General features: G+C 53.9%; 55 protein-coding genes and 1 pseudogene (2 of these 56 only partly in view). 22 read left to right on the forward strand and 34 right to left on the reverse strand.

Going from position 1 to position 57,433, the window contains the following annotated elements; genetic code table 11:
- Both FMN52_RS08100 and mpl read right to left on the reverse strand, forming a co-directional pair.
- Positions 1-19 carry the 5' portion of a flavin prenyltransferase UbiX gene (locus tag FMN52_RS08100; RefSeq protein WP_148608146.1) on the reverse strand. The gene continues 629 nt to the left of window position 1, outside the view, so the window shows 19 of its 648 coding nt (coding positions 1-19); the start codon lies at positions 17-19; the stop codon falls past the left edge of the window.
- A 46-nt stretch (positions 20-65) separates the two neighbouring features.
- Positions 66-1,460: a UDP-N-acetylmuramate:L-alanyl-gamma-D-glutamyl-meso-diaminopimelate ligase gene (mpl, locus tag FMN52_RS08105; RefSeq protein WP_148608147.1), complete on the reverse strand. Its 1,395-nt coding sequence runs from the start codon at positions 1,458-1,460 to the stop codon at positions 66-68.
- 155 nt (positions 1,461-1,615) lie between these two features.
- On the opposite strand from mpl, the gene FMN52_RS08110 reads away from it, so the two are divergent.
- Positions 1,616-2,878, forward strand: coding sequence for a 6-phosphofructokinase (locus FMN52_RS08110; protein ID WP_148608148.1), 1,263 nt, complete (start codon positions 1,616-1,618; stop codon positions 2,876-2,878).
- Positions 2,879-2,967: 89 nt separating this feature from the next.
- On the opposite strand, the gene FMN52_RS08115 is transcribed toward FMN52_RS08110, so the two are convergent.
- Together FMN52_RS08115 and FMN52_RS08120 are read right to left on the reverse strand one after the other, a co-directional pair.
- Entirely contained in the window at positions 2,968-3,222 is a 255-nt protein-coding gene (locus tag FMN52_RS08115; protein WP_148608149.1) for a GrxA family glutaredoxin, read from the reverse strand.
- 120 nt (positions 3,223-3,342) lie between these two features.
- Entirely contained in the window at positions 3,343-5,469 is a 2,127-nt protein-coding gene (locus tag FMN52_RS08120; RefSeq protein WP_148608150.1) for a methyl-accepting chemotaxis protein, read from the reverse strand.
- A gap of 60 nt (positions 5,470-5,529) precedes the next feature.
- Between FMN52_RS08120 and FMN52_RS08125 the strand changes: the two genes are divergently transcribed.
- Entirely contained in the window at positions 5,530-5,973 is a 444-nt protein-coding gene (locus tag FMN52_RS08125) for a YqaA family protein (RefSeq protein ID WP_148608151.1), read from the forward strand.
- Here FMN52_RS08125 and FMN52_RS08130 read toward each other — a convergent pair.
- Positions 5,913-7,358: an AarF/ABC1/UbiB kinase family protein gene (locus tag FMN52_RS08130; RefSeq protein ID WP_148608152.1), complete on the reverse strand. Its 1,446-nt coding sequence runs from the start codon at positions 7,356-7,358 to the stop codon at positions 5,913-5,915. The two genes, FMN52_RS08125 and FMN52_RS08130, sit on opposite strands and share 61 nt — an antisense overlap.
- 252 nt (positions 7,359-7,610) lie before the next feature.
- On the opposite strand from FMN52_RS08130, the gene FMN52_RS08135 reads away from it, so the two are divergent.
- On the forward strand, positions 7,611-8,702 hold the full coding sequence (locus tag FMN52_RS08135) for a GGDEF domain-containing protein (RefSeq protein ID WP_148608153.1): 1,092 nt from the start codon (positions 7,611-7,613) through the stop codon (positions 8,700-8,702).
- Position 8,703: 1 nt separating this feature from the next.
- On the opposite strand, the gene lipB is transcribed toward FMN52_RS08135, so the two are convergent.
- The 10 genes from lipB to FMN52_RS08185 all read right to left on the reverse strand — a co-directional run bounded on the left by lipB (position 8,704) and on the right by FMN52_RS08185 (position 17,736).
- Entirely contained in the window at positions 8,704-9,342 is a 639-nt protein-coding gene (gene lipB / locus FMN52_RS08140; RefSeq protein ID WP_148608154.1) for a lipoyl(octanoyl) transferase LipB, read from the reverse strand.
- Positions 9,343-9,347: 5 nt separating this feature from the next.
- Positions 9,348-9,617 (reverse strand): DUF493 domain-containing protein, encoded by a 270-nt coding sequence (locus FMN52_RS08145; protein ID WP_148608155.1) that lies wholly within the window; start codon positions 9,615-9,617, stop codon positions 9,348-9,350.
- A 30-nt stretch (positions 9,618-9,647) separates the two neighbouring features.
- On the reverse strand, positions 9,648-10,814 hold the full coding sequence (locus FMN52_RS08150) for a D-alanyl-D-alanine carboxypeptidase family protein (RefSeq protein ID WP_148608156.1): 1,167 nt from the start codon (positions 10,812-10,814) through the stop codon (positions 9,648-9,650).
- Between the two features lie 57 nt (positions 10,815-10,871).
- On the reverse strand, positions 10,872-11,765 hold the full coding sequence (locus FMN52_RS08155) for a septal ring lytic transglycosylase RlpA family protein (protein WP_148608157.1): 894 nt from the start codon (positions 11,763-11,765) through the stop codon (positions 10,872-10,874).
- Positions 11,766-11,888: 123 nt separating this feature from the next.
- Positions 11,889-13,031: a rod shape-determining protein RodA gene (gene rodA, locus FMN52_RS08160; RefSeq protein ID WP_148608158.1), complete on the reverse strand. Its 1,143-nt coding sequence runs from the start codon at positions 13,029-13,031 to the stop codon at positions 11,889-11,891.
- Complete coding sequence (gene mrdA / locus FMN52_RS08165) at positions 13,031-14,920, reverse strand: penicillin-binding protein 2 (RefSeq protein ID WP_148608159.1); 1,890 nt, start codon at positions 14,918-14,920, stop codon at positions 13,031-13,033. Before mrdA ends, rodA begins: the two co-directional genes overlap by 1 nt.
- 9 nt (positions 14,921-14,929) lie before the next feature.
- Positions 14,930-15,400 carry a 23S rRNA (pseudouridine(1915)-N(3))-methyltransferase RlmH gene (gene rlmH / locus FMN52_RS08170; RefSeq protein ID WP_148608160.1) on the reverse strand — a complete coding sequence of 157 codons (471 nt, stop codon included), beginning with the start codon at positions 15,398-15,400 and terminating at the stop codon, positions 14,930-14,932.
- Positions 15,401-15,402: 2 nt separating this feature from the next.
- Positions 15,403-15,753, reverse strand: coding sequence for a ribosome silencing factor (rsfS, locus tag FMN52_RS08175; RefSeq protein WP_088829597.1), 351 nt, complete (start codon positions 15,751-15,753; stop codon positions 15,403-15,405).
- Between the two features lie 70 nt (positions 15,754-15,823).
- On the reverse strand, positions 15,824-16,474 hold the full coding sequence (gene nadD / locus FMN52_RS08180) for a nicotinate-nucleotide adenylyltransferase (RefSeq protein WP_148608161.1): 651 nt from the start codon (positions 16,472-16,474) through the stop codon (positions 15,824-15,826).
- 5 nt (positions 16,475-16,479) lie between these two features.
- The gene (locus FMN52_RS08185; RefSeq protein WP_148608162.1) at positions 16,480-17,736 is read right to left on the reverse strand and encodes a glutamate-5-semialdehyde dehydrogenase; all 1,257 of its coding nucleotides are present in this window, start codon (positions 17,734-17,736) and stop codon (positions 16,480-16,482) included.
- Between the two features lie 173 nt (positions 17,737-17,909).
- Between FMN52_RS08185 and FMN52_RS08190 the strand changes: the two genes are divergently transcribed.
- Genes FMN52_RS08190 through FMN52_RS08200 form a run of 3 tightly spaced genes read left to right on the forward strand, consistent with a single transcriptional unit; the run spans position 17,910 to position 21,369 of the window.
- Positions 17,910-18,926: a GGDEF domain-containing protein gene (locus tag FMN52_RS08190; protein ID WP_148608163.1), complete on the forward strand. Its 1,017-nt coding sequence runs from the start codon at positions 17,910-17,912 to the stop codon at positions 18,924-18,926.
- Positions 18,923-19,921 carry a diguanylate cyclase gene (locus FMN52_RS08195; protein WP_148608164.1) on the forward strand — a complete coding sequence of 333 codons (999 nt, stop codon included), beginning with the start codon at positions 18,923-18,925 and terminating at the stop codon, positions 19,919-19,921. The genes FMN52_RS08190 and FMN52_RS08195 overlap by 4 nt, the downstream gene beginning before the upstream one ends.
- On the forward strand, positions 19,918-21,369 hold the full coding sequence (locus FMN52_RS08200; protein ID WP_148608165.1) for a bifunctional DedA family/phosphatase PAP2 family protein: 1,452 nt from the start codon (positions 19,918-19,920) through the stop codon (positions 21,367-21,369). The genes FMN52_RS08195 and FMN52_RS08200 overlap by 4 nt, the downstream gene beginning before the upstream one ends.
- A 12-nt stretch (positions 21,370-21,381) precedes the next feature.
- On the opposite strand, the gene FMN52_RS08205 is transcribed toward FMN52_RS08200, so the two are convergent.
- Both FMN52_RS08205 and FMN52_RS08210 read right to left on the reverse strand, forming a co-directional pair.
- Positions 21,382-21,960 (reverse strand): LON peptidase substrate-binding domain-containing protein, encoded by a 579-nt coding sequence (locus FMN52_RS08205; protein WP_148608166.1) that lies wholly within the window; start codon positions 21,958-21,960, stop codon positions 21,382-21,384.
- A gap of 52 nt (positions 21,961-22,012) precedes the next feature.
- Positions 22,013-23,269: an HDOD domain-containing protein gene (locus tag FMN52_RS08210; protein ID WP_148608167.1), complete on the reverse strand. Its 1,257-nt coding sequence runs from the start codon at positions 23,267-23,269 to the stop codon at positions 22,013-22,015.
- Positions 23,270-23,428: 159 nt separating this feature from the next.
- Here FMN52_RS08210 and ilvD point away from each other — a divergent pair, with 159 nt between their 5' ends.
- Entirely contained in the window at positions 23,429-25,264 is a 1,836-nt protein-coding gene (gene ilvD / locus FMN52_RS08215; protein WP_148608168.1) for a dihydroxy-acid dehydratase, read from the forward strand.
- A 75-nt stretch (positions 25,265-25,339) separates the two neighbouring features.
- Here the strand turns inward: ilvD and FMN52_RS08220 are convergent, their stop codons facing one another.
- Positions 25,340-25,759: a peptidoglycan-binding domain-containing protein gene (locus FMN52_RS08220; RefSeq protein WP_148608169.1), complete on the reverse strand. Its 420-nt coding sequence runs from the start codon at positions 25,757-25,759 to the stop codon at positions 25,340-25,342.
- A 123-nt stretch (positions 25,760-25,882) separates the two neighbouring features.
- Positions 25,883-26,998, reverse strand: a complete 1,116-nt coding sequence (locus tag FMN52_RS08225; RefSeq protein ID WP_148608170.1) for an AI-2E family transporter — start codon at positions 26,996-26,998, stop codon at positions 25,883-25,885.
- Between the two features lie 127 nt (positions 26,999-27,125).
- Between FMN52_RS08225 and FMN52_RS08230 the strand changes: the two genes are divergently transcribed.
- From FMN52_RS08230 to FMN52_RS08240, 3 genes are all read left to right on the forward strand, one after another.
- Entirely contained in the window at positions 27,126-27,476 is a 351-nt protein-coding gene (locus tag FMN52_RS08230) for a hypothetical protein (RefSeq protein ID WP_148608171.1), read from the forward strand.
- 75 nt (positions 27,477-27,551) lie between these two features.
- On the forward strand, positions 27,552-27,800 hold the full coding sequence (locus FMN52_RS08235; protein ID WP_148608172.1) for a hypothetical protein: 249 nt from the start codon (positions 27,552-27,554) through the stop codon (positions 27,798-27,800).
- 146 nt (positions 27,801-27,946) lie between these two features.
- Positions 27,947-28,846, forward strand: coding sequence for a haloalkane dehalogenase (locus FMN52_RS08240; protein WP_148608173.1), 900 nt, complete (start codon positions 27,947-27,949; stop codon positions 28,844-28,846).
- A 13-nt stretch (positions 28,847-28,859) separates the two neighbouring features.
- Here FMN52_RS08240 and FMN52_RS08245 read toward each other — a convergent pair whose 3' ends face one another.
- On the reverse strand, positions 28,860-29,648 hold the full coding sequence (locus tag FMN52_RS08245; RefSeq protein WP_148608174.1) for a thioesterase family protein: 789 nt from the start codon (positions 29,646-29,648) through the stop codon (positions 28,860-28,862).
- A gap of 199 nt (positions 29,649-29,847) precedes the next feature.
- On the opposite strand from FMN52_RS08245, the gene FMN52_RS08250 reads away from it, so the two are divergent.
- Positions 29,848-31,377, forward strand: a complete 1,530-nt coding sequence (locus tag FMN52_RS08250; protein WP_148608175.1) for a DEAD/DEAH box helicase — start codon at positions 29,848-29,850, stop codon at positions 31,375-31,377.
- Here FMN52_RS08250 and FMN52_RS08255 read toward each other — a convergent pair.
- The 3 genes and pseudogenes from FMN52_RS08255 to FMN52_RS08265 form a co-directional block, all read right to left on the reverse strand.
- On the reverse strand, positions 31,374-31,883 hold the full coding sequence (locus tag FMN52_RS08255) for a dihydrofolate reductase (protein ID WP_148608176.1): 510 nt from the start codon (positions 31,881-31,883) through the stop codon (positions 31,374-31,376). The two genes, FMN52_RS08250 and FMN52_RS08255, sit on opposite strands and share 4 nt — an antisense overlap.
- Before the next feature lie 23 nt (positions 31,884-31,906).
- Positions 31,907-32,194, reverse strand: a pseudogene (gene thyA / locus FMN52_RS08260) (thymidylate synthase); the annotation flags it as partial.
- A 469-nt stretch (positions 32,195-32,663) separates the two neighbouring features.
- Positions 32,664-32,957, reverse strand: coding sequence for an MbcA/ParS/Xre antitoxin family protein (locus FMN52_RS08265; protein WP_162525028.1), 294 nt, complete (start codon positions 32,955-32,957; stop codon positions 32,664-32,666).
- 598 nt (positions 32,958-33,555) lie between these two features.
- Here FMN52_RS08265 and FMN52_RS08270 point away from each other — a divergent pair.
- Positions 33,556-33,972, forward strand: a complete 417-nt coding sequence (locus tag FMN52_RS08270; RefSeq protein WP_148608178.1) for a hypothetical protein — start codon at positions 33,556-33,558, stop codon at positions 33,970-33,972.
- 218 nt (positions 33,973-34,190) lie between these two features.
- Here the strand turns inward: FMN52_RS08270 and FMN52_RS08275 are convergent, their stop codons facing one another.
- From FMN52_RS08275 to FMN52_RS08285, 3 genes are all read right to left on the reverse strand, one after another.
- A complete protein-coding gene (locus tag FMN52_RS08275) occupies positions 34,191-35,090 on the reverse strand; it encodes a cation diffusion facilitator family transporter (protein ID WP_148608179.1) in 900 nt (299 codons plus the stop codon).
- Between the two features lie 106 nt (positions 35,091-35,196).
- The gene (locus FMN52_RS08280) at positions 35,197-35,547 is read right to left on the reverse strand and encodes a DUF3703 domain-containing protein (RefSeq protein WP_148608180.1); all 351 of its coding nucleotides are present in this window, start codon (positions 35,545-35,547) and stop codon (positions 35,197-35,199) included.
- 62 nt (positions 35,548-35,609) lie between these two features.
- A complete protein-coding gene (locus tag FMN52_RS08285; RefSeq protein WP_148608181.1) occupies positions 35,610-36,506 on the reverse strand; it encodes a cation transporter in 897 nt (298 codons plus the stop codon).
- Between the two features lie 171 nt (positions 36,507-36,677).
- On the opposite strand from FMN52_RS08285, the gene FMN52_RS08290 reads away from it, so the two are divergent.
- A complete protein-coding gene (locus tag FMN52_RS08290) occupies positions 36,678-37,142 on the forward strand; it encodes a hypothetical protein (RefSeq protein WP_008169412.1) in 465 nt (154 codons plus the stop codon).
- Between the two features lie 383 nt (positions 37,143-37,525).
- Here the strand turns inward: FMN52_RS08290 and merR are convergent, their stop codons facing one another.
- A complete protein-coding gene (gene merR, locus FMN52_RS08295; RefSeq protein ID WP_062785079.1) occupies positions 37,526-37,960 on the reverse strand; it encodes an Hg(II)-responsive transcriptional regulator in 435 nt (144 codons plus the stop codon).
- 73 nt (positions 37,961-38,033) lie between these two features.
- On the opposite strand from merR, the gene merT reads away from it, so the two are divergent.
- The 4 genes from merT to merA are packed head-to-tail and all read left to right on the forward strand — an operon-like array spanning position 38,034 to position 40,361.
- Positions 38,034-38,390 (forward strand): mercuric ion transporter MerT, encoded by a 357-nt coding sequence (gene merT / locus FMN52_RS08300; RefSeq protein WP_148608182.1) that lies wholly within the window; start codon positions 38,034-38,036, stop codon positions 38,388-38,390.
- Between the two features lie 15 nt (positions 38,391-38,405).
- Complete coding sequence (gene merP, locus FMN52_RS08305; RefSeq protein WP_148608183.1) at positions 38,406-38,708, forward strand: mercury resistance system periplasmic binding protein MerP; 303 nt, start codon at positions 38,406-38,408, stop codon at positions 38,706-38,708.
- Positions 38,705-38,965: a mercury resistance system transport protein MerF gene (gene merF, locus FMN52_RS08310; protein ID WP_148608184.1), complete on the forward strand. Its 261-nt coding sequence runs from the start codon at positions 38,705-38,707 to the stop codon at positions 38,963-38,965. The genes merP and merF overlap by 4 nt, the downstream gene beginning before the upstream one ends.
- Positions 38,955-40,361 (forward strand): mercury(II) reductase, encoded by a 1,407-nt coding sequence (merA, locus tag FMN52_RS08315; protein ID WP_148608185.1) that lies wholly within the window; start codon positions 38,955-38,957, stop codon positions 40,359-40,361. Before merF ends, merA begins: the two co-directional genes overlap by 11 nt.
- Here the strand turns inward: merA and FMN52_RS08320 are convergent.
- From FMN52_RS08320 to FMN52_RS08340, 5 genes are all read right to left on the reverse strand, one after another.
- Positions 40,321-40,701: a hypothetical protein gene (locus FMN52_RS08320; RefSeq protein ID WP_148608186.1), complete on the reverse strand. Its 381-nt coding sequence runs from the start codon at positions 40,699-40,701 to the stop codon at positions 40,321-40,323. The two genes, merA and FMN52_RS08320, sit on opposite strands and share 41 nt — an antisense overlap.
- Before the next feature lie 420 nt (positions 40,702-41,121).
- The gene (locus tag FMN52_RS08325; protein WP_148608187.1) at positions 41,122-43,311 is read right to left on the reverse strand and encodes an AAA family ATPase; all 2,190 of its coding nucleotides are present in this window, start codon (positions 43,309-43,311) and stop codon (positions 41,122-41,124) included.
- Positions 43,299-43,775: a VPA1267 family protein gene (locus FMN52_RS08330; protein WP_275898172.1), complete on the reverse strand. Its 477-nt coding sequence runs from the start codon at positions 43,773-43,775 to the stop codon at positions 43,299-43,301. Before FMN52_RS08330 ends, FMN52_RS08325 begins: the two co-directional genes overlap by 13 nt.
- Positions 43,775-44,350 carry a recombinase family protein gene (locus FMN52_RS08335; protein ID WP_148608189.1) on the reverse strand — a complete coding sequence of 192 codons (576 nt, stop codon included), beginning with the start codon at positions 44,348-44,350 and terminating at the stop codon, positions 43,775-43,777. The genes FMN52_RS08330 and FMN52_RS08335 overlap by 1 nt, the downstream gene beginning before the upstream one ends.
- Before the next feature lie 848 nt (positions 44,351-45,198).
- On the reverse strand, positions 45,199-46,380 hold the full coding sequence (locus FMN52_RS08340) for a hypothetical protein (RefSeq protein ID WP_148608190.1): 1,182 nt from the start codon (positions 46,378-46,380) through the stop codon (positions 45,199-45,201).
- A 427-nt stretch (positions 46,381-46,807) separates the two neighbouring features.
- Between FMN52_RS08340 and FMN52_RS08345 the strand changes: the two genes are divergently transcribed.
- The 4 genes from FMN52_RS08345 to FMN52_RS08360 are packed head-to-tail and all read left to right on the forward strand — an operon-like array spanning position 46,808 to position 53,987.
- Complete coding sequence (locus FMN52_RS08345; protein WP_148608270.1) at positions 46,808-48,307, forward strand: class I SAM-dependent DNA methyltransferase; 1,500 nt, start codon at positions 46,808-46,810, stop codon at positions 48,305-48,307.
- Positions 48,304-49,788, forward strand: coding sequence for a class I SAM-dependent DNA methyltransferase (locus FMN52_RS08350; protein WP_148608191.1), 1,485 nt, complete (start codon positions 48,304-48,306; stop codon positions 49,786-49,788). The genes FMN52_RS08345 and FMN52_RS08350 overlap by 4 nt, the downstream gene beginning before the upstream one ends.
- Positions 49,781-50,923 carry a restriction endonuclease subunit S gene (locus FMN52_RS08355; protein WP_148608192.1) on the forward strand — a complete coding sequence of 381 codons (1,143 nt, stop codon included), beginning with the start codon at positions 49,781-49,783 and terminating at the stop codon, positions 50,921-50,923. Before FMN52_RS08350 ends, FMN52_RS08355 begins: the two co-directional genes overlap by 8 nt.
- Position 50,924: 1 nt before the next feature.
- Positions 50,925-53,987 (forward strand): HsdR family type I site-specific deoxyribonuclease, encoded by a 3,063-nt coding sequence (locus FMN52_RS08360; protein ID WP_148608193.1) that lies wholly within the window; start codon positions 50,925-50,927, stop codon positions 53,985-53,987.
- A gap of 220 nt (positions 53,988-54,207) precedes the next feature.
- Here the strand turns inward: FMN52_RS08360 and FMN52_RS08365 are convergent, their stop codons facing one another.
- On the reverse strand, positions 54,208-55,713 hold the full coding sequence (locus FMN52_RS08365; RefSeq protein WP_148608194.1) for a hypothetical protein: 1,506 nt from the start codon (positions 55,711-55,713) through the stop codon (positions 54,208-54,210).
- Complete coding sequence (locus FMN52_RS08370) at positions 55,710-56,753, reverse strand: nucleoid-associated protein (protein WP_148608195.1); 1,044 nt, start codon at positions 56,751-56,753, stop codon at positions 55,710-55,712. Before FMN52_RS08370 ends, FMN52_RS08365 begins: the two co-directional genes overlap by 4 nt.
- A gap of 568 nt (positions 56,754-57,321) precedes the next feature.
- Here FMN52_RS08370 and FMN52_RS20100 point away from each other — a divergent pair.
- Positions 57,322-57,433, forward strand: partial view of a hypothetical protein gene (locus tag FMN52_RS20100; RefSeq protein WP_275898173.1) — the 5' portion only. Its footprint extends 23 nt past the window's final position; the window shows 112 of its 135 coding nt (coding positions 1-112); it begins with the start codon at positions 57,322-57,324; the stop codon falls past the right edge of the window.

The raw sequence follows: 57,433 nt of genomic DNA on the forward strand, positions 1-57,433 counted from the left end.
AGTTCTGATCGTTGCTCATTAAAGTCGCCATTTGTCAGTCGGAGGAAGTCGCCGGATGCGACGGATCAGCCACGGATACGCTCAAGCTCGGCAATAAGTTTACCGTGAATACCACCAAAGCCACCGTTGCTCATGATCACAATGTGACAGGGGCTGGGAAGATCTTCCAGAGTGCGTGCCAGCAATGCCTCGACCGTTGCCTCCACCCGGTGCTGATCAGAATCGGCATTCAGGTCCTGCCAACCGGCAATCAGTTCCGGCAGCCAGTCCATATCATTCAGGTTGGCCCACAGAACCCGGTCCGCGGTTTCCGCGCTGGGCAGCAGTGTCTGCTGGTGGACACCCTGCTTCATGGTGTTTGAGCGCGGTTCAATCAGGGCCAGGATGGGCTCGTCGCCCACCTGGTTCCGCAAACCCTCGAGGGTGGTGGCAATGGCTGTTGGGTGGTGGGCAAAGTCGTCGTATACACGCACGCCGCCTATGTCCGCCAGCAACTCCATCCGCCGTTTGACGCCGGAGAACCGGCACAGGGCCGCCACCGCATGGTCAGGGGTGACGCCCACGTGACGGGCGGCAGCAATAGCAGACAAGGCATTGCGGACATTATGCAGACCGGTCTGATCCCACTTCAGTGTCGCTACCGGCTGCTCGTGATGAATCACCAGAAACCGGCTGCCGTCCTCCGATAGCAGCTCGGCTCGCCAGTCCGACATGCGAGGTGTCTCGCTGCCAATGGCGGTGTCCTGGACCGGGCTCCAGCAGCCCATTTCCAGAGCATTGTCCAGATGGCCATCCACCGCCGGGCGGATAATCAAACCCTGGGATGGGACGGTTCGCACCAGGTGATGGAACTGTCGCTCGATAGCTTCGACATTCTCGAAGATATCCGCGTGGTCGAACTCAAGGTTGTTCAGGATCAGGGTGTGGGGACGGTAATGGACAAACTTGGAACGTTTGTCGAAGAAGGCGCTGTCGTATTCATCCGCCTCGATCACAAAAAAGTCGCTGTTTCCCAAACGCGCTGAGACAGGAAAGTCCCGCGGAACACCGCCAACCAGATAGCCCGGTTCAAACCCGGCCTGATCCAGTATCCAGAGCAGCATGGATGTCGTCGTGGTCTTGCCGTGGGTACCGGCTACCGCCATTACCCAGCGGTGCCTGAGCACCTCCCGGCTCAGCCACTCGGGCCCGGACATGTAGTCGATATTGCGGTTAAGCACCGCTTCAACTTCCTGATTGCCTCGGGACATAGCGTTACCGATCAGCACAAGGTCCGGCTTCGGCTCCAGGTGATCAGGGCTATACCCTTCCATCAGGCTGATACCCTGAGCCTCCAACTGGGTGCTCATGGGCGGATAAACCCCCTGATCGGAGCCGGTCACCGTGTGGCCCAGCTCCCGGGCCAGAACGGCCAGGCTGCCCATGAAGGTGCCACAGATTCCGAGGATATGAATGTGCATTCGGCAACTGCCCTCTGTGTTGAAATCCGACAAGCCTCCCGTATCCGCCCCACCCCGTCAAGAGCCACGCTATCCGCAATCCTGCTCATGAAAATTGCCAGCGATTGGCGTATCATCTGCGCCATTGTCGAACCAGCAGGAGGCTCCAGCCCGAGATGGCCATCAAGAACGCATTCTACGCTCAATCCGGCGGTGTCACCGCCGTCATCAATGCCAGTGCCTGTGGCGTCATTCAGACCGCCCGCAAGCATCCGGACAAAATCGGCAAGGTATTTGCCGGACGCAACGGCATTATCGGGGCGCTGAAGGAAGAACTGATTGATACCAGCCTCGAAAGCGACGATGCCATCCAGGCACTGATACACACTCCGGGGGGCGCTTTCGGCTCCTGTCGCCACAAGCTCAAGAACATTTCCGAGAACCGTCGCGAATACGAGCGCCTGATTGAGGTGTTCCGGGCCCACGACATTGGCTACTTCTTCTATAACGGCGGCGGGGACTCACAGGATACTGCCTATAAAGTCTCACAAATTGCTGACAAGATGGGCTACCCCATTACCTGCATCGGCGTGCCCAAGACTGTCGATAACGATCTTCCGTTTACCGACTGCTGCCCCGGCTTCGGTTCCGTTGCCAAGTACATTGCCACTTCCACCCTGGAAGCCAGCCTGGACATCAAGTCCATGTGCGAAACATCCACCAAGGTGTTCATCCTGGAAGTGATGGGGCGTCATGCCGGCTGGATTGCCGCATCTGGCGGTCTGGCAGGACAGGGCGAGGGCGAACCGCCCCACATTATCCTGTTCCCGGAAATTCCGTTCGATCGCGAAAGCTTCCTGGCCCGCGTGGATCACTGTGTGAAGGAATACGGCTACTGTGTAGTCGTGGCCTCCGAGGGTGCCCAGTACGAAGATGGTCGCTTCCTGGCGGACGCCGGTGCCAAGGACGCGTTTGGTCATACCCAGCTAGGCGGTGTGGCGCCGGCCCTGGCCAACATGGTCAAGCAAGCCCTGGGCCACAAGTACCATTGGGCTGTTGCCGACTACCTGCAGCGCAGCGCCCGCCACATTGCCTCCGCCACCGATGTGGAGCAGGCCTATGCCGTTGGCAAGGCAGCCGTAGACATGGCTCTGGAGGGCAAGCAGGCCCTGATGCCCACGATCGTCCGCGAACAGGGAAAGCCTTACCGCTGGAAGATTGGCGAAGCCCCCCTCAGTGAAGTGGCAAACCAGGAAAAGAAGATGCCGATTCACTTCATCACCGACGATGGTTTTGGCATCACCCAGGATTGCCGGGACTATCTGGAGCCCCTGATTTACGGGGAGAGTTTCCCGCCGTTCGACAATGGTCTGCCACGAGTGGCCAAACTCCAGAACACGTTGACCGAGAAGAAGCTGAAAACCGATTTCCAGCTGTAGTCCCCTTCGGCCACCATCGGCAAATAAAAAAGCCTGACAGATTATCTCTGTCAGGCTTTTTTCATTGTTCGGGAAACCAGCGTCGTTTGTTAGCGGGCGAGTTCCGCCTGGTGATCGCGCACATAGGCATAGAATTGATCAAATCCTCCCACGTACTGGCTCCCGACAAGAATCTGCGGCACGGTGTACACCGGCCGGCCAACCCGGTCGGCGATGTCCTGTTTGCTCATACCCTTCTCGATCATATCGACCCAGACATAGGGAATGTTTCTGGCCTCACACAGGTGCTTTGCCTGTACACAGAATCCACAACTTGAACGGCCGTAAATCGTGACCTGCTCCATAAACACCTCCCCAAGCTCTCTGGCGGTTAATTTCGGTATTCAAATCTTATGGGCGAATCATGACACGCCACCCGGTAATTGAAAATTGATGCTTTGAATCGCAGCCATAGTAGCCGGCCATCATGTTCTGAGGCGGCTTAGCTCACGCTCCAGAACCTGCACCTCATTGTCCAGGGCCTGACCACTGCCCTTAACGCGACCCGCCAGCTCCCTTAGATCGTTGGCCGCATCGCCGATGTGAGTAAGGTTGCGATTAATTTCCTCGCTCACCGAGCTTTGTTCTTCCGCTGCGGTTGCCACCTGGGTTACGTGTTCCACAATGGTTCCGATCCGGTCGACCACCGTGGCCAGGGAGTGAGCCGCCTCCTGGGTGCCGTCGACCGCCGAGGTGGCGCGATCAACGCCGCTCTGAATCACCGAGACGGCTCCGTTCACATCCTGCTTGAGGCCGTCAATCATTGTGCTGATTTCATCGGTGGATTCCCGCGTACGGGAGGCCAGCGTACGAACCTCATCGGCAACAACGGCAAATCCGCGACCCTGTTCTCCGGCCCTGGCGGCCTCAATGGCAGCGTTGAGGGCCAACAGGTTGGTCTGCTCGGCGATGCCACGAATGACATCAAGAATCCGATTGATATCCTCACTGCGATTGGCCACCTGCCCGATCGCCGTGCTGGCCTCGCCCATGTTATTGGCTACCGCACTCACACCGGTCACCGCCGATGACAGCGTATCCTGGGTAAACCGGATGCCATCCTGTGCCATACGGGCGTTGTCCGCAGCCTCGCCGGCAAATCCTGCCACCTCACCAGCTGCAGCGGACATTTCGTTCATGGCGGTCACCACGCTGTCGATGTCCTGATGCTGTCTGCCTGTCTGCTCATCGGTCTCAACCGCAATGCCGCCGACATCCCTTGCCTGTTCACGGACCTTGGCATTCACACCCTTCAGGTCATTGATCATTTCTCTCAGCCTGGCCAGGAAGGCATTGAATCCGCCAGCCAGGTCAATCAGTTCGGCATGGGTGTCGATTTCCAGTTCACGGGTCAGGTCCCCCTCGGCGCTGGCGAGGTTCTTCATGCGATCCCGGATCTCGTCCAGCGGGCGTGTCACCGAGCGCACCAGGAGCACCAGAGCCACCAGAGCAAGGACTACCACCCCGATTCCGACGAGGGTCTGGCGCGTAGCCGTAGCGGCGACTTCGTCCGACAACAGATCCGTGATTTCCGAAACGCTGGCGAGCGCAGCGTCCCGCGGCAACTCGATCAGTAGTGACCATTGTGCATCCGGCAACCGAATCTCAACGGGGTAGGCCACCGCGAGGGTTTGCCCATCATCAAAGGTGCCCTCACCCTGATGCAACTCCGAAAAGGTGTCGCCGTGCTCTGGAACCGCCTCTTGCAAAGGACGACCCAAGTATTCTTCATAGTGGCTTGAGGCAGCGATCATCCCATTCTGGCTCACCAGGGTAACCCTGGACAGACCATTGAAGAGCTCCCGGCTGACACCGGTAATGGTTTTCTGAAGTGTCGAGAGGTTGATATCCACACCGGTCACACCCGCAAACTTATCACCGTCCATAATGGGTACGACCAGGCTGGTCATGAGCTCAGAATAGCCTTCACTGATTTCGTACTCGTAAGGCTCCATAATGCATGGCTGTCCGGTATCTCTTGAGCAGAGATACCATTCCGCTTCACGGATTCCGTATTCGTTTCTACCGTCGAGGTACTTCACGGAAGGATCTTCCGTTCGGCTGAACACAACGTTGCCGTCCGGGTCGCGGTAATAGTAAATTTCCAGCGTTCCTTCGTCGCTGCTGTGCTCTTCAACTCCGCCAGTAAAGTAGCGGTCCTGGCCATCATAGCCATCGGGCTCAAACTGGGCGTAAATCGAACTCAGGCTTTTCTGCTCCTCCAGAACCGCGCCGACAGTCTCCTGCAGTGCTGAACGGCTGATACGCCCGGAACTGTCAGACTCGATATTGCGGACAATGACATCGCTCACGACTTCCGGGGTCCTGAAGGCGGTCGCAAACTGACCACTGACCAACTCGCCATATTTGCCGGCAGTTGCGCCGAGCTGATCCATCACAATACCTTGCACCGTATCCCGGGTCTCGGCCGTCAGCCTCTCTTCCATGTCTCCGAGGGATAGCTGTGCGGTGACCACGATGCTGATACCCATAATCAGGAGCAGGGACACAACGAGGGCATAGAGCTTGAAGCGAAGCGATAACTGTTTCATCGTAAGGGCGGACCTGCGGAGTATTGGGGGTTCATTTCATCTTAAAGCACGGAGGGGCCGGTGGCCTACCTGACGCTATTTCTGACCGCGTTCGCTGCCGCCACGCTGCTGCCCGCCTACTCGGAAGTGCTGCTCGGTACCCTGATAACCCAGGGTTACTCCTGGTGGTGGCTGTGGTTCTGGGCAACGCTGGGTAACACGTTGGGCTCGGTCGTTAATGGTGTTATCGGCCGGCAGGTGGATCGCTTTAAGCATAAACGCTGGTTTCCGATCAGCGAGATGCAACTGCACAAGGCGCGGAACCGCTTTAACCGTTATGGCCAGTGGTCACTGCTGATGGGTTGGTTGCCCCTGGGGGGCGACGCGCTGACCCTGGTTGGCGGGATCATGCGCGTACCCTGGCTCAACTTTGTCATCCTGGTGGGTATCGGCAAGGGCGCCCGCTACGCCTTTGTGCTCTGGCTTGTGGCAGAGGCGTCCGGTGCATCGCCACCCTCACCGTAGAGGTATTTCCTGAGCAGCGGCTCGCCGTTGAATTCGGAATTCAACACTGCGACAAAGGTGTAGACCCCGATCAGTTTTCGGTTGAGGAACACAAACTCCTTGGGAGGCACCCGGAAATAGCGACTGATGGCCGACCGGGCCGCCTGACGCGCAACGCGGGAAGGCAATTCACTCTGTTTCCAACGATACTGGCCGTGGCTGTTCACCGCATAGTCTGGCCAGGATTCCTTGTCGCTGGAAAGAGGTTCAAGCACCGACATACAGACCTGGCCAAACTTCTCCAGCACTTCTTCGGGCCACTCGGTACTCATGAAACGCAACTTCACACCGCCATCAATCACCGCTTGGAGATCGTTCTCGTAGGAGGCCCTGATCATCTGGATAACCGGCTTGAGAAAGTCGTCCGAGTAGGCCTGCACAGCGCCGAAATCGAGCAGGACGATGCGGTCGTAACCCGGATCGTCGCCTTCTTCGCCGGCGATCCGGATGCGGTAATTGCCGAAATTTGGATCAGTCTGTATTTCACCCCAAACGAACAGCTCCCGGAAAAACAGCTCAAGGGCGGCCTTGCCAAGGGCGCTTCGACGCTCCAGCGAAAGATCCCTGACCGGTTGGGAACTGACCGAATGGCCGTGTTCGTAGGTCGAGCAAATAACGTGTTCGGTTGAGAATTCGGGCAGGACCCTGGGCACGATGAACCTCGGATCCGACGCCAGCATGTTGCGGAATTTTTCGGTGGTTTCTGCCTCCAGGCGGTAATCCACTTCCCGATGCATCATCTGCCGGACTTCTTCCAGCCAATCATTGAACTCCGGGCCGAAACTGACCAACCTCGCCACCCGCAACAGCTGGGCGACGGCATTCAGATCGCTATCTACCGCATCGGCAACACCGGGGTACTGCACCTTCAGGACCAGCTCCAGGCCATCGCTACGGCGCCATGCCCGATGTACCTGGCCAAGCGAAGCAGCTCCAATCGGTTCGGGCTCAACATCCAGTTGATCCAGGCGTTCAGCGCCCAGCTCGTCTTTCAGTACACGCTCAATGGCAGGCCATTCCAGTGAAGTGGTCTGGTCTTCCAGAGTATGCAGTGCTTCGGTAACTTCCTCCGGCAGGAAATGCTCGCCGTACAGGGCCATGACCTGGCCGATCTTGACCACGCTGCCCTTCAGCTTGCCCAGTTCATCCACCAGGAACCGCGCTTGGCTCGAAAGCATGGCGCGGTGGCGTTTTTCCCGATTTTCGCGGCTGCTGAACCAGTTGGTCGCCATATGGGACGCCATGCGGGTACCTGCGAACAGCCCGGCACGGGTCAGGCTCAGCCTGCGCTCGAAACTGCCTGTCTTGATGCGGGAAACCGAATTTCCTGAACGTCTGGAAGACATAGTGACCTGTTCGGATCAGAGAATTTCACCACGTTTGGCGGCTAATACCATTATACGGATAGTCAGGGGAGCTGACCTAACCGAGTCGACCGGCTTGCTGCGGCCACGGGGCCAATGCGCCAACACCCTGGCCGGTTTAAATCTGAACAACCGGATCATTTACGTTTCGACACAGTTTCTGGCAGGAAACCGGTCTACTATTTCTTCATACGTAAGGTCCAATAACGACTATCACAACAACAAGATCTGAACATGTCGCAATCCGCAAGAAAAACGCCGGACCCGGAACTGTCTCAATTCCGGGTCAAGGGCGAGATTCCTGTCCCGATTCTGATCAACTGGTTGACCGCCGTTGCCGTTCCCCTTCTGTTTTTCTTTGCCTGGCGCTCGAGCCTGCAGAACGATCCGATTACGCCGCCCTTGCTGATTGGCTTCGCCGTCCTTCTGGCGGTCAATTCTGCGACCTATCTGCTTTCCGGCAACAAAACTCTGCAACGAAGGGGATTTATTGCACTGATCACGGTGCTTTTCACCTATCTGGCCATCTACGCCGTGGAGGACGGTTCTGCCATTATCTGGCTGTTCGCCTATCCCCCCATTATTTTCTATATCAGCGAGTCCCGGGTTGGCGTTCTCGCCTGCGGCGGCGGGTTCGCGGCCGTCATTTTTCTGTTCAGCCCGCTGGGAGACTTCCTGTTTGAGCCTCCACACAGCACCAGTTTCCGAATAACCATGGTGGCGGTGCTGGGCTTCGAAATGGTTACCTGCTACATCCTTGACCAGAGCCGTCGGCGAAGCAAGCTGGGCCTCCTGAAACTGGCTGCGGAATTCGAGTATGCCGCCAAGCATGATGCCCTGACTGGCCTTGCCAATCGACGGGAAGCCCTCGAGCAGCTCGATATCGAGTATCAACGCTACCTTCGCAACGCCCGGACCTTTTCTGTGCTTCTAATGGATATCGATCTGTTCAAGAGCGTTAACGATAACTACGGGCATCACGTGGGAGACGAGTTGATCATCCTGGTTGCCAGAACCCTGAGAGAGCAATGCCGCAAGGTTGACACCCTGGCCCGATGGGGCGGCGAGGAATACCTGGTGCTGCTGCCGGAAACCAACACCGAGGAGGCCATGTCGTCTGCCAACCGGGTCCGGGAAGCCTTTGCCGCCAAATCCTTCAGCACGGAGCAGGGCCAGGTTCAGGCCACAATCAGTGTGGGAGTGGCATCGATCCGAGGGTCCGAATCCATCGACCGCCTGCTGCAGCGGTCAGATGAAGCTCTGTATCGAGCCAAATCCGAGGGGCGTAACCGCGCGTGCGGTTACGAAAATGAAGCCGCCGCCTGAACTACCAACCCTCGCAGAACTCGACGTCCTGATGGGCCAGGCCACTGACAAGCTGCTCCGACAGTCGCTGCTGAACCTCGGACAGGGTTACACCCGGAACAAAATCCCGCACCTGGCACATGGCCATGCCGGCGTAGCCACAGGGGTTGATGCGCTGGAAGGGCTCCATGTCCATATCCACATTCAACGCCAGCCCGTGAAAAGAGCAGCCCCGGCGAACCCGGAGGCCGAGGGAGGCAATTTTGGCATCACCCACGTAAACGCCGGGCGCATCGGGCCTGGGCGCAGCCTCAACGCCTAAACCTGCAAGGGTTCGGACAATGGCCTGCTCAATCTCATCTACCAGGGACCGCACACCCAGCTTTTTACGGGTCAGGTTGATCATCAGGTAAATCACCAGCTGCCCGGGGCCGTGATAGGTTACCTGCCCGCCCCGATCAACCGGGATCACCGGAATATCGCCCGGGGCGAGGATGTGCTCTGCCTTGCCTGCCTGTCCCTGGGTATAAACCCGGGGATGTTCAAGACACCAGAGCTCGTCCGCCACGCTGTCGTCTCGCTCGGCCGTGAACGACTTCATGGCTTCCCAGGTTTCCAGGTAAGACTGCTCCCCCAGGGATCGGACAATCAGGTCAGGCATCGGGCTCAGAGCACCATGTGCACGCGGCCACTGGCCTTGAGATCTTCGAACAGGGCTTTCAGCTGTTCCTCTCCGGTAGCTACGATCTTGAGCTGGACCGAGGAGAACCGGCCTTTGCTGCTGTCGTTAACTGTGATGTCGGTTTCGCAGATTCCGGGCGCGTGCTGCTCCACGACCTCAACCACGAACTCGGTGAAATCCGGCGCCGCATTGCCGATCACCTTGATCACGTAGTCGCAAGGAAACTCAATTTTTGGTGCTTTCGGCTTGCTCATGCCGTTTTACTCCCCGGGATCAACATCACCCTACTGAAATAACTGAACGAAAAAGAGCTTGATGGCGTCCCAGATGCGTTTGAAGAACCCGCCCTCGGGAACCTCAGTCAGGGCCAACACCGGCTGATCAACCAGCACTTCTCCGTTGTAGGACACCTTGACCCGTCCCAACTCGTCTCCGACCTTGATGGGTGCTTTAATGACAGAATCAAGGTCTACCGTGGACTCAAGATCGTTCCGGGAACCACGGGGAATGGTGACAAAGACGTCTTCCGTCATACCGACGGAGAGCTGGTCTGCCTGACCGCCCCAGACACGGGCTTCGATCAGTTCCTGGCCAGACCGGAACAAACGCTCACTCTCATAGTAGCGAAAACCGAAGTTCAGCATCTTCTGGATTTCCTGAGCCCGTGCTTCTGAGCTGTTGGTACCCATGACTACGGCAATGAAGCGGGTGTCATTTCGCTTGGCAGAGGCAACCAGACAGTAACCTGCCTCCTCGGTATGACCGGTCTTCAGGCCATCGACGCTGTCGTCACGCCAGAGCAGGCTGTTACGGTTCGGCTGGCGGATATTGTTGTAGGTAAAGTGCTTTTCTGCATACAGGGGGTAGTTTTCCGGGTAATCATTGATGATCGCCTGGGCCAGCATGGCCAGATCATACGCCGTTGAAAAGTGGTCCGGCGACGGCAGGCCGGTGGCATTTACGAAATTGGTATCTTTCATCCCCAGCAACTCGGCCTGCTGGTTCATGATATCGACAAAAGCACCTTCACTGCCGGCGACGAATTCCGCCAGAGCCACAGAGGCATCATTGCCCGACTGAATGATCACCCCTCGGAGCAGATCCTCCACCGACACCTGAGTACCTTCCCGGACGAAAGTCCGGGAGCCTTCGGTCTTCCAGGCATTAACACTGATCGGAACCATGTCCGACATGGCGATGCGCCCCTCATCCAGCTCTCGCTCGACGATATAGGCTGTCATCATTTTGGTCAGACTGGCCGGAGGTAAACGCTCGTGGCTATTCTCCTCCATGATGATTCGTCCGCTCCTGGGATCCATCAGAATGTAGGAGCTGCCCGCAATCTGGGGCGGCGACGGAATCAGTACAGACTGGGACATCGCCTTGCCTGTCAACGCAAGCATCAGCACAAAGACAACGGATAGGGTTCGAAAAGCAGAGTTTAAGGCCATGGGTCCATTCATTCGTCGTTAAGTGTGTTTCTTATGTAGGTGTCTTATTCGCCGTGCTCAGTGCGTATCGGTCAGCAGAATGGACTGATCGAAACCACGGTCTTCCAGCAGGCTCTGGGTGCGCCTGGCACTGTCTTCATCACTGAACGGGCCCACCTGGACCCGATGAAAGCGCCCTGAAGATGTATCAACCGCGCGCACCCGCATCGGATTTTCCAGCACCGCCCTTGCCCGACTGAGCAACTTTTCGGCCGGGTCCCGGCTGCTGAAGGAACCCAGCTGCACGAACAATGACCGGTTTGTCATCGCCATGTCACCGCTTGCCTTCACACGGCTTTCAGCGTATCCGGCCGAGTCTCCGGGGGAATAAGGCTCACCGGCAATGAACATAGCGCCGTCTGATCTGACCGTAATAGCGGCGACTTCGACCCGCGCTGTGCCCCGAGACTGGTAACCCAGCTTCTTGGCAGCGGCGTAGGACAGGTCGATGATTCTGTCGCCGTGAAAGGGCCCGCGGTCGTTGACCCGGACAATCACCGAGCGGCCATTATCAAGATTCGTTACCCTGGCATAACCGGGGATCCGCAGGGATTTGTGCGCCGCGGACATGGTATACATGTCAAAGGTTTCGCCGTTGGAGGTCTTGTGGCCATGGAACTTCTCGCCGTACCAGCTCGCCGTGCCGCGGGCAACATAGCCGTCGTTGCTGTCGAGCACTTGGTACTGCTTGCCCCAGACCTTGTAGGGCGATTTATTGCCCGCCCGTCGGGGAGCCTCGTAAACCGGCACCGCATCGTCAAGCCCGGAGACATCGAAGTTGCCCGAAGGCGCCCTATCGGTCGCCAGGGTATAGCGTGACGAATGATCCGTTTCCGGAGCTGACGCACAGCCGCCGAGTATCAGCGACGCCACAACCGTCAACAGGAGAGAGAATGAGGGTTTGCAGTTCACTGTCCGGAGTTCCTCTTAACTACACTGGCGACCGCCATCAGGTATCCGGCGGCCTGGCTACCATTGTAACGGGTTCTACACCGGAATCACCATTACCCGACCGCCATGGTTCAATTGACACGGTCATGCGCCAATCATTCGCCGGTGCGTATGTATCGACATCAGAACGCCGAACGCCGCCATCAGCGTGACCCCTGAGGTTCCACCATAGCTGATCAGCGGCAATGGCACACCAACCACGGGTAAAAGTCCACTTACCATCCCGACATTCACGAAAATGTAGATAAAGAATGTCATGGTGAGCGCGCCGGCCAGAAGACGACTGAAAGAATCCTGGGCCGTGGCAGCAATGTACAGGCATCGCAGGATAATCAGGACATACACTGCCATCAGCATCAGCATACCCACAAACCCGAACTCCTCCGCAAGTACCGCTACGATGAAGTCGGTATGGCTCTCCGGAAGAAACTCGAGGTGTGACTGGGTCCCTTGCAGCCAGCCTTTCCCATCCACGCCCCCGGAACCAATAGCCGTCTTGGACTGGATGATGTTCCAACCGGCACCCAGGGGATCACTTTGCGGGTCCAGCAGTGTCAGTACCCGCTGTTTCTGATAATCCCTCATGACGAAGAACCACATCAACGGAGCCGACACGGACACCATGGCCACGAATGCGGTGATCAGTTTCCAGCTGATTCCGGCGAAAAACACCACGAAGATGCCGGCCATACCCACCAGCAAGGAGGTCCCCAGATCTGGCTGCTGCATGATCATGACCATGGGCACCAGAACAATGGCCAGCCCGACGGCCACATGCCGGAACCTGGGCGGCAGGAAATGCCTGGACAGATACCAGGCCGCCATCATGGGAACCACCAGTTTCATCAACTCCGAGGGTTGAAAACGGGGCAGCCCCGGTATCGCCAGCCAACGTTGAGCGCCCTTGGCACCAACGCCAACCAGCATGACCGCAATCAGTGCAACAATGCCGGCCGCATATAACCACGGGGCCCAACGACGGAACACCGAGGGATCAAGCTGGGCAAACACCAGCATGACCACAAATGCCACGCCCAGGCGTATGCCCTGGGCCTTGACCACCTCGAAGTTCCGGTCGGCACCGCTATAGAGCACAAACAAACCTCCGGAAACCAGCAGGAGTAGCAGCAGTAAGAGAATCGGATCCAGATGCAGCGCGGTCCAGATACTCCGATGCCGGCCAAGAGGGTTGCTGGCCGTTGAATCCAGTAACTCCTTGAATGCCATCAGTCAGCCACCTCGTCAACGCCGCTGACCAGTGCGCCACCCGACTGACCATACTCAAGTAGCCAGGAGTCAAACAGGGCGCGCGCCACCGGTGCCGCGGTACCACTCCCGCTGCCGCCATTTTCGACGATCACTGCAACGGCAATTTGTGGGTTATCCACCGGTGCAAAGCCAACGAAAAGCGCGTGATCGCGAAGCCGCTCACGGATCTCCTCTTCATCATATTCCTCATCCTCGGCCAGACTGAATACCTGGGCGGTTCCTGTCTTACCCGCCATCTGGTACGACGCACCACGGCCCGCTCCCCGGGCGGTGCCTTTGGGCCCGTGCATGACCTCAACCATGGTCTCCACCACGTATTCCCAGTCATCCGGGTTCTTCAGGGCAAGCGGCTCGTGGGTCTCGGCGGGCAGGAACTCCTCGACCGGGCGATCCCCTTTGATGTCCTTCAGCAATCTCGGCTCAACCCACTCGCCCCGGTTGGCAATAAGGGCTGTCGCCGTTGCCAACTGCAGTGGTGTTGCAAGCATGAATCCCTGACCGATACCCAGGTTCACAGAGTCCCCCGGATACCAGGGCTCGTTCTTGACCGCCCTTTTCCAATCCTTGGAAGGGAGCAAACCGCTCAGGGCACCGGCGACATCGAGGGTCGCGTCCTCACCGAAACCAAAATGAGCCAGGTAGCTGTGCATGGTATCCACGCCCATCTCGACCGCGGCTTCGTAAAAATAGACATCGCACGATTCGGCCACGGCATCCTTCAGGTCGACCCAGCCATGTCCCGTTCGCTTCCAGTCGCGCCAGACCCGACCGCTTTGATTCAGGCGGAAATGACCGGGATCCCAGATGGTGTAATCCCGAGTCGTCGCACCGCTGTCCAGGGCAGCAACTGCGAGCATAGGTTTGAGTGTGGAACCAGGCGGGTATTGGCCTCGCAAGGCCCGATTGAACAGGGGCTTGTCCTTGCTATCGCTCAGCTCCCGGTAGTCATTGACGCTGATACCGGTAACGAATTTATTGGCGTCAAACCCCGGCACACTGGCCAGTGCAAGAATGCCGCCGGTATCGGGCTCAATAGCAATGATGGCGCCACGGCGACCATCCAGAAGTTCGTGAGCGCGCTGCTGCAGTCTCAGATCCAGATGTAGCTGAAGATCCTCCCCGGGCACCGGGTTCTCGCGTTCAAGGACCCTGAGAGTCCGGCCCCGAGCGTTGGTTTCAACATGCTGATAGCCGACCTCACCGTGCAGGATCTCCTCATAGAAGCGCTCGATGCCCGACTTGCCAATGTAGTTGGTGCCCGCATAGTTAACCGGATCGATCCGCTGCAACTCATCCCGGTTGATGCGCCCGACAAAGCCCAGGGCATGAGCCGTCAGTTCACTGTGCGGATAGAAACGGACCAGCTCGGCCTTGACTTCCACCCCAGGCAGCTCATGGCGATGCACCGCGAGGCGGGCCATTTCCTGTTCATCAAGGTCGTAGCGAAGGGGAATCTCCTGGAATGGACGACGGGGTTCCTGAAGCCGGCGCTGGAAACGTTCCCGATCTTCTTCAGAGATTTCCAGGATACTGTCAAGCTGAGCCAGGGTATCGTCCATGCCCTGAACCCGCTCGGGCACAAGCGTCACACTGAAAACGGGCCGGTTTTCCGCCAGCAGTGTGTCATTGCGGTCGTAAACCAGTCCTCGTGGGGGCGGTACAGACTGGACCTGCACGCGGTTCTTGTCTGAGAGAGTCGTGTATATCTCATGCTCGACGACCTGAAGCTGGTACATCCGCGCAATCAGGCCGCCAACGGCCAGCATCACTATCACCAGCATCACCAGAGTCCGGCGCTGGAAGAGCCGGCGTTCTGCAGCCGTATCCTTGAACTCACCCCATGGCATGGCTAACCCCTAGGCCCGGTGATACGGGTGATTGCGAGTGATCGACCAGGCCCGGTACAACTGTTCAGCCAGAACAATACGTACCAGTGGGTGAGGCAAAGTGAGCGGCGATAACGACCATTGCTGGTCTGCCCGCTTGCGGCAATCGTCGGCCAGCCCATCGGGGCCACCCACCAAAAAGCTCACATCGCGGCCATCCTGTTGCCAGTTTTCCAGTTGAGCCGCGAGTTTTTCGGTCGACCAGGGTCGCCCGCCAACCTCCAGGGCGATCACGCGATCTTTCGAACCTGTGGCCGCCAGGATAGCGTCGCTTTCTCGCTGCATCAGTCTGGGAATGTCGGGATTCTTGCCCCGGTGGGCGACGGGAATTTCAACCAGTTCCACGGGCAGCTCCTGCGGCATGCGGCGGGCGTAATCTCCGAATCCGGTACTGACCCAGTCGGGCATTTTTTGCCCCACACAGATCAGGCGTAACCGCATGATTATTCGCTGCCCGCAACACCAAGATCCGGAGCATCGCGCCAGAAGCGCTCCAGATCGTAAAACTCCCGTGTGGCAGGCATCATCACGTGAACAACCACATCGCCCAAATCCACAAGAATCCAGTCGCTGACGCCAGCACCTTCAACATTGCTGGCACGCACACCCTGCTCTTTGGCTTCGACAACCACAGAGTCTGCGAGAGATTTTACATGTCGGTTGGACGTTCCGGATGCCAGAACCATGAAGTCGGTGACACTGGTGCGGTCACGGACATCGATCACGCTGATGTCCTGTGCTTTCACATCTTCAAGCGCATTAATTACCAGATCTTTCAGTTGCTCTGCCTGCATAATTACCCTGTTGGACGGGCGTTTGCCGGAATGGCCGCCCGAAATGTCATATTCAGACGCGATTGTAGCACTAAAAGTTCCCGTCGGGGCATGCACCATAAAGCCCCTGACGGCGAATTTCTGCCCAGACCAGGTCGGGCATCAGGTAGCGGGGGGAGCGGCCATCACCAATGCGTTCCCGTATGCCGGTAGCAGATATATCCAGAAGCGGCGGATCCAGCTCAAGAAAGTGGCCGGAGGGCCTATCGTACAAGGCCTCAGGACCTCCCACGCCTCGTTCCGCCAGCAGCCGGGCCGGTTCCCCTGAAGGATCCAAGGGTGGGCCGGGCCGACGGACCACCACCACGTGGGCCAGTTCCGGGATCTGCTGCCACTCCCGCCAGCGGTCGAAACCCGCGAATGCGTCGGTGCCAACCACCATGACCAGAGGCTCATCCGGCCCAAGCTCAGCCCGGAGTTGACGCAAGGTATCGGCAGAAAAGGATGCCCCCTCTCGTGCCAGTTCCCGGTCGTCAATCCGTAACTGGGGCTGGTTGGCCACCGCCAGCCTCAGCAGCTTCAGGCGCTGGCTAGAGGAAGCCCCGGTCTGTCCCCGATGCGGCGGAATATGACAGGGCACCAGGCTGACGCAGCCCACGCCGAGACGGTCACTGATTTCAAGGGCCAGCCTGAGGTGGCCATGATGCACCGGATCAAAGGTTCCGCCGTAAACCACATGCATGGGCATCAGGTCCGGATGTGCCCGTCACCGAAGACCACATACTTCTGGGATGTGAGACCCTCGAGCCCCACCGGACCCCGCGCGTGGATCTTGTCGGTGGAAATGCCGATTTCAGCCCCCAGGCCATACTCGAACCCATCGGCAAAGCGCGTTGAGGCATTGACCATCACCGAACTGGAATCCACTTCGGTGATGAACCGACGGGCCCGGGTGTAGTTCTCGGTGATGATGCTGTCAGTGTGCTGGGAACTGTAACGGTTGATATGGGCAATGGCCCCATCCAATCCGTCAACCACACGCACCGCCAGCACCGGAGCCAGGTATTCGGCCTCCCAATCTGCCTCGGTGGCTTCCGCCATGCCTTCTACAATGGCCCGGGTCTGTTCACAGCCTCGCAGTTCCACGCCCTTTTCAATAAAAGCAGAGGCCAGCAGAGGCAGGATATCCTCGGCGATCTCGGCATCGACCAGCAGGGTTTCCATGGTGTTGCAGGTCCCATACCGGTGGGTTTTAGCGTTGATCGCGACCCTCAGCGCCTTTTCCGGATCGGCATGGCTATCGATGTAGACATGGCAGACGCCATCGAGGTGTTTAATAACAGGCACCCGGGCGTCACGGCTGATACGCTCGATCAGACCCTTGCCGCCCCTGGGTACAATCACATCAACATAGTCCGGCATGGTGATCAACTCACCCACGGCCGCGCGATCTGTTGTCTTGATCACCTGCACCGCATTCTCGGGCAGCCCCGCTTGCGCCAAACCCTCGGAAATGCAGCGCGCAATGGCCTGGTTGGAATGGATCGATTCGGAGCCACCCCGAAGAATGGTCGCATTGCCCGACTTGAGACACAGACTGGCGGCCTCAACAGTCACGTTAGGGCGGGACTCGTAGATAATACCGATGACCCCAAGCGGAACACGCATCTTGCCTACCTGAATGCCAGAGGGGCGGTAAGCCAGGTCGGTAACGGCACCGATAGGGTCAGGCAACGACGCCACCTGGCGCAGGCCCTCAATCATGGTGTCGATTCGCTGCGAGGTAAGCTCCAGCCGGTCCAGCATCGCCGCATCCAGGCCATTTTCACGGCCACGCTGCAGATCCTTGCCATTGGCCAGGGACAGCTCTTCCCGGGCCGCATCCAAAGCCTCTGCCATCGCCAATAGCGCCTGATTACGCACGGCTGTGGTCGAACGCGCCACTCCGGTTGCCGCTGCTCGGGCCTGCTGTCCAACCTCAGCCATGTACGCTGCAATATCCATTCAAATACCTTTCTGTTTTCAAGCGGAATCAGGAATAAGAGCCTAACTTTACCTTTCCCGTTTCAAGTACGCATCCCAAACAGATATTATACCGCAGCGATACACTATACTCGGAACCGTAATGGCTCCCCGTGGAAGGTTTTTTCGGGGAGTTCAGGAAAAGGAAGGACACCATGGCCCAGATGGCCGAAAAATTCCTGTTAAGCAAGTTGTCGCGGGCAGGCTTCGTGGCCCTGATCGCCATTGCGACCCTCTGCGCCCTACTGGGAGAACCCATGGTTGCGGCAGCTTCGGCTGCAGCCTCAGGTATAGTGATTGCTGGCAAGACCTTCCACCCCAACCGGATGAATCAGCCCTGGCCCCGGGTTCAGCAAGCTTTCTTTGTCATTCTTCTGCTGATTCTTCTGGCCAGCTTCTGGACCGGCCCCTGGATCCTGAGCCACTGGCTCTATGCGCTTCCTCTGGTCGCCTTCGCACTGGTCCCGCCCGCGGCAGCAGCACTGGTGACCCTGGTTATCGCTGTTCTGGCGATGATCGCGACACAATGGGCTGTCGGCCTTGCTGACCGCCACCAGATGATCAGTGCCTTTCTGCTCACCCTGCTGCTCTCGGCCCTACTGGTATTCCTGCGTGGCTATAAGGCCCGCCAACTGGCTCCGTTGCGCCGGACCGATGAACTCACACAGGCCGCCAGCCGGGAATACCTTTCCGCCGACCTTCACAAGGAAATCCAGCGCAGCGAACGGGAAGGCACAGATATGTCGATCATCATGATCGGGCTGGACACCCACCTGAGTGACGACGAACCAGATGAGGATATTCGCTCGATACTTCCACGCATTGGTCGCTACCTGCACTCCCAGATCCGTGATTTCGACACCTACTACCGGGTTGCCGATCTGCAGTTTCTGGTGATACTGCCGGGCATTGCCACCAGCGACGCCATCGCTCGCGCCGAGACTATCCGCAAGGGCCTGGCAACGCTTCTGGAATCCCACGGAATGAATCTGACCATCAGCACCGGAATCGCCGGACTGAATATCGGTGACGATGCCAACAGTCTGCAGCAGAGCGCAGCAAACGCTTTGCGACGGGCCCAGCAGCAGGGCGGCAACCGGAGCCAGGCCTACAGTTCGTGGTCACAGCCGGCACAACCGAGCCAACCGCAGGCACAGGGACCGGTATCATGACAGAGACCCGCCTCAGAACCTGGACCCACGCCTTTGGCTACGGCATCGCCTGCCTGTTCATTTTCACCCTGGCCATGCAAAACCTCCGCTATGGCTTTTACGAACTGTTTTACCTGGCCTCCGGGATGGCCATTCTGACCCTGGCAGGCGCCATTTACACCATTATCTGCCGCCGGCATCAGCTGTCCGCACCCGGGCACCTGGTCATCCTCTCCGGTCTGAACAGCGGCATGCTGGCAGCACTCCTGACCATGGATGCACCCGGCATCAGCCACTGGGCGATGCCCCTGCTTGTTCTGAATCTGCTTATCCTGCCCCTGCGCCAGGGTGTCGGCCTCTCCCTTTTGCTGCTGATACCCATGTCGATCATCCTTTTCCTGGAACAGGCGCCGGCTGACGCCATCACCATCGCCGCGGGGCTTTTCAGTCTTCTGGCGGTTGCAGCCCTGTACATCTGGCACTATGACCACATGGCCCAGTCGGCAGAGGATCTTGCCATTACCGATCCGGTGACCGGTGCTCACAATGCCCGTTTCCTGGACGAAACCCTGCAGAAAGAGATCAGCCGGGCCATCGCTACCGGGCATTGCCTCTCCGTGATCGACCTGAGTATTGATTACGCGGATGAAGTGGCCGACCTCCACGGCAGGGATCAAGTTCAGGGCCTGTTCCGGGATATGACCGAACACCTCTTCGGCGTGATTCGTGCCGGCGATACCCTGTATACCCTGAAAGATTCCGAGTTTTTCCTGATCCTGCCGTTTACGCCGGAAGAAGGCGTTAGAGTGATTGCCGAACGGATTCGCCGTACCATCGCAGAACACCATTGGCCGGTGGTTGGCAAAGCAACCGTAAGCCTGGGCTGCACCACCCGGGGCAGCGGCGATACCCGGACCGACACACTCAGGAAGCGAGCCCACCAGGCCATGGAGGAAGCTCGCAGACGGGGTACTGATTCGGTCTGGTTCAGCCCGGGAGAAACCATCGAAACATGAGTAGTGCCTGGCTGAACGACCTGTCGGCATGGCTGAGCCTTCATCCCGGCTGGCTGGCAGCGGCCCTGTTTTCGACCGCATTCATCGAATCCCTGGCGATAGCCGGCATTATAGTCCCAGGTGTCGCCGTCCTGTTTGCCGTAGCCGTATTGGCCGGTGAGACCGGCATGGCGTTGCCGGAAGCACTACTCTGGGCGGGTCTGGGCGCCATTGCTGGCGACACGGCAAGTTTTGGCCTTGGGCGGCTGCTTCAAGGTCGCCTGACAACGGTCTGGCCGCTGAGCCGTTACCCGAAAATCATCTTCACCGGAGAGCGCTTTTTTAACCGTCACGGCGGTAAAAGCGTGATCATCGGGCGCTTTGTCGGGCCGGTGCGCCCCGTCATCCCCCTGGTCGCTGGGGCCCTGATGATGTCCTGGCGGCGCTTTCTGGCTTTCAACATCGGTTCGGCCATCGCCTGGGCACCGGTCTATATTTTCCCCGGGTTTCTTGTGGGCAGTGCCTTGGCCAGCGACATCAGGCCGCCAGCACACTTCTATGCGGTGATCGGCATCAGCCTCGCTGCTCTGACCGTGGTCTATTTCGTCCTTTTGCGCTTTCAACTGGGGCTCGGTGAGAACAGCCGTTTCTACCGCTGGCTGAAGCAATGGATGGCGCAATACGAGGCCACGAACAGGTTCTGGCGTCTTTACACCAATCAGCGTCCCGCCCGGGAGGGTGAGTTTCCACTGGCCTCACTCATGCTCGCTCTGGGCGCTTCCGCGCTGTTGCTGATCTGGGGACAGCTGGCAACAGCAACGAATCTGCTGGATGGATTCGACCAGGCCACTCTTCATTGGTTCGAGCAGCTTCGACAGCCCCTGCTGGACGGCCCCTTCATTGCCATAACGCTGCTTGGCGACGCGCCGGTATTGATGGCCGCCGGGGCCCTGGCCTGCGCAGCACTGCTGTTCCGGGGTTATTATGCCGCGGCCGTCCATATTCTGATTGCCGTCGTCGTGACGGTTATTCTGGTCTGGGGCCTGAAGTCCTTGCTCGGCGTCCCCCGGCCGGACGAAGTCATTGGGCCGCCCGATTCCGGCGCCTTCCCCAGCGGTCACACGGCAGGTATTACCCTGCTGGTCACCCTGCTGGCAAGCTTTGCTGCCGGAGAAAGCCGGCACCGCAAGCGCTGGCAATCCTATGTGCTGCTGTCTCTTCCACTGGTGCCGGTGGCTCTGAGTCGGCTTTACCTGGGGGTTCACTGGTTCACGGACGTGATCGGGGGGCTGCTGCTTGCACTGGCTGTCACCGGAGCGGTGCGGGCCAGCTACAGCCGTTACGACAAAGTACCGCTGGCACCGGATATAGCTATTGTGGCTGCAGCGGTCATCTGGTTGGTCATTGCAGTCGGGTATATCGCGTTGTCATGGGACCAGGCGGTCATCAATTTCCGGCCCCTGGGTTAAGGGTATTAGAGCCTAGCCTTCCTCCAACGCTTCCAGAAGTCCCTGAAGCCTGCTGAGCCGCTCCAGTGGATCCTGTAACTCCACCAGCTTCTGTTTCTCCTGCTTGTCCAGGGGCAGCAGTTCCGTTAGCCGCCAGCCAACATCGCGGGCATCGCCATAGTCGATGTCCATGTTCAGGTCCCGGATGACTGGATGCCGAAACAGCGCTTTAAGCACCGAAGGCAATTCGCTGAAACGCTCCGGCACCTCACTCTCTGCCTCTTCAACCAGATATTCGACATCGCCGACATTCAGCCCATCTTCCTGCTGCCAGCTGCGAACCACCGACACCTTGGACTCTCCTTCGACGGTAATTCCCAGAAGGCCGTTATCAAGCTGCTGGAAATCAATAATCCGGACATAGGTGCCAATGTCGTAGAAGGCTGCGGTGCGACCGGCCTCTCCGCCCTCCTGCAGCAGCACCACAACGAACCCGCGATCCTCCTTGAGACAACGGGTAAGCATGTCGATATAGCGCGGTTCGAACAGCTGCAAGGGGATCCTCCCCCTGGGCAGGACGATGGAATTCAGGGGGAACAGAGGTACATTCATAAGAGCAACAGTCACCGGAAAACAGACTCCACAGTTTACGCAGCCCGGACGTTCATCGGATGGCCAGCAATTGCTGAACTTCGTCGACCCGGGCCCTGGCCTCCGTCAGAAGCTGTAAACTGCGTGAGGCATTGAGTTCAAGCTCGCCCAGACGCCGATACGCCGGCACCTGGTCGAACGGGGGCAGCTCGGCATTCTGGCTGGAACCGATCATCGAATGCAATTGCGCCACAATGACCACGTCCACCAGTTGCGGCGACGTCTCACGGCATTCATAGCCCCAGTCCTCGGCGTGGCGGATCGCCTCAACAAATGCCGACGGGAACGACCAGTTTTCCAGTACCGCCGTGCCCACCTCCGCTCTGAGCTCGCTGATTGCGTGACTCAGATTGGCCTCATCGGCAAAGAGATTCACATGGTGCTCTGCTTGAACCAGGATCGGGACCACGCCGATATCGTGGAGTAGCCCCGCCAGCAGTGCCTCCTCCGGATTCAGTTTGGTGGCGTGGTCCGCAAGCACCCAACACAGAGCCGCCACCTCCCGGGAGTGCCGCCAGAGTTTTTCCATTTCTTTCTGCAACGACGCCTGACGGGTTTTGAATACCTCCCGCATGGAAAACACCGTCACCAACTGCCGGGTGGTACGCATACCCAGACGGACGACTGCCTCACGGACATTCCGGACATCACTGAACCCACGATACAAAGGACTGTTGCAAGCGCGCACAAGCTTGGCCGCCATGGCCGGATCCGCAGACACCGCCAGGGCCACCTGGTCCGCCGTCGACTCTTCACGATCCACCGCCCGCCGGACCTTCCAGGCCACATCCGGCACACTGGGCAGCTTCACCTGGTTTGATCTCAGCTCCGAAAGGAACTCCATCAGCAGATGGTGTTCCTCGCTCTCAATCCCGCCGCTGCCCTCACCGGAATCCATTTCAACCTGCTCCACCGGTGCCGAACGCAGCAGCTGATTCAGAATTTCCTGTTCGACAACCAGGAACTCCGAGGGTTTAACGGCCGTTACGTGGTACATCCGGGGCTGGAGCCGAGCAATCGGATTGTGCGCTTTCTCCGTCTCGGCTTCGATGATCGACTTGCGACCATCCAGGGACTCCAGCTCCACCTTGCCGGCAATCAGAAAGAAGTCGAGACCATCCCGAACACCGCGCTCCAGAACCCGCTGCCCGGGCCCATGGGTCCGACGCTCTGCTCGGCTGGCGAGCAGGACCAGCTGGTCATCCGTCAGTCGGTTCAACGGCTGAAACTCTTTAAGACGACGAAGCGGCAGGCTTTCCTGGCCAGCCATAGGCATACTCCTTGTCGATTCAAACCTGAAGAATAGTTGGCAACTCTGTTACCTATTGTAAACAGAGCCCCGGAAAACAACCATGCGCCTCGAGTCTAATCTGGTATCCTCTGTTTTTTGCTTATCGTCACCAGGTAACAACAGAGAGAACAGAACACCATGCCTCAATATCGTTCGCGGACATCCACCGCAGGCCGCAATATGGCCGGCGCCCGTGCCCTTTGGCGCGCCACCGGTATGAAAGACGGGGACTTCGGCAAACCGATTATTGCCGTGGCCAACTCCTTCACCCAGTTCGTGCCCGGTCACGTGCATCTCAAAGACCTCGGCCAGCTGGTGTGTCGCGAAATCGAGGCTGCCGGAGGCGTAGCCAAGGAATTCAATACCATAGCAGTAGACGATGGCATCGCCATGGGCCATGACGGCATGCTGTACTCCCTACCCTCCCGAGAAATCATCGCGGACTCTGTAGAGTATATGGTGAACGCCCACTGTGCCGACGCCCTTGTATGCATTTCCAACTGCGACAAAATTACTCCGGGCATGCTAATGGCCGCCATGCGCCTGAACATTCCCACGATTTTCGTGTCCGGCGGACCCATGGAGGCGGGTAAAACCAAGCTGTCCGAGCACAAGCTGGACCTGGTGGACGCAATGGTCATTGCCGCGGATCCCAACGCCTCCGATGAACAAGTGGAAGAGTACGAGCGTAGCGCCTGCCCCACCTGCGGTTCCTGCTCCGGCATGTTCACGGCCAACTCGATGAACTGCCTGACCGAAGCCATTGGCCTGGCGCTTCCGGGCAACGGCTCACTGCTGGCCACGCACGCCGATCGAGAACAACTGTTCCTGAACGCCGGTCGACAGATTGTGGAGAATGCGCGCCGCTATTACGAGCAAGACGATGCCAGCGTACTGCCTTTGAGCATTGCCTCGACGGCAGCTTTTGAAAACGCCATGGTCATGGACATTGCCATGGGCGGCTCAACCAACACCATCCTCCACCTGTTGGCGGCAGCCCAGGAAGGTGGTGTTCCCTTTACCCTGAACGAAATCGACCAACTGTCACGCCGGGTCCCGCAGCTGTGCAAGGTGGCACCCAATTCGCCCAAATATCATATGGAAGACGTGCACCGGGCCGGCGGCATCATGGGCATTCTCGGTGAGCTGGAACGGGGCGGGCTGATCAACACCGATCTTCCCACTGTGCACAGCAAGACCATGAAAGAGGCCCTGGAGACCTGGGATATCATGCGATCGCCGACCACCGAAGTGGTCGAATTCTACAAAGCCGGACCAGCTGGCATTCCCACCCAGACCGCATTTTCCCAGAGCACCCGCTGGCCAACCCTGGATGGTGACCGGGAAACCGGCTGCATCCGCTCAGTTGAGAACGCCTATAGCTCTGAGGGCGGTCTGGCGGTGCTTTATGGCAACATTGCCCTCGACGGCTGCGTGGTTAAAACCGCGGGCGTGGACGAAAGCATTTTTGTTTTCGAGGGCAAGGCACGGGTCTTCGAGAGCCAGGATTCTGCAGTAGCGGGAATTCTCAGTGATGAAGTGAAATCGGGCGAAGTGGTGATTATTCGTTACGAGGGCCCGAAGGGCGGGCCCGGCATGCAGGAAATGCTTTACCCGACCAGTTACCTGAAATCCAAAGGCCTCGGGAAAGATTGCGCCCTGCTGACAGACGGACGTTTCTCCGGAGGCACCTCCGGCCTGTCCATCGGTCACGCATCGCCGGAAGCTGCCTCCGGCGGGGCCATTGGTTTGATCGAAAATGGCGATACAATCCGTATCGACATTCCGAACCGGAGCATCAACGTTGGACTGGACCAGCACGAGCTGGATCGTCGCCGTGAAGTCCGGGACGCGAAGGGCTGGAAACCGGACCTGCCCCGGGACCGCAAGGTCTCTGCCGCCCTGAAAGCCTACGCGTTACTGGCCACGAGTGCCGATAAGGGCGCCGTTCGGGATCTCGAAAAACTCGACTGAACATTCCGAACCTGAACCAACAAAAAAGCCCGGCAGGGAATCCTCGCCGGGCTTTTTTTGTTCAGGAAACTCGGACTACCAGAGCGACCAGCCGCCATCTTCCTCTTCTTCGATGGCGTCGTCCTGCTCAGGCTCCGGGGCCGAGGTTTCTGCCGCGGAAGAAGCCGACTCCTGAGCCGGTGCGGTGCTGGATGCGGTGGACTGTGATGGCGCCGAAGCGGCAACCTGGACGGAGATCATGCCCAGGGCTTCTTTGGTAGGATCGTCCAGGCTACCGGTAGCCTGAAGACCGTTATCCTGTTGGAACCGGGTCAGCGCGGACCGGGTTGAGTCATCCATCTGCGGGCTGACATTGGTAATGTCGTACCCTGCTCCGTAGAGCGCATTCTTGAGTGCAACGATCTCATCCGCGAAGGCCGCAGGGGCAAAGCCCAGTGTGACCGCCAATCCGGCCGCAGCGGCCAGGCGTCCCAGTCGGGTAGTTGCTTTTCTCATGGTACTCACCTGCTTAACTCCTGATATCTCACCGATATCCGTTTCTTTCTTGTTATGTGGTGCCTATCTCCACAGGCTGGGGCAAACGATTAAAAGACTACCATACTTTCGTCGCATGTCGCCTTACCGGACATCATGCCCCGATTCCTGGCTCTGCCCTCGCGCCTCATCGTCGATACTGACCGGTAGGCGGTGGGCCTCCTCGCTGAACTCACGGATAAAAATCCCCCAGAAAGCCATAAAGAGCGCCGCCACCAATGGCCCCATCACAAATCCGTTGATGCCGAACATGACGATGCCACCAAGGGTCGACAGTAGAACAATGTAGTCCGGAAGCTTGGTATCCCGACCAACCAGTACCGGACGCAGCAGGTTGTCCGCCAGCCCGATGACCACCACGCCGAAGGCTGTCAGTATCGACGCCTCGATCACATCTCCTACCGCCGCCAGGTAGATGGCAGCAGGCACCCAGACCAGCGCGGCACCCACCGCAGGCAGAAGCGATACAATCGCCATGACCACCCCCCAGAGCAAAGCGCCACTGATTCCGAGAACCCAGAAAATCAGCCCGCCCAGAGCCCCCTGGATGATCGCGATCAGCAGGTTCCCCTTGACGGTAGCGCGGGTCACCTCCGCAAACTTGGCAAACAGCAACCGCTCCCGTTCGTCTCCGAGTGGCAGAGCCCGGATAATAAGCTCTACCAGCGCATTGCCATCCCGCAGCAGGAAGAACGCAAGATACACCATCAACGCCAGGCCCAGGAAAAACTGGAAGGTATTCTGGCCCACGCCCAACGCCTGCTTACCCAGGAACTGGCTTCCTCCAACAAAAATGCTCACCGCCCGGTCTCTGAGCTCGGCAAAGCTGATATCGAACTGCGCAAGGAACGCCTGAATAGCAGGAAATGACTGGTTGACCCGATCTATGTATTCCCCGGGCCGTATTTCACCGCTCTGGATTTGTTGATAAAGCGCGACGCCCTCGGCCACCAGTGAAGTCACCAGAACCAAAACCGGGATGACCACGATAAACATGCAGATGCACAGGGTGATCAGAGCATTCACATTGGGCCTGTCCCCCAGTTTTCGCACTAGCAATTGCTGCACCGGGTGGAAAATCAGGGCAATGGCGACCGCCCAGAATATGGGCCCGAAGAAGGGTTTCATTAGAAATACAAAGGCAAGGGAAACGCCGACCAGCAACGCCAGAAAAGTCCGTGTTTCAAGTTTTGCGTACATAGTTTATGCGGTTCCCTGATGTTGGTTCTGCAATTTACCGAGCCATTCTACCCTACCACGCTGGCGTGGCCACTGTAGCTATCTTCGGGTTATAGTGGACGGTTGTTGATCAACTAATAGACAGGTCATGTTGTTGGAACTGGAAACCTTCACCATAGAAACAGCCCTGGATGCGGCCACAGAGTTGCGCAAGGTTCTGGCCGCCAGAACTCACCGACGCAAGGTGATGGGCCAGGAAGTCATGGTGCCCGGTCAGCTCGGCGAGGCCCTGCAGCTGCCACGGATCATCAACCGACTTCAGAGCAAGCAACAGAAGCAACGGGAACTCGGCCTCGAAGACTTTCAGGAGCTCTGGCCTACACTGTCGCCACAGACACGGGAAAGAGTACTGCAGGCCATAGGCTGGTATGACCCCAAGGAGCTTGACTGGGATGACAAGCGCTCCAATCGCCGGCCACTGGTCGATCCTGACGGTTAAGCCGTATAACAGCGGCATCCCGACTTTGAAATGTCATACTTGGCCCATATGTTGGGCAGTATCAGGAGGATATTTATGACTGAACAACAGCAATACACAGCGCTTTTGGCCGAGGGCAGCGCGGTACCCACCCTGCTTTGCGGCCACTGCCACTCGATTCTCTCCAGGGCCCGGATTTTCCGGAACCAAGGCAGCCAGAACCAGAACACGGAATGCCGGACCATCGGCCTCTGCTCAGCCGACGATTGCGGCGCCGTCAATTGTTGCGACGGGGCTCTGGCCCGCGTTGACAACCCCGAGCGCCTATTCGGCATTGCGTCCTGATTCAAAGCGGCAACGCTCTGTTACGCAACTCAAACACACAAATTTTCCATCTGCTTTATCCTGATCTTTGACGATTGTATTAGGGCGTTCTTATCACTGAATGCCCCCGGCAATCACGCAACCAATCAGTCAGGACAGTCGATGGCATGCGTATTCTGAGAACCGATGAAGCCCGCTTCGCAGGTCTTCCGGATTACCCCTTTGCTCCACACCATCTCGACGTAGAACCCGGGCTCCGGATGCACTATGTTGACGAGGGCCCGCGAAGCGCTTCGCCGGTCCTCATGCTCCATGGCGAGCCATCCTGGTCCTACCTTTACCGGCACATGATTCCCCTGGTGGCAAACGCCGGGCATCGGGTGCTGGCTCCCGACCTTGTCGGCTTCGGCAAATCGGACAAGCCGGCGTCGGTGGCTGACTACAGTTATGGCCGCCACCTGACATGGCTGGCCAGCTGGCTGGAACAGCTCGACCTCACCAACATCACCCTCGTGTGCCAGAACTGGGGGTCATTACTGGGCCTGCGACTGGCAGCGGAACACCACCAGCGCTTTAGCCGCATCATTGTGGGGAATGGCATGCTGCCAACCGGCGAAGCGGCTGTGCCTGCTGTCTTCTCGATGTGGAAGGCCTTCGCCACTCACAGCCCCTGGTTCCCGGTTGGACGCATCGTACAACTGGGCACTGATCGTACCCTGAGCAAGGCAGAAATTGCCGCCTACGAGGCCCCTTTTCCATCGGCGGACTTCAAGGCGGGCGCCAGAGCGTTTCCAAAGCTGGTTCCGACCGAACCGGGCACGCCGGACAGCGACGCCAACAAGGCCGCCTGGCAGGTTCTGGAAAAATGGAAGAAGCCGTTCATCACCTGTTTCAGCAGTGGCGACCCAATTACACGGGGCGGCGACAGGCATATGCAGCGCCGGATTCCCGGCGCCCACGGCCAACCCCACATTACTCTTCGTGGCGGGCATTTTCTGCAGGAAGATTCACCGGAAGATTTCGCCCGCATCATCATTGATGCCCTGAAATCAGAAATGGCGGCCTGAGCCGCCATTTCTCCTACCCAAACACGGTTACCGTCTGGCGACTCAAAGCCACCAGCTCGCCTTTGGCGGTCCAAATCCCTGCCTGGGTGTGGCCGTACCCGGCTCCCGCCTGGTCTATCGAGACCTTGTACAACAGCCAGTCTCCCGGCTCCATAACGGGCCTGGGATGCACAATATCCAGCGCCCAACTCAGAGAACTGGTCCTCACCCGCTGCTTCACATACGGCAGGACTGCAGGCGGCCAGGCATCAACCAGGGCAATGATATGGGAATCGGAAAAGGTCTCCGGAGGCGTCCGAAACTGCATCCAGCCACCAAGCTCGCGGCCACCCTTACCACTGAACGGCAGGTTACCGAAGGCCCAGCGCATCTCGATCTGCTGAATAAATTCCGGGGTAACGCCTTCGATATAATCCAGCCCCATGCACTGACTGACCGGTGTTGCTTCAGGTGCCGGAAGGGCGGCCACCTGTACCTCCGACTCCCGATCTCCGCCAAAACTGGCCAGGCAGACCAGCCGGGTTTCTCCTTTCTGGACAATGCGCCCCTGTACCTGACTGACCGCCTTACCTTCGCGCAGAATCTCCGCCTCAAAGCTGGCAGGCTCCTCCGGCTCCACCGGCCCCACAAACGATACCTGCAACGACCGCATGGCACGGCCCTCGGCAACAAGCTTTTGCATGCGTTCAAACATCAGTGCTGCCGTCAAACCACCAAACGTGGCTCTACCCTGGGACCAGCTCCCAGGCATAACCAGTTCCTGGCTTTCACGGGCCGCCCGCAATAATTCGTCAAAGGTCATCTCATGTTCCTGTTAGCAACCTATCGGGATAGTTACGAAGACTGCCCAAGATCGGACGGCAACGCAATGGCAAGTCCCCGGCAACTACCTACAGCCATGCCAGGTTTTTTGCGTATTAAAGCAGCAACAAAACCGCTATAATACGCGCACATCATGCATTGCCCGGCAATGCTCTACCTCCCGAATTCCGAGTGAATCAATGTCTGAATTGTCCTTTGCCGAACTGGGGCTTGATCCAGCCGTACTTGAAGCTGTATCCGCCGTTGGCTATGAAACCCCGTCTCCCATCCAGGCCCAGGCGATACCCGCGCTGCTTGCCGGTAACCATCTGCTGGGCGTTGCCCAGACCGGAACCGGTAAAACCGCGGCGTTTGCACTGCCTCTGCTGAGCCGGATTGACGCCTCTGTTACCGATCCCCAGATTCTGGTTCTGGCGCCAACACGGGAACTGGCCATCCAGGTGGCCGAAGCCTTTACCACCTACGCCAGCAAGTTCCGTAACTTCCATGTTCTGCCGATCTACGGCGGTCAGGATTTTTACCCCCAGATCAAGGGTCTTCGCCGCGGCGCCCAGGTTATCGTGGGCACGCCGGGCCGTATGCTCGACCACCTGCGCAAGGGCACGCTGAAACTCGACAGCCTGAAAGCACTGGTTCTCGATGAAGCCGACGAAATGCTGCGCATGGGTTTCATCGACGACGTGGAAGCGATTCTGGCGAAGACGCCAGAGAACTGTCAGCGCGCCCTGTTCTCGGCCACCATGCCGCCCCAGATCAAGAAGGTTGCCCAAACCTATCTTCGCAACGCAACGGAAGTGAAGATCGAGAGCGAGACCCGCACTGTTGAGCGAATTTCACAGTTCGTGTTGCCTGTCTATGCTGAGCGCAAGCTGGATGCCCTGACCCGCATTCTGGAAGTTGAGCCGATTGATGCCGCCATTATTTTCGTGCGCACCAAAGCGGAAACCACCATGCTGGCCGAAAAACTCTCGGCTCGGGGCCATGCAGTCGCGCCCCTGAGCGGAGACCTGAATCAACGCCAGCGGGAACAAACGGTTGAAGACCTGAAGCGTGGCAAGAAAGACATTATTATTGCCACCGATGTGGCAGCGCGCGGTCTGGACGTGTCCCGTATCACGCACGTCATCAACTACGACGTGCCCTACGACACTGAAGCATACATCCATCGGGTTGGCCGTACCGGTCGTGCCGGTCGCGAGGGCAAGGCGATCCTGCTGGTAACACCCCGCGAGCGCAGTTGGCTGAGAACGCTCGAACGGGCAACGAACTCGCCGATGGAAGCTTACGAGTTGCCATCGCCCGTCGAGCTCAAGAAAATGCGGGAGCAGCAGTTTGAAACCCAGCTGCTGGCGTTCGCCGAAGACAAGAAGCTGGCCAAGACTATGGCCCTGCTGGACGAGATTGCCGAACGCAATGAGATGGATATGGCCATGGTAGCCGGCGCCCTCGCCTGCTGGATGGAAGCAGCTCAGCCAGGCTCCCTGCCGTTGGAGCAGCCGGAGGCTTTGCCAACCGTGTCGGCAACACCTCCTCGCCGTGATCGCAAAGGTGGCGGCGGCCGTCCAGGCGAGAATCGCAAGGGCCCGAAAGGCGGTTTCAAGAAAGGTGGCCCGAAAGGACGTAGCGGTCCCGGTGGCCCCGGTGGTCGCGGTAAGCCTCCCGGCAAGGGCGGCAAGCCCGCAGGCAAGCGCCCACCTCGCCAGGCTTAAGCCTGGCGCTGATAGACCACGAAACTGTAGTCGTAAGGGTTATTATCGGACGCGGAGAAATCCTCCCGTCCGACTTCTTCCCACTCATCCCAGTTTACTTCCGGAAAAAACGCATCCCCGTCCACCTCAGCGTGCACCTGGGTGATGTACATGCGATCAACCATTGGCAGCGCCTCGGCGTAGATCTGCCCGCCACCAATGATCATCACTTCGTCGCCACCTTCCAGCTCTGCCTGCGCCTCGGCCTTTACCAGCGCTTCGGGCAATGACGTCGCGGCCACCGTTCCGGTTGGTGCTTCCCAGGCTTCATTCCGCGAGATCACCACGTTCATCCGCCCCGGCAATGGCCGACCGATCGAATCCCAGGTCTTCCGGCCCATAATAATAGGCTTGCCCATGGTGGCCTGTTTGAAATAACGCAGATCACCCGGCAGATACCAGGGCAGATTGTTGTTACGTCCAATGACCCGGTTACGGGACATGGCGACGATCAGGGCTTTTCTCATGTACTCGCCTCTTCTGGGTTCGGTCAGATGGCAATCGGCGCCTTGATGCCCGGGCAGGGGTCATAGCCCTCAAACTCGAAGTCTTCCAGTTCGTACTCGAAGATACTCGCAGGCTTGCGCTTGATCACCAGTGTCGGCAACGCGCGGGGCTCGCGCTTTAGCTGCTCGAAGACAATATCGTCGGTGAGGTGGTTCTGGTAAAGGTGGCAATCGCCAAAGGTATGCACGAACTCACCGACACCCAGGTCGCACTGCTGGGCGATCATGTGCGTCAACAAGGCATAGGAGGCGATATTGAACGGCACGCCCAACACAATTATACGACTGAAAAACTGCACAATCCGTTAGGTTGGGTGGGTTGAACCACCAATATCGGATTGTGCATTTTAAAAAGTGCACAGTCACCCCCAACAGCCAGGCCTCTCAAAATCCACATTTTATTCAAATTAATCAGACAGTTAGATCAGAACCATAGTATATCTGAGTTAAAAATAACTTTCACGGGTTTGTGCATTTCAATATCTGAGAAACAAGATAGGCCTCTGATCGTTGAGCATGGGTGGGTGGGTGGCAGAGACATAACCTATATTGTGTTTTGAAAGGAAATTAATCGCAAAGGTTTTTTCAAATCGCGTATAGCCAGAAACCAGAAGATTCTTGGTGAGGGGTTGCAGTCGAAGATTGCAACCCCCTTCGCCAGGATACTCCCTGTGAATCGACGTAAAGAGACCGTGTCCTCGCTCTTCGGGCTGCGGACTGAGCCGACCACCCCTTAACGCTTTACGCGTTGTAGACGTGATACTTAAGGTACTTGCGTACTCGCTCACAATCGCCAGACAGCATTGCTTCTAGCGGTGTCTGGCCACCAAAGGCGGCGTTTGGACGCGATGGCCATCGGCTGGCTCGGTCAGCGTCACCTTCATAGATTGCATAGAGGGAGTCTGCAATTGAGAGCACACTCAAGACATTTTCATACTCATCCAGCAACTGGTCTTTCTGCTGCGGGTCCAGCCTCCACGTTGTCAGTATCTGAAACGCAGCGTCGCGGCGAGACTGTTGAGTTGCAGCATCCATGGCGTATCTCCGGTTGCGATTGTCACACTTGTGAGTATAACCGAGGATGACTTGATGATGGCCACCGCCAAGGCGGCGCAATTTCCAGGGTGGATGATGCATTCTTAATAAGTAAGATTGGTAAGTAAGTCAGGAAGACTCTATTTCTTTTGGGTGGTCAATCTGATTCGACATCGATTCGATGGTCGCCTCAAGGGCCTCGGTCTTTCTTTTGGCCTGACAAAGCTCCTCAAATATGCGATATCGCTCCACAGTCTCTCGTTCGACCCTGCCCTGGGTAACGGTTAACGGTCCCTGAAGTTCAGACTCCTTTCTCTAGTGCATTTCTTCCTCTAGCTCCAATAGACTCTCCAATCTCTAATCTCTTTTCCGCCTTCGTTGCTAGTTCGTCTCGAAGATTTTCAAATACCACATACTGACCTGCCTCGCAGTGACCTTTATCGACAAATGCAAGCCGGCTTTTAAACAAAAGCGAACATTGGCCTCGCACTGTGATTCGGTTCTAGATTGAAAGAACCGACTGGATTTAGTGCGAGTTCAAACTAGCAAGCTGTTACTCTGGGGGTTGCCTCGAATCGAAGAAAGCCCGGAGAGTTTAATGAAATACGTTCGTAACATAAGTGGGGCGTTTACAGGCGGAGCCTTAGGCGGGCTTTTGGACAGCTTCAATATCTGGTTTATGGGAAAGGTAGGGTTATCAGACCTTATTGGTATATCAATGAAACCAGATTTCACCGCACCTTGGTTGTATCAGCGAATGATCTGGGGTGGGTTGTGGATGCTGCGATTACTAATACCCGTTTGGAAAGATCGCACCATATTACGTGGCATGGCGGCTAGTATCTTTCCTTCAGCAATGGTGCTGCTTGTTGTTTTTCCTTCAATGAACAAGGGTGTACTAGGTTTGGAGTTTGGCATCGCTATGCCAATGGTTGTGATCACCTTGAACTTCATTTATGGGATATTTTCAGCTTACTGGTATGTGGCGACTTGCTCCAATCAAAACCATAAATAACAAGTCAGGTCAGCGGACCCGTGAGACGCACCGCTGCCTTCAGCGTTATAAGTAATTACTATGCCGAACGTTTATTTGAATTCACGATCAAAGCGAATTATCTGACATGAGAGGGCGTGTCCTTTCCGAATCTCATGATGAGGAAAAAAGGAGGGCGTTGATCGGGCTGCCCTAGATGCAGCGGCTGCCACCAAACGTGCGCCACCTTTTTTCAACATTCAGCAAAACAATGTATTTGGGCACTGGCCCTCACGACGCTCCCACTGAACAGTCGTATGCTGGATGCCAAAGTGCTGATTCAGCATTTCAGCGGCCTCACTGATCACTTGGTCGTCACTCTCGGGGTCGGGTTTCACCAGGTGAACGGTTAGCGCGTTTTCGGTGGTACTCAGAGCCCAGATGTGGAGGTGATGGGCCGATATTACTCCTGGCAAGCTTTCAAGACGTTCATGGACAGCCGAAGGATCAATCCCTTTGGGGACGGCATCTACCGCTAGGTTGACGGAGTCTTTCAGCAACTGCCAGGTGCCCACAAAGATCACAACGGCAATAACGAGACTCACAATTGGATCAATCCAGGTCAGGTTGGTGAACATCAATATCGTGCCGGAGATCACGACGCCGACCGACACTGCGGTATCTGCGGCCATATGCAAGAAAGCGCCCCGGATATTGATGTCCCCTTTCTGCCCTTTGAGAAAGAGCATCATGGTTGCGCCGTTAATCAGTACCCCAATGCCAGCCACGATCACCACGGTCAGCCCGGCGACGTCGGCAGGATCTGTCAGGCGCTGAATGGCTTCCCAGGTAATACCACCGACAGCGGCGATCAGAATCAGAGCGTTAAACAGGGCCGCCAGAATCGTGGTTTTCTTCAGGCCATAGGTCTTTGCGTTGGTTGCCGCTTTGCTGGCCAGCCAACTGGCTGCCCAGGCCATGATCAACCCCATAACATCGCTGAGGTTGTGGCCGGCATCAGCAAGCAGCGCCAGCGAGCCGGATATAACCCCGTACACTGCTTCGATGACGACAAACAGGATGTTGAGGAACACAGCAATCGCAAAGGAGCGGTTATGGGTGTCGAAATGATGGCTGTGGTCGTGACTGTGATCGTGCATTTTTGCCTCTATCAATGATCAACAACGATGCTGGCGTAGCTATGAACCCTTTAGCAACTACAGGGTCAAGGGCTTGCCACTGATTTGCGGTACGCTGAGCGTAACCCTACTGATCGCGTGTTTTTCCCAGCACCTCGGCCAAGCCTTCGGGCACCGGCATGGGTGCAAACGCGCTGACATTTGCGCGACCGGTATTTCCGACCGGAACCCAAATTCGGGAAAAGACCAGGGCGGCAATGGTTCGAATTGACTGCCCCAGCACTTCACGAACGTCTCTTGTCCGCCACCCTAGTCTGAGCATTCGCAGATGGGTTGCAGCGTGCGCCAGAGCAAATTTCTGGCTGAGGATATGGGCTCGCTCAAGGTGAGCGAAGGCTGTCTGGAAATCGCCCGCCCATTCCGCAACGCGTGCCGCTTCAAGCTCCGTAAGATAGGACGCCTTCAATTCACTGTGCATGGATGTTTACTCCCCATGAAGGCAACGACGGGCCAATAATCGAACACCTGACCCCGAAAGGTTCAGCCTTTCAGTGCCAGTATGCGTTTGGCACCTATCAATACGATGGCACCAACAATTCCCCCAATAATCAGATCTGGGTAGTTGGACCCGGTCCAGGCAACGAGCAGCCCCGCAAGTATTACCCCCAGGTTGATGACCACGTCGTTGGCTGAAAATATCCAGCTGGCTTTCATGTGAGCACCGCCTTCACGATGTTTGGCGATCAGGAGAAGGCAACTGATGTTGGCAACGAGAGCAACAGAGGCGACAGTCATCATCATTAACGATTGGGGATCACTGCCAAACAGAAAACGCCTGCCAACTTCAATCAGTACACCGGCGGCAAGAATAAGCTGAAGAACACCAGCAACATGCGCAGCCCTGACCTGCATTTTGATGCCATGCCCAACAGCGTAAAGCGCGAGCCCGTAAACCGCAGCATCAGCAAGCATGTCTAGCGAGTCTGCGATCAAGCCAGCGGACTGGGCGATCAGGCCCATCGTCATCTCGACCAGAAACATCAGAGCGTTGATTGCCAGCAGTATCCATAAAGTGCCGGATTCTTCGCTTTCGTTGGCTATAGACGATTCAGCCGCTCTGACGGATTCAGCGCTGGCGTCTTCTGTCCTCTGCAAGGAAGCGCCCAGGCCCAGGTTTTCCAGTTTGCTGGTAATAGGACCGGTTTCTCCATGGTGGATAATTTCCAACGTACGACCCGATAAATCGAATGACAGCGACTGAATGTTTTCAACGCCAGTCAGTGCCATTCGAATCATTCGCTCTTCCGAGGGACAATCCATTTTTGGTATTCTGTAGGTGCTTAGCTGGCTACCTGTTTCGGCGGTGGCGCGTCCCTGAAACTTGTCATCTACGACAGAGTCTTCACTGCCACACTGCCCATTGCAGGGTTTGCTCATTTTCTCGGCTCCGGTTATCGTGCAAATGATGTCATTTAAAACCCTGTAGCTACTACAGGGTCAATGACTAATCTACTCTAGTAGTCGTCAAAATCGGCGTTTGTCTGGATAAAGATCTACAATGATAAGTGCGATGGTGTGGGCATCTAATTTTTTTCGGGGGTAAACTTTATGATTTCATTTAAAAGACTTACAGCAACCGCTGCGTTGTTGGTTTTTCCTGCATTCGTGCTAGCGCATGGTGATCAAGGCTCATGGCAAGGGCATGGTCCTGGCATGATGATGGATCAGGAGCAAATGCAGCAGATGCACCAGAACTGGTCCCACATGAACCAGCTGATGCAACGCATTCCTGATGAAGCTTCACCGCAAGAACGGCAACAATTGATGCGAGAACACAGAGAGGCGATGCAAGAGCAAATGGGTTTTATGCATCACGGTATGATGGGCCCCGGCATGATGCGGGGCCAACGGGGCATGATGGGGGGCCAGCATATGATGAATGGCAGCCAACCAAAAAATGGTGATGGTCCGACTACCGAACAACAAATTCAGATGATGCAGGAGCGCATGGATCAAATGCAGCTGATGATGGAGCAAATGCTGCAATACCAGCAAAATCTGAAGGTAGAGTGATCGAGAAGCCTTCAAATACTTCTGTTTAACAGACGCTTAGTGTCTGGCGAGTTTGATAGGCTGACGTTTGTGAAAACGGCCCAGTAGCTGGCTTTTAGTCTCTACGATCCGTGACCTTTTACGGCTGAAAGTTGGTGCTCTGGGCGCTACTTCGAATGTTCGCTTTGCGACCAAGGCGACTCACGGGCCTCAGCTAAACAAAAGCGGACATTCAGAAACGATCGAATTGACCAAAAAGCGGTATACGTCCGGTGATCCCATCTTGAGCCGCGCGCTGAAAAGGTCTTTCTGGTTTTCAATTACTGCACCGGGGTAAGTCCACGGACGTTTTAAAGCCGTCCTTGGAAACCGGGTAGAACCCAAGAGGTTGATTGGTTCAGAAGCTAACCCTTTTGGCCTCTTGTCCCAATACCTCCCTCATGTAACGAAGCAATGAGCGGGCACGCGATGCTGTCCGGCTGTGCGTGGCATTGACTGACCATATCGCTCAGAGCCATCTCAATTTTGACCAGCCTTTCGATCTTTTCACGCACATCCTTCAGCTTGTGCTCGGCGAGCGCACTGGCTTCCTCACAGTGGGTGCCATCTTCCAGCCGCAGAAGATCGCTTATCTCGTCGAGACTGAAACCCAGGTGCTGCGCCGTTTTCACAAAGGTCAACCGATCAATATCGGCGAAACCGTAGCGTCGAATGCCACCCGGAGGCCGCTTGGGTTCCGATAACAGACCACGCCGCTGGTAATAGCGGATCGTCTCTACATTTACGTTGGCCGCCCTGGCCAAGCCGCCAATAGTCATTGAATTGGCTTTAACCGACATGCTGCTTGACTCCGTAGTTGACTACGGAAGTAACCTTATCTCATCAAGTCCATGGGCAACAGGTGTAAACGTCATGTCGAAATTCAAATCTAAATCCGGAGGTGCTTCTCTCGCTGTCGGGGGGATTGCTGGAATTCTCGCCTCGGCTTGCTGTCTCGGGCCATTGGTACTTATCACTCTGGGCGTTTCCGGTGCCTGGATCGGCAATCTGACATCTTTGGAGCCCTATCGACCGCTGTTCATTGGCGCGGCCATCGTCGCCATGTACCTCGCCTGGCGACGAATCTATCGCCCTGTAGAGCAATGCTCACCCGGTGAAACGTGTGCGATCCCTCAAGTCCGAAAGACCTATAAGGTGATCTTTTGGGTAGTTACGGCTCTGGTACTGGTCGCTTTAGTGTTCCCTTACATTTTGCCCCTATTCTACTAAACGGAGATTTTCCTCATGCGTAAACAGCTTGTACTTGCCATGTTCCTCACTTTGCTCAGCATGTCCACCTGGGCTGCGTCTCAAAAAGTGACTCTCTCGGTGCCTGACATGACCTGTTCTGCGTGTCCGATCACCGTCAAGCTGGCTTTAAGTAAGGTGGAAGGGGTATCGCAAGTTTCCGTGAGCTACCCTGATCGAGAAGCCGTCGTCACCTTTGACGATGCGCTCACTTCCATAGAGGCGCTCACCAAGGCCACGAGCGACGCTGGTTACCCCTCCACTCCCACGGCCTTCGAGGCGACCCCGGAGGGGCAATGAAGAATCCGAAGAACCTGCTTAGGGTTGGCATAGTAGGGACTATTCTGGTTGCACTATGCTGCTTCACACCGATTCTGGTCATTTTGATGTCCACCGTGGGACTGGCCGCCCTGACGGGCTATCTCGACTATGTGCTTCTTCCGGCACTGGCGGTATTCATTGGCCTCACGGTCTATGCGTTCTGGCGGAAAAAACACTATGAGGCCAGCCACGAGAGCAATTCCAAAGCTCAAAGGAGTTTCCCGAGTGAAAAATGACACCAAACTGCATATTGCGGTAATCGGCAGTGGTGGTGCCGCCATGGCGGCTGCCCTGAAGGCAACAGAGCGCGGTGCCCGCGTCACCCTGATTGAACGTGGGACTGTCGGCGGCACCTGCGTAAATGTTGGCTGCGTGCCCTCGAAGATAGTGATTCGTGCAGCACATATCGCGCACCTGCGAAAAGAAAGCCCGTTTGACGCGGGCATCAGTGCTGCGGCTCCTGAGGTAGACCGAGCGAAACTGCTTCAGCAACAGCAGGCACGAGTGGAAGAGCTGCGTGACACCAAGTACGAAAAGATACTTCGAGAACACAAGGACATCACAGTCCTGAACGGTGAGGCCCGCTTTCTCGGCACAGATAGCCTGGTAGTCACGTTGGCTGAGGGTGGTGAAAAAACGGTTCATTTTGATCGCGCCTTTATTGGAACCGGAGCCAGACCGGCAGAGCCGGCAATTACGGGGCTGGCAAACACTCCTTACCTGACATCAACCAGTGCTTTGGCGCTGGATACGGTTCCCAAACGGCTGATCGTGATTGGTGCCGGTTTCGTTGCCCTGGAATTGGCTCAGGCATTCGCCAGACTCGGTAGCAAGGTTACTGTTTTAGCCCGGAGCCGTTTGTTGTCCAGTGAGGACCCTGCAATTGGGGAAGCCATAGAGGCGGCTTTTAAACGGGAAGGGATTGAGGTGCTTCGCCAGACCACACCCAGCAACATGGACTATAGCGACAACGAGTTCATCGTCGAGACGCCTGCCGGCAACTTGCGAGCCGATCAGCTGCTGGTGGCGACCGGTCGAACTCCCAATACCGAGGCCCTGAACCTGGCGAGCATTGGCGTGGAAACCTCACGCGACGCAATTCAGGTGGATGAGCATCTGCAAACCACGGTCCCCGGAATATACGCTGCCGGAGACTGCACCAATCAACCGCAGTTTGTCTATGTCGCCGCTGCCGGGGGCAGCCGGGCCGCCGTCAACATGACGGGAGGCGAGGCCAAACTCGACCTCAGTGCCATGCCCGGGGTCATGTTCACCGATCCTCAAGTCGCCACCGTTGGCCTCACTGAAGCCGAAGCAGTTGCTCGGGGTTATAGCGTGGACACCAGGCTCCTCGACTTGGAAAACGTGCCGCGTGCGCTAGTAAACTTTGACACCCAAGGATTTATTAAAATGGTGGCAGAGCGCAACTCAGGCCGTTTGCTTGGGGTGCAGATTGTCGCAGCGGAAGGCGGTGAAATTATCCAAACGGCAGTGATGGCGTTACGAGCAGGTTTGACCGTTCAGGAAATCGGCGATGACTTGTTCCCTTATTTGACCATGGTTGAAGGACTCAAGCTCTGTGCGCAAACGTTCACCAAGGATGTAAAACAGTTGTCCTGCTGTGCCGGATAAATGATGTGAGCACGGCTTTAAGCTCTGGTGATGGGTTCCTAATGACCAATCGTTCCGATGCCATATCTTGCACGACCATCATTGAAAGAGCCTCATGGCCGAGCACGTGGATCATTACCTGACTGCCCAGGTTGTCCTTTGCTGTGGCAGCCAGTTGGCTACTTCCACTTGGTGTAAGTTTCAGCCAAATAGCCCCCTCAGAGATAACCGCAGTTTCAATGGCCTCGCTGGTTAAATTAACCGTCAGGCCTTCGCTCTCTTGAGCGTTCACGGGTTGCGATTGGACACTGCAAGCAGCCCCGATAATCACCAGGGTGAAAACACACAGTCTTAGTAACATGGATTGGGTGGCATCCCTTCAGTCCAAGTTGATTCGACACCATATGAAACGATGAATGCATCAGATTTTGTTGATACTTCACCTGCTTGAACTCATTTTCAACTTGTTTAGAACCAGACCGGTCTAATGGTTCAACGATTCTGGGCAGGCCAGCAGTTTGATTAAATGCTTGGGACCGGTTAGAGAATGAGCAATAGTTGGCAAATCTCTAACAATTGATTATGGTTTTGCGCTCCGACTGAACGTTCGCTTTGCGACCATCCCGCATTCCAGGCAATAACCAAACAAAAGCGAATATTCGTGAGCCCTTTTTAAGGTCCACGCTTCCATCGGAAGGCGTTAAAGAATTTGTTCATGATAAGTACCCCAAACAATAACTGGATACTATCCGGACAGTGGCAAAGCGACGCTCAAGAGGGGTTACTGGACACTTTCTCCTTTAGTCACGAGATGATCAATGAGATTGGTCAGCATCGTTTTCCGACGAAATGCCTTCGGCTGCGCATTTACGTGTCGCGCTAGAACCTCGGGGTCACCGATAATATGCACTTCAGACACAGCCCTCGTGATTGCCGTGTAGATCCAGCTTCTATCCAACATGGGGGAGTCTTTGAGTAAAATGATTATTCGATCAAACGGGCTTCCCTGAGCTTCTTGGAGCATTATCCCGTATCCGAGGCTAAGATCGTCAATCAAGGCACCTTCGAGTTCGACCACGTCGCCGGTATCTAGCTTGACTGAACCAACAACATCGCCCGCCTGGTCAACGCTAGTAAGCTTTCCGAAACTCGTATTCTGCACTCCAACGCTGGGATGATTTTGCGTAAACAATACTTGGTCATGCAGCCTCAATTGAGGGCGAAAATCTTTTCCGTCCAGATTGCGGTTAAGCAGTGGAGACTGCCCATTTACCTGATCTTGTATTTCACGGTTAATCTTATCAACTAGCAATTTGGTCGGCGCTATTACACCAGACCCAGCAGGTTGCTGTACGTAGAGTTGAACGGCTTTTTCCAATGCTATATCGGGATCTGATAACTCGTGGAAATGGATGCTTCCCGTGCTGAGTAGCTCCGGCACTTCACCCAGATTGATCGCGTGGGAATACTCGGGAATACCAGTGGTCACTTTTGGGCGCTTTACAATGTCCAGCATTGTATTGGGCACATGTTTTGAACGTGTTAGGTCGCGCAGTATCTTGCCAACCCCAAGAGGCGGTGACTGACTGGGGTCGCCGGTCAAAACCAGCTTACAATTGGGGTTTATGTGATTGATGAGGCGGTACATCGTCGGAAGATCGATCATGGAGGCTTCATCAATGACCAACAATGCTTTTTCATGGATTACAGGGTCTTCGCGGAGGAATCGTGCAACCGTCATCGTCACATAGCCCACTGACTCATGCAGGCGCATTGCTGCTCGACCAGGCAAGGCTACCGCGTTAATGCTGTATCCCAGACGATCGGCGGCTTTCAAGAAGGCTGCTATTACAGTTGTCTTGCCGGTGCCTGCACCTCCGGTGATGGCGCTGATGCCCTCGGTAAGACTGGTATAGATTGCAAGCGCCTGCTGGCTGGTCAGCTCGTACGGCAGATCCCCGATGACGTCATTTACCAGCAGTTCTTCGTTCTCGGTGAGGGGCTGCCTGGCGTCAATCAAATGTTTTAGGCGCTTAGCGACAGCCAATTCTTGTATGGCTGTCGCCGTTGCGTGAAAACGTCCGTCCGGGTGATAAAGCGCAACATCAGGCGAGTTTTTCAGCCACTCAATACCCTCATTACAAAGCGCGGGCGACAAGAGATAGTCGGAAGCCTTTGTTTTTAGCTGGCTGACTTTAACCCACGTACTACCGTCCTTCATTTTATCCTTGAGGGCCTGCACCATCGCAGCTCGTGTCCGTTCCTGAGGATACCGTTTTTTCTCCCAAGCATGGCCGAAACGATGATTCAGGATACCGTCTACCTTTCTAAAGTCGAGCCCAAAGTGCAGCAGTTGATAGGGGTCAGCCTTAATGGCGTCAACGGTTCCAAGCCCATGGTGTCTCAGAATTCGCCTTTGGATAGAGTGAGGTATTCTGGCCTTTGACATCCACACTGTGTGCCGTAAGTTTACATATTTTTCATAGCCGGTGAGCAAAGCCCTCATGGATTGTTCGGAGAGCAATTCAGAGAGGGCTTCATAATCCTCGGGAGCCCCGGCGGTTAACATCCGGTGTATGTCCTCACCGAATCTCGCCCAAATTTGGCGTGCTTTACCGTCTCCTATGCCCTTGAAAGCCTTGTCGTCGGCGATGAACTGCACAAATGTTTCGCCGGTATCAGGCAGGAGAAACTCAAGGGTTTCCGGCTCCCGATACTGGTGCTCCTGCGTTTTGATATGACCTTGATCACGCAGGTAGGTTCTTTTGTGACCTTCTACGCGCCAGATCTGCCCTGGAGTCGGGTCAACAGGCAAACATTCTGAATTCGCAACGATAGACACGTTGTAGGTTGCCGATGCAGTGGTCTGATCTTCTCGAACCGGAACGCCACGGATAATTGTTGCTGTAGCGCGACGGAACGGCACTTGTGTGACGCGCACAAGCTCGGATGCACGAGTTAGCTCGGGCATTTTAAAAACACACTTAAACCATCGTTTACCGCGTCAACCGTTTCTTGGTGAGCCGCGAGCCGCGCCTTTAGTCGCGCATTTTCCTGCTGCAATTTTTCAAACTGCACTTTGAGATCCTGATTCTCTGCTTCGAGCTTCCCGAGCCGGCCATGATCCAACGCATGCTTCTTGGATGAGGCATCATAACGCTTTGGTGTTGCTAAAGATTGCTTTCCCACCTCGGTCAGTGGCGGCAGCACGCCGCGCTCCCTGAGTTGGTCTTCGAGAGCTTTTAGAACAGCTTTTACTTTTTCATTTTTCTTGATGGCTTGATCGGACAAGCCAGCCAACTCCTTGACTTTCTGCCTATTTAGGATGCCTTTAGGCGCATAGACGATCTGACGAAAATCATCATCAGACATTGACTTCGCCCATCGATGAAAATTTTCGAGATAGATCCGACCCTGTTCCTGCGGACTCGGCACTACTCAGCCTCCAAACGGTTATTTAGTGCTGTGTACAGCGTTGTGCGGGACACGCCATACTCTTTTGCTAAATCGCTCTTAGAGGCCCCATTAGAGAGCTTCAAAGCGATCTCTGAGAGATCCTCATGCGACAATGATTTCCTACGCCCGATCTGCTTGCCTCGCTTTCTAGCTGCCTCCAGACCTTCCTTTCGCCGCTGGCCAATCAGACTTCGTTCAAATTCGGCAAAAGCTCCAAGCATATGCAGCATGAGCGATGCCATGGGATCATCTTTCTGGGATGCAAAGGTCAACCCCTCGGAGTGGAATCGAACAGTCACATCGCGCTTTACCAGATCATCAACGATTGAAAGCAGGTCAGACATGTTGCGGGCAAGGCGATCAATGCTGTGGACATGGAGAGTGTCGTGTTCTCTAAGGTATTCGAGGCAAAGTTTGAGAACTTCTCTCGATCCTGCGTTCCGTGCCGATAATCTCTCTTCAAATACCTTATCTAGCTTGACGCCATCAAGCTGACGATCAGTCTTCTGAGAAGCTGTTGAAACCCTAATGTAACCAACTTGTTTTCCTGACATAAAACCTCGCCAAAACGTTCATAAATCATTATATGCTTTCTGAACGCCATGTCAAGAATTATCATTATATGGTTTTTGGACAACACTTTTATTGACATACGGACGTTTAAACAAAGTGTTCAAAAAGTATAGTTTAATGAACAGATGAAGATGTCGTTTCTGTTGTCCATCTTATTGCTTTACATGTATCGCAGTGGCAAGACACGAGAGGGACATGATCACAGCGTCCACACGTTGGTAAAGTGACTAGGTAACCTTCCCTGGTTGTAATAGCACCGAAATCATATTCATCTCTGAAATCTCGATATTTATTAGCCAAAGAGTCAGGTAACGGGAAATCGCCTTGAAAAAGGTCAAATCTCGGCATCTGGGAACTCAGATTGGATCTACGATCCATAAATTTGGAGATCATCCACCCGCCACACGCTTCACATGAGCAACCAGGAAAGGTATATGCTGGAAATCTAATATACAGCTTTGATTGCCAGTTTAGACCGTAAACTTCTGATATCCTTTTATTTGTCTCTTTACGAATGTAATAAGAATCTAATATCGGCTTCCAGCAAATAACCTCACCCATAACCGTCCTCCAAATTCCCATTCTCTGCGCTAAATGGCCAATAATGCCAGTCATTAAAATCCGACCAAGGCGCAATTATTCCATCATAATATCCATTCAGGCAATACCAAAGAACGACTGAAAAAGGGCCAAAAAATCCAGCGGATTGGGCGGGGCCGCGAAGGCATAAATTCATGCAACTAGAAAAACAGTCAACTTAGATTAAACTGAGTAGACTTTAGCTAAAATACTTAATCTCAAAATCCAGAAATAATATTAAAAATTTATGTCAACCAAACCATCTTGGGTAGCACTTTTCGTAAACAACTCTCATTTTTTCAAATTTGCGCGCGATATATCTACGACCAACCTTGCCTGACTCATTCTCAATTATAGTCATCGGCTGGCTCCAACAGATCTTTTTCAGCTCTCCGCGCAATACTGGATCCCTGAAAACCAATTTATTCCACAGCATCTCTTCTAATCCGACTTCACCATCTACCGAGGCTGCATAAAGTAAAAGGTCTTTGTCTGGCTCCGGATGGTATCGATAGACTCCACGACGGATCGCTCTATCCATACTAAGCTTTAATCTTTCAAACTCTGACCTTACAGGTGGGTATAATTTTATGAGGTGAGATCTTACCTGCTCAAAGATAACATCTTCACTATCGACTCCAAGCTCAGGATCAAATAAATCAGGGTCCCGCCATTTAGACATCTGCTCCTCTATTTTTATTGGAGGTAGATATTCTGAATTGAAACTTGCCAGCATCTTTTGATCTTGGAGGCATGGCTTCCAAACTGCTCGCAAAGGCTCTGCTATATCCCGCAGTGCAAGTGCAGTATACTGAGAAACCTCAAGCCTTTCGTAGAGCCGCCACGACTCATATATAGGCTTGTAATAGTGAATTTCGTCTAACACAGAATCATCATCAAATATCGGCTTTTCATAGGACTTTTGCAGTCTCTGATTTCCTGAAAAACAAGAGAGCATGCTCATCCAATCATCTTCGCCAACTAGTGAAAAGAAATCTGTGCGCCGCAGAAAATTAATTATAATGTCGTCTGGGATATTCGGGTTTGCAATTAAAATTCCTATCGCCTCTAGACCTTCATCCTCAAGATTATTAGCAACATCATCAAGAAGATCATCCACCCAGTTCCTGGCTATTTTATCTCTAGACACACCCACACCAGAGAGTGCGGCATATCTAATACTGCTGTCTTCAAGTGAATACAAGCGCTTCATGGTATTACTCGAAGCTCCAAATTTAGCAAGCCCGAAGTTTACTAACGAGCTATTGAGCGCTAGGAGTTCTTTTTCAAAGGTTCTCTCCTTGCTCCAAGGATAATTCTCACTTGGATCGAAGGGATTAGTTTTCAGCCATCTGTAAATATATTCTGGTGAATGAAATGGTAAGTCATCCGGAGCGAAGTCTGCGTGAGCCTCTGAGTCATAAATATCCATTTTGATTTCCCACAATCGATCAACTTTGAGATCGCAATAGCCATTATCCTGCGGCACTAGATTTCAAGTCTTGCGAGGATGGAACTGGCCCACGCTTCGCAGTTGCGCCGTTGGAATTCTTATCTCTATTCTGCCTGCCGCACTCAGAGCCCCCATTACTCTGATAGGGGGCAACTCGGTCATGATAGTTGAGAATCTAGGCAGAGACCCTAGGAATTTCGATCGGCTACCGTGAAGTGCGGAGGGTTCAGCATAAGAGGAGGCATCAAGATCTCAGAAGCGGTGCAAACTAAACGGAACAGTGAAACTGTCCAGAGTCCCCCGCGTGCTTTGAAGGTCTGGTAACATCGTGGTCAAAAGCAAGAAACAGAGTGAGAGTACTACCCTCTCGTTCCCATTCAGAGTGGTAATGGACTATTTTCCTAGCATGACATTGATCAGCCTAAAAGATCTCGAAGCCCACCTCTGGCACGCCGCACATATCATAACCGGCCCAATTGATGCCTCAGACTACAAGACCTACATCTTCCCGATTCTATTCTTTAAGCGAATCTGCGACGTCTACGACGAAGAGTTCGCCGACGCGATGGAGAAGGTTGGAGACGCAGACCTGGCCGCCCAGAGCATGTTCCACCGTATTCAGATTCCCTCTGAATGCCATTGGCGGCATGTATTTGAGCAGACCAAAGACATCGGTCAAGCGCTGAAAGACGCCTTTCGCGGGATCGAGCTGGCAAACGACAAGCTCCACGGCATCTTCGGGGACGCGAGCTGGACCAACAAGGATCGTCTGCCGGATGAATTGCTGGCCACTCTACTGAACCACTTTAACCAGGTTAATCTTGGTGTCCGAAGCGTCCGCGATGACGACATGGGGCGTGCGTACGAATATCTGATTAAGCGCTTTGCGGATAAAGCGAACAAAAAGGCTGGTGAATTCTACACGCCACGAACCATTGTTCGGATGATGGTAAACATCCTGGATCCCAAGGCTGGAGAGAGTGTTTACGACCCAGCTTGCGGTACAGGGGGGATGCTGCTCGAAACCATTCACCACGTCCGTGAGAATGGCGGAGATCCGAGATTGCTTAGGATCAAAGGACAGGAGAAAAACCTGACCACCGAGGCCATCGCGAGGATGAACCTGTTCCTTCACGGACAGGAAGATTTCGAGATCGTGCGTGGCGATACACTCCGACACCCCAAATTCTTGATCAATGACCGCCTCGAAACATTCGATTGCGTAATAGCCAACCCACCTTTCAGTCTCAAAGAGTGGGGGCAAAATCTTTGGTCGAGCGACCCTTACGACCGAAATCGATACGGACTGGCTCCAAAAACCAATGGTGATTTTGCTTGGGTTCAGCACATGTTCGCTTCCCTCAACGACCAAGGTCGCATGGCCGTTGTTCTCCCCCATGGAGTTTTGTTCCGAGGCGGTGCGGAAGGAGAGATAAGAACGCAGCTTCTGCAAGAGAACAGGATCGAGGCCATCATCGGCGTTGCACCCAACTTGTTTTACGGTACAGGGATACCTGCCTGCATTCTTGTTCTGCGCAAACAACGCCCAGCCGACCATCAAGACCATGTGCTGGTCATTAACGCGGAAGAAATTTTCACCAAGGGCCGAGCACAGAACATCTTATCAAACGCTCAAGCCGACCAAATTTTTGAGATCTACAGCGATCAAGAGGCCTCTGGCCCCGCTGGGGAACCAGTTGTAGGTAAAGCCCGCTGGGTTCCTCTGCCTGAAATTGCAGAGAACGAGTTCAATCTGAACATTGCACGATATGTTCAGAAGCCTCTTGATGAAGAATCAATCTCTGTCGAGGAAGCTTTGAAGGATTTTCAGGAAAAACTGACTGCCCTGGAAAAAGCAGAGCACGAGCTTGAGGAACTGCTAGTACAGGAGGGCTTTGAACTATGAACAAACGACAATTGGAAGACCTTCTCTGGGGTGCTGCGGAGTTTCTACGGGGCCAAATCGATGCGTCGGACTACAAGCAGTATATTTTCCCTCTGCTTTTCTATAAGCGCCTATCCGACGTCTACTTGGATGAGTACACAGAAGCACTGGAACTGAGCGATGGTGATGCCCACTACGCCACAATGCCCATGTTCCACCGATTCGATATTCCGGAAGAGGCACGATGGGAAAAGGTACGCAACACCAGTAAGAACATTGGTGAAGCGATCCAGAGCGCTCTTAGGCTGATTGAAGCAAAAAACGAGAGACTCCATGGTGTATTCGGTGATGCCCAATGGACAAACAAGGAGCGCCTGCCTGACCACCTTCTCGCGGATCTGATCCAGCACTTCAGCAGAATTCCTCTGGGAATCAAATCTGTCAATCAGGACGACCTAGGTGAGGCCTATGAATATCTGATCAAGAAATTTGCAGACGATTCAGGCCACACTGCTGCCGAATTCTACACGAACCGAACCGTAGTCCACCTGATGACGAGGATTATGGGCTTGAAGCCAGGTGAGACCGCTTACGACCCGACCTGTGGTACTGGAGGCATGCTGTTAAACGCAGTTATGGACCTTCGAGCCCAGGGCGAAGAATGGCGATCAGTGAAACTTTACGGCCAGGAAGTAAACCTGCTCACCTCCGCCATCGCCCGCATGAACATGTTCCTCCATGACATTGAGGAATTTGACGTGTTGCGCGGTGACACGCTCGGCGATCCCAAGTTTGTACAGAACGATCAGCTAAAGCAGTTTGATGTGATTTTTGCGAACCCGCCCTACTCCATCAAAAAGTGGAATCGTGACAAGTTTGGGGCAGATCCGTATGGCCGCAACCTCTATGGAGCGCCTCCACAGGGCTGCGCCGACTACGCATTCTTCACCCATATTATCAAAAGCCTGAAACCTGATACCGGGCGAGCTGCGATGCTCTGGCCACATGGCGTACTGTTCCGGGATTCAGAGCAAGCCATACGCAAACAGGTGATTGAATCGGACATTATCGAAGCAGTAATCGGCTTGGGGCCAAACCTGTTCTATAACTCACCTATGGAGTCCTGCGTAGTAGTGCTCAATTGTAATAAGCCTGCTGAACGAAAAAACAAAGTCTTATTTATTAATGGTGTTCAGCACGTTACCCGCGAACGCGCTCATAGTCGGCTATCCGATGAGGACTTGACGATCTTGTGTGAGGCCTATTTCGATCCGGAAAGCCAAAGCAGAATTGCCGCTTTGGTAGATATAAGCACCATCCAAGAACATCGTCACAACCTATCAATTCCACTTTATGTGCAGACAACCAGCGATAGTGAAGTGCATGACATAGAACACGCTATCGAGTCGTGGAAAGTTAGTCGCCTTCAACTAAAGAAACAAAGCAACGAACTATATGAGAGCCTCGCAAAATTAGGTTACGTGGTAGAAAAAAATGTGTGACAAAGAAGAAGTAAAGTTTGGTGATATTTGCCGCGAGGTTAAACTGACCACCAAGGATCCTATCACTGATGGTTACGAGCGTTATGTTGGGCTTGAGCATATGGACTCAGGGTCACTTAAGCTAAAACGTTGGGGAATTATTTCAGAAGATAAACCGAGTTTCACTCGCGTTTTCAGGAAAGGTAATATTCTATTTGGCAAGCGACGCCCTTATCTTAAAAAAGCCGCTATTGCTGATTTTGACGGTGTCTGTTCTGGAGATATTATTGTCATAGAACCTAGCCAAAAACTTTCTGTACCAGAAGTTCTTCCTTTCATTGTTCAGTCGGAGGAATTTTGGCAATGGGCCATCAAAACTTCTTCGGGGTCACTTTCTCCGAGAACAAAATTTAAGTCTCTCGCAGAATTTTCACTCAAAATATCTAACGACCAAGAAAAACTAAAGTCCGCATCGACCATCCTCAACCATACGGTAGCTAATATAGCTCTCAAAGAAGATTTGATTCATCAGTCAGAATTACTGATGCAAGTTTTAATCATCGAAAAATTATTCAAGGGGACACCGGGAAAATACCGAAAGCTTGGAGATATAAGTAGAATTATCGATCCAAACCCAAGTCACCGCTATCCAGAATCTGTAAAAAATGGAGTTCCTTTACTCTCGACAGAAAATTTTGATGGTATAGACGGATTTTCTTTAGAAGACTGCAAAAATGTTGACGAAGGTATTTATGAAGAACAAGAAAATAGATGCCAATACTCCGAATACGACATTGTTTTTGCGCGAAAAGGACGGATTGGTTTTTCAAGATTTTACGGAAAAGGAAAAAAGTGTTTTTCTCACACAATAGCATTGATAAAGCCAGATCCAAAAATCGTGCTTCCGGAATATTTGCTGTGGACGCTACGCTCAACAAAAACAATCAGAAACATTGAAAACAGAATGAACAGCAATAGTGGTGTACCTACCTTAGGACTAAAGCACCTATCAGAAGTAGAAATTCCCGTATTGCACTTTTCGGATCAAATAGAATTAGTTAAAAGTTTAAACGCTTTGAATAACATAAGGAGTCAGGCGCAATCAAGTAAAGCTTATTCGAACGATATCGTTAAGGAAATTACTAGAAGGCTATAGCATGTTTAACGAGCAAACTGTCACTGAAAATGGAATTATAGACCGCTTAAAAGGACTTAGCGGCGCTAAATGGAGTTACTGCCACGGTGAGAACCTGCCGAAACAAGGGCAGGATATCTTCGTGGATGAGTGGCTGAGAGACGCGCTTTGTTCGTTGAACCCAGATATCGCCAAGCGGCCGGATTATGCCGATGAGGTGATTTACAAGCTACGCGGCGTCGTACTAGAAGCTCGCCACACCGGCTTGGTAAAGGCCAACGAAAATTGCCAGGAATGGTTGATGGCCGAGAAGACCTTGCCCTTCGGCGAAAATGGCGACCACATCACCATCAATTTGATTGATTTCGATAACATCGATAACAACCACTTTGTCGTGGCCCAGCAGGTGCACTTTATCGCCGCCACGGAAGTTTTTTTCGATATTGTGCTCTATATCAATGGCATTCCGTTGGTGGTGGGTGAAGTCAAAACTGCTACTCGCCCAAGCGTCACCTGGCAGGATGGCGCAGCGGACTTTATCGGTGGCAGCAAGCATTACTGGAAAAATGCTGAACCCTTCTTCGTCCCCAACCTGCTGTGCTTCGCTTCAGAGGGTCGGACCTTCGCGTATGGTGCGATAAACGCTGGCCCCAAAGACTGGGGGCCCTGGCATACCACCGAACAGGAAGAAGAGCAGCTCACCGGCATGGCTTCAGTTCTTGGGAGTGTTGAAGGATTACTGAACCCTCAAACGCTACTTCAGATCCTCGAATCCTTCGCTCTCTTCTCAACCATCAAGACCGGCAAAAAAACGCCACCCAGGCGCATCAAGCTGCTTCCTCGTTATCCTCAATTTGAAGCTGCCAAGCAAATCGTCGAACGCGTCAAAAGCGGTTACCCCAAAAAAGGTTTGATCTGGCACTTCCAAGGCTCTGGTAAGTCCCTACTGATGCTTTATGCGGCCCGCATGCTACGAGCTGACAATAACCTAAAAAACCCCACCATTCTTGTCGTGGTGGACCGGCGGGACCTTGATAGTCAGATCAGCGAGACCTTTGGCGGTGCAGCCGTCAAGAATCTCATCAAAGTCCACAGCTGCAAGAACCTAGGCCAGCACATTGAGCAGGATAGCCGGGGCATTCTGATTACCACCATCTTCAAATTCCAGGATGTCGAGATCGATGAAAGCAACCCGAAAGGCCTGAATGATCGGGACAACATCATTGTGCTGGTGGACGAAGCGCATCGCACCCAGGAGGGCTCCCTAGGTGACAAGATGCGCTGGGCCCTGCCGAACGCACACTTCTACGGCCTGACAGGCACTCCTATCTCCAGCATCGAACGAAATACATTCAAGCTTTTTGGCGCAGACGAGGATCCTGGCCGATATATGAATCGGTACAGCTACAAGCAGTCCATTCGAGACAGAGCCACCGTACCGGTTAAATTCGAGCCACGCTTGGCTGAGCTACGTGTTGACCGAGCTGCCATTGATAAGGAATTCGAGCGCTTGGCTCAGGAGCACGCTTTGGATGCAGACGAGAAAACTGCTCTGTCTACGCGGGCTGGAAAACTCGCGGTCATGTTGAAAGCCCCTAAGCGTATGGAGGCTATAAGTGACGATATCGTTAGCCACTTTACCAGCCACGTGAAGCCGAAAAAGTTGAAAGGTATGGTGGTTGTTTATGATCGTGATGCCTGTGTGCAGATGTACTACTTGCTGGGGCAGAAGCTTGGTTTTAATGCAGTCGAAGTGGTCATGAACGTCGATCAAGCCCAACTCAAAGTGCAAAGTGGTGGAAAACAGGGAAAGGAGAACAAAGACTGGCGCAAATGGAAAAAAGAACTAGGGCTGCCAATTGCTCAAGAGGACTTCGAGCGCTGGCAAGAGATTGACGGTAACGATCAACTCCAAAAGGACTTGATTGAGTCTTATAAAGATCCAGCGCACCCACTCCAGCTTCTGATTGTCACTGCAAAGCTTCTTACCGGTTTTGACGCTCCCATCTGCTACTGCATGTACTTGGACAAGCCACTTCGTGATCACACGTTGTTACAAGCAATGTGTCGCACCAACCGGCTCTATGAGGCAAACGGCGCACGTAAGGAAATGGGATTGATCATCGATTACCTTGGGGTCTTCGAAAACCTTCGCACTGCCCTTGCATACAATCCAGATGAAATTGACGGTGTTGTCGAAGGCATCGAACGGTTCAAAGAGATGCTCCCTACACAGATTCAAAAGTGCCTGGCGTTTTTTCCGGGTGTCGATAGGTCTTTGGAGGGCTTCGAAGGCATTATTGCAGCGCAAGAATGCCTACCGACAAATTCAAAACGAGATGAATTTGCTGCCGCATTTGGTGTTCTCAGTAAACTCTGGTCAGCAATCAATCCAGACCCATTCCTCACTCCCTATCGAAATGACTATAAGTGGCTTGCCCAAATCTATGAAAGCGTCCGTCCGATTGGGCAAACCGGTTCACTAGTCTGGGCTGCACTCGGGCCGGAAACGATAAAAATGATCCACGAGCACACCGATATTAACCGTATTAGAGACGATATCGATGAACTGGTAATGGATGAGCACGCAATCTTTACTCTCACTGAAAAAGAGCAAGAAAAACGTGCTCGTCGGCTCGAAATCGATTTGATGGGACGCCTTCGTGGGAGTGGAAGTCCGGAGTTCGTTGCGCTTGGTGAACGTCTGGAAAAGCTGAGGCAGCAGTATGAGGCGGGGGTTATTAAAGCCATCGACTGGCTTAAAGGCCTACTGGATACCGCTAAAGAAACTGTTCAGTTGGAAAGGCAAACCGGTGAGCGCCCCGTTACAGAAGAAGATAACGTTCAAGCACTTACCAAGTTATTTATGGAGACCAGGCCCGACAGAACACCAAAGGTGATCCAGGATGTTGTCGAGCAGATAGACAAAATTGTGAAAGCAACGAGATTCGATGGCTGGCAGGAGTCCGCTAGCGGTCCTAGAGAGATTCAGAAGGCTCTGCTGTTAACATTGGTGCAGTTCGGGCTGGGGAAGGACAAGGAGCTTTTTAACAAAGCCTATGAATACATCAAGGGCCACTACTGACCTCGTGGTAGGTCTATTGCAAGGCGAACTTCGAAAGAAAAAAATGACCTATTATTGTCTTCGAAGTCCAGTTAACGCTGGGCTCGAACGGCTTCATTGGTCTATAACCTGACTTCCTAATAGAAACACTGGCTGCATCCACATCCGGCTTATTCCTTCCCCTTATAGATTCGCTCTACTTCCACCCGTTCATTATTGCAGCCTTTAATGTAAGCGCTACCTATAAACCTCGAAGGAAAAACACGAGGATTAACAGTGCAAGGTTTGAGGAGATCCAAGCAAGAACGAATAAGTTTCGCTGCTTAGAGATAAACTGGTCTTCCGATCTCTTTGGATCGGTTTTACCCAAAATTCTCTCAATATCTTCCATTCTAAGAATATCGGTATATCTTGCTTTAATGTCGTCGTATCTTTTCAGGAGTCTTCGCTTATCTCTATTGACCTCGACCACAGAAACGGCCAAATACAAGAAAGAGATTGCGATCAACGCAAAAGCGACGTACGAAACCTCCTCAGTCATAAGCTGAGACTCTTTCTTTTGCACTAAAACTCTCAAAAGAAATATCGATATGAAAAACGTAATAACAGACCAAAACGTGCTCTTAAGAGTTGAAAACATCCCTGTCACGAGGTCTTTTGACTTGTCAGACTGTGCATGCACAAAATCTAATATCTTATTTTTTACCTCTATATACTGCTTAACGTTATCCTTAAGATAAATATCATATGCAGAAAGAACTGATAGTGCAGCACCTTCTTCTAAGTTCAAAAGGTCGTCACCTGGACAATGCAATGTAATTACATTACGCGCGAGCCCAATCTTGTCAATGAAATTTCCATCGGAATATACCCATTGATAAATAGAGTAAAGCTCTTTTTGAAAAACGGAGGCGAAAGCTTCTACTTGAACATCGGACGAGAACGTCTTATATCCCTTAAGAGTGTAGCGGAGCCGTTGCCCTTCAATCACTGAAAAATCAGATAAAAAAACCAATAATAAAACCGATGTTAGGGTCCTAAAATGGTTATCAATGGGTTCCAGGCCCGAACCCACTATCAAACGAAAATCTTCTGGTATCAATCCGATCAGATAAGCATTTGAGAAATGCGCACACCGATTTCTGTTCTCAACTCTACTCTCTCTGATAGCATTAGAATGCTCACAAAGCCAGCTATCTGAGAGTGACTTATGGTGTTGGTACGCGGAAATGAAGAGAAAGCTACTCGTACGAAAGGCCGTGACATCGTCCCATATTAGGAATACAACCCTTTCGAAAGCCTTAAATTTATCCCACTTCTCAAGTGCTTCCTGAAGCGTCAAACCGTTCAGATACTCAAAAAACTTATCGCGAGAATAGATAGAACAGGTGTTTTCAGCATCAACAACTTGGTTCTCTTTCTCTATCCTGATTGTTAGAGAAAAATCCTCATGATTTTCTAGACGCTCCAAACCCTCTGAAACATCCTGCAATTTTCTCGATATCGATCTATCGTCGTGCGGATCAATAAAAACTGGATCTTCGACACCAACCGAGAATTTTAGAACTACCCGATCCTTGGATTTGTGTTGGTCTCGAAAAATTTTTTCCAAGTCACTAGAAGTTCCCGCTAAAAGATAATGATCTTTTAGCAAAAACTTAGCTTCGTATATGGAAAAATTTTCCTCTATAGAAATAATTTTGTAAGATCTAGAGATGCTCTTAATACAGAAATCTATAAGGCTCATTTTTCACTTTCTTCTGCTTTCTTATAGAACTCTCTGTAACCGGCCTCAGAGTATATTTTAATGTATTTACCCTTATCATCTGAACCCGTATCTATAATATCGTCAAGGTTTGGCACATCACCATTAAGCCTAAGCTCAAAATTCTCTGCCAAAACAACATTGTGCCGGATTTTTGACTTTATTCCAGAAGTATCAAGATCAAACTGCCTATCAAAATTCTTTTCTTCTGGCAGATTCTCTAGCGTCTTTACGATCTCTGGCATCGCGCCTACTAAATCTTTATTTTCAGGCTTGTAGTTGTTAAATAAATCCACAACTTCCTGAAAAACAAAACCGTCGTTATTTGCAAAATAAGAATTAAGATCGTTTTTCAAATAATGGTAATCAGCCGGATATTTCTTTTTAATCTTTCTTTTTAGGAGATTATCGATGTTGATGTAAGAATTTTTGGTGTTCGTGCTTGATGATTGTGTTTCTTTGCACGATAGGAAGTTTTTCCACCAATATTCAGAAATTACTGAGTTGCTATCTGAAACAATAACATCCTCTAGCTCCTCGGTTGGGGAAAACCTTGCAAGACAGGATTTCTGAACGCGATCTTTCTTCACCGGCAGACCGGATCGAATCGCAAGTGCATTAGCATCTACAATTTTTTCATGGTCAATTTTGATAAAGAGCAGTAAAGATCCTGACTTATGTTGTGCATGAACTTGAAGCAAGCTGCCTTTCCGAATGTCCGCAATGCCCTCAACTTTCTTCTGGCGATCAACCTCCTCTCGAATCAACTTTTGTGCGACGACGTCCGCATGGTTGGTCCATTCATCATCTTTCCCCATTTTCAAAATCCGAGCAGGCACCTCCTCTGTGTTAGAAGAGAACTCGAAGAAACGACCGCGCTTCAATGTTAGTATTTCGCCCACAAGATCAATGACATAACTCTCCAAATCTTTGTGATCTTTTTCCAAAGATACACTTGTCACAGTCTCGGTAGGAACATCTAAATGATGAAGCGAATACTGGTCAATACTGAGTTCTTCCATGCCTTTCCCTGTTTTTGGATTTATGACGCAGCCAGCTAGCTACCTTCAGCAGTCTGCCATAAGAAAGGTCGATTTAGCTATTTATGCCAGAAATTCACTCCAACGTAAGCCTCTTAACATGACGACAGAGCGTCGAGTTTGTATTTATGCAGCAGTCTGACGCACCTCAGGGTTGTGACCCAACTCCCCTGTATGAGTCCACCCAGAGTTGGAAAAATCCGGTCTCGAAGCCTTGTTCTCGCAACTGAGGTCCCGGTCTTCGAGACGGAAACCTGACTGGTTAGCGTGACAGCACGGAAGGATGTTTCTCACGGCATCAAGTGCCACCTTGACTCATTTGTCTGCGCGGCAACAGGGGTGGGCTGTTGCCCGTGAGGTTCAAACAGGAGAATTCCACCAAGTTGTCAAACGTCTAAGATTTCGGTGGCTCGCCACTAGGCAGCAAGCCAAAAGAGGATCATCTCATATATCATCGAAAATCAAATATTATCATCAAAGCATCAATAGCAGGTTTAGGGACAGTTGCTAGGATAACTCCTGACATTCAACCAACAGTCAGGAGAAGACAATGTCGAAGAAAAGCAACCATCGAGCGGATATCAAAAACGGAAACAAGGGCACTCCGGGAACCAATATCACGTACGACCAGAATCAGGGTAACCGGGGTAAGCAGATCAATC

The sequence above is a fragment of the Marinobacter sp. BW6 genome, from assembly GCF_008107725.1.
In the GTDB taxonomy this organism is placed as follows: domain Bacteria; phylum Pseudomonadota; class Gammaproteobacteria; order Pseudomonadales; family Oleiphilaceae; genus Marinobacter.

Coding starts and splice junctions, on each gene's coding strand:
- FMN52_RS08370 (WP_148608195.1), bottom strand. CDS start 56,753: ATGGAAGAACTCAGTATTGACCAGTATTCGCTTCATCATTTAGATGTT.
- FMN52_RS08185 (WP_148608162.1), bottom strand. CDS start 17,736: ATGGATATTGCAGCGTACATGGCTGAGGTTGGACAGCAGGCCCGAGCA.
- FMN52_RS08335 (WP_148608189.1), bottom strand. CDS start 44,350: ATGTCAGGAAAACAAGTTGGTTACATTAGGGTTTCAACAGCTTCTCAG.
- ilvD (WP_148608168.1), top strand. CDS start 23,429: ATGCCTCAATATCGTTCGCGGACATCCACCGCAGGCCGCAATATGGCC.
- rsfS (WP_088829597.1), bottom strand. CDS start 15,753: ATGCAGGCAGAGCAACTGAAAGATCTGGTAATTAATGCGCTTGAAGAT.
- FMN52_RS08230 (WP_148608171.1), top strand. CDS start 27,126: ATGTTGTTGGAACTGGAAACCTTCACCATAGAAACAGCCCTGGATGCG.
- merF (WP_148608184.1), top strand. CDS start 38,705: ATGAAGAATCCGAAGAACCTGCTTAGGGTTGGCATAGTAGGGACTATT.
- merP (WP_148608183.1), top strand. CDS start 38,406: ATGCGTAAACAGCTTGTACTTGCCATGTTCCTCACTTTGCTCAGCATG.
- FMN52_RS08220 (WP_148608169.1), bottom strand. CDS start 25,759: ATGAGAAAAGCAACTACCCGACTGGGACGCCTGGCCGCTGCGGCCGGA.
- rodA (WP_148608158.1), bottom strand. CDS start 13,031: ATGGCATTCAAGGAGTTACTGGATTCAACGGCCAGCAACCCTCTTGGC.
- FMN52_RS08225 (WP_148608170.1), bottom strand. CDS start 26,998: ATGTACGCAAAACTTGAAACACGGACTTTTCTGGCGTTGCTGGTCGGC.
- rlmH (WP_148608160.1), bottom strand. CDS start 15,400: ATGCGGTTACGCCTGATCTGTGTGGGGCAAAAAATGCCCGACTGGGTC.
- FMN52_RS08345 (WP_148608270.1), top strand. CDS start 46,808: ATGACATTGATCAGCCTAAAAGATCTCGAAGCCCACCTCTGGCACGCC.
- FMN52_RS08340 (WP_148608190.1), bottom strand. CDS start 46,380: ATGGATATTTATGACTCAGAGGCTCACGCAGACTTCGCTCCGGATGAC.
- FMN52_RS08205 (WP_148608166.1), bottom strand. CDS start 21,960: ATGAATGTACCTCTGTTCCCCCTGAATTCCATCGTCCTGCCCAGGGGG.
- nadD (WP_148608161.1), bottom strand. CDS start 16,474: ATGCATGTGGTTTACGGCGGAACCTTTGATCCGGTGCATCATGGCCAC.
- FMN52_RS08210 (WP_148608167.1), bottom strand. CDS start 23,269: ATGGCTGGCCAGGAAAGCCTGCCGCTTCGTCGTCTTAAAGAGTTTCAG.
- FMN52_RS08265 (WP_162525028.1), bottom strand. CDS start 32,957: ATGGATGCTGCAACTCAACAGTCTCGCCGCGACGCTGCGTTTCAGATA.
- FMN52_RS08355 (WP_148608192.1), top strand. CDS start 49,781: ATGTGTGACAAAGAAGAAGTAAAGTTTGGTGATATTTGCCGCGAGGTT.
- FMN52_RS08280 (WP_148608180.1), bottom strand. CDS start 35,547: ATGCACAGTGAATTGAAGGCGTCCTATCTTACGGAGCTTGAAGCGGCA.
- FMN52_RS08120 (WP_148608150.1), bottom strand. CDS start 5,469: ATGAAACAGTTATCGCTTCGCTTCAAGCTCTATGCCCTCGTTGTGTCC.
- FMN52_RS08360 (WP_148608193.1), top strand. CDS start 50,925: ATGTTTAACGAGCAAACTGTCACTGAAAATGGAATTATAGACCGCTTA.
- FMN52_RS08240 (WP_148608173.1), top strand. CDS start 27,947: ATGCGTATTCTGAGAACCGATGAAGCCCGCTTCGCAGGTCTTCCGGAT.
- FMN52_RS08135 (WP_148608153.1), top strand. CDS start 7,611: ATGTCGCAATCCGCAAGAAAAACGCCGGACCCGGAACTGTCTCAATTC.
- FMN52_RS08350 (WP_148608191.1), top strand. CDS start 48,304: ATGAACAAACGACAATTGGAAGACCTTCTCTGGGGTGCTGCGGAGTTT.
- mrdA (WP_148608159.1), bottom strand. CDS start 14,920: ATGCCATGGGGTGAGTTCAAGGATACGGCTGCAGAACGCCGGCTCTTC.
- FMN52_RS08195 (WP_148608164.1), top strand. CDS start 18,923: ATGACAGAGACCCGCCTCAGAACCTGGACCCACGCCTTTGGCTACGGC.
- FMN52_RS08130 (WP_148608152.1), bottom strand. CDS start 7,358: ATGTCTTCCAGACGTTCAGGAAATTCGGTTTCCCGCATCAAGACAGGC.
- merT (WP_148608182.1), top strand. CDS start 38,034: ATGTCGAAATTCAAATCTAAATCCGGAGGTGCTTCTCTCGCTGTCGGG.
- FMN52_RS08145 (WP_148608155.1), bottom strand. CDS start 9,617: ATGAGCAAGCCGAAAGCACCAAAAATTGAGTTTCCTTGCGACTACGTG.
- FMN52_RS08275 (WP_148608179.1), bottom strand. CDS start 35,090: ATGCACGATCACAGTCACGACCACAGCCATCATTTCGACACCCATAAC.
- merR (WP_062785079.1), bottom strand. CDS start 37,960: ATGTCGGTTAAAGCCAATTCAATGACTATTGGCGGCTTGGCCAGGGCG.
- FMN52_RS08250 (WP_148608175.1), top strand. CDS start 29,848: ATGTCTGAATTGTCCTTTGCCGAACTGGGGCTTGATCCAGCCGTACTT.
- FMN52_RS08190 (WP_148608163.1), top strand. CDS start 17,910: ATGGCCCAGATGGCCGAAAAATTCCTGTTAAGCAAGTTGTCGCGGGCA.
- FMN52_RS08320 (WP_148608186.1), bottom strand. CDS start 40,701: ATGTTACTAAGACTGTGTGTTTTCACCCTGGTGATTATCGGGGCTGCT.
- mpl (WP_148608147.1), bottom strand. CDS start 1,460: ATGCACATTCATATCCTCGGAATCTGTGGCACCTTCATGGGCAGCCTG.
- FMN52_RS08325 (WP_148608187.1), bottom strand. CDS start 43,311: ATGCCCGAGCTAACTCGTGCATCCGAGCTTGTGCGCGTCACACAAGTG.
- FMN52_RS08290 (WP_008169412.1), top strand. CDS start 36,678: ATGATTTCATTTAAAAGACTTACAGCAACCGCTGCGTTGTTGGTTTTT.
- lipB (WP_148608154.1), bottom strand. CDS start 9,342: ATGCCTGACCTGATTGTCCGATCCCTGGGGGAGCAGTCTTACCTGGAA.
- FMN52_RS08365 (WP_148608194.1), bottom strand. CDS start 55,713: ATGAGCCTTATAGATTTCTGTATTAAGAGCATCTCTAGATCTTACAAA.
- FMN52_RS08235 (WP_148608172.1), top strand. CDS start 27,552: ATGACTGAACAACAGCAATACACAGCGCTTTTGGCCGAGGGCAGCGCG.
- FMN52_RS08200 (WP_148608165.1), top strand. CDS start 19,918: ATGAGTAGTGCCTGGCTGAACGACCTGTCGGCATGGCTGAGCCTTCAT.
- FMN52_RS08270 (WP_148608178.1), top strand. CDS start 33,556: ATGAAATACGTTCGTAACATAAGTGGGGCGTTTACAGGCGGAGCCTTA.
- FMN52_RS08245 (WP_148608174.1), bottom strand. CDS start 29,648: ATGACCTTTGACGAATTATTGCGGGCGGCCCGTGAAAGCCAGGAACTG.
- FMN52_RS08150 (WP_148608156.1), bottom strand. CDS start 10,814: ATGGCCTTAAACTCTGCTTTTCGAACCCTATCCGTTGTCTTTGTGCTG.
- FMN52_RS08110 (WP_148608148.1), top strand. CDS start 1,616: ATGGCCATCAAGAACGCATTCTACGCTCAATCCGGCGGTGTCACCGCC.
- FMN52_RS08115 (WP_148608149.1), bottom strand. CDS start 3,222: ATGGAGCAGGTCACGATTTACGGCCGTTCAAGTTGTGGATTCTGTGTA.
- FMN52_RS08285 (WP_148608181.1), bottom strand. CDS start 36,506: ATGAGCAAACCCTGCAATGGGCAGTGTGGCAGTGAAGACTCTGTCGTA.
- FMN52_RS08255 (WP_148608176.1), bottom strand. CDS start 31,883: ATGAGAAAAGCCCTGATCGTCGCCATGTCCCGTAACCGGGTCATTGGA.